This is a genomic window from Pedobacter nutrimenti, assembly GCF_003208655.1.
Taxonomy (GTDB): domain Bacteria; phylum Bacteroidota; class Bacteroidia; order Sphingobacteriales; family Sphingobacteriaceae; genus Pedobacter; species Pedobacter nutrimenti.
Genome location: NZ_QKLU01000006.1, coordinates 1 through 57671 on the forward strand (window position 1 = coordinate 1; position 57671 = coordinate 57671).

46 protein-coding genes are annotated in these 57671 nt (G+C 42.4%); 25 read left to right on the forward strand and 21 right to left on the reverse strand.

All coding sequences use genetic code 11. The features are described 5' to 3' along the window. The first annotated feature begins 62 nt into the window (after positions 1 to 62). Positions 63 to 806, forward strand: a complete 744-nt coding sequence (gene fabG / locus B0O44_RS16755) for a 3-oxoacyl-[acyl-carrier-protein] reductase (RefSeq protein ID WP_110833063.1) — start codon at positions 63 to 65, stop codon at positions 804 to 806. Positions 807 to 812: 6 nt separating this feature from the next. Here fabG and B0O44_RS16760 read toward each other — a convergent pair whose 3' ends face one another. After that, a complete protein-coding gene (locus B0O44_RS16760; protein WP_110833065.1) occupies positions 813 to 1547 on the reverse strand; it encodes a L,D-transpeptidase family protein in 735 nt (244 codons plus the stop codon). Positions 1548 to 1653: 106 nt separating this feature from the next. Here B0O44_RS16760 and B0O44_RS16765 point away from each other — a divergent pair, with 106 nt between their 5' ends. Together B0O44_RS16765 and B0O44_RS16770 are read left to right on the forward strand one after the other, a co-directional pair. After that, complete coding sequence (locus B0O44_RS16765; protein WP_110833067.1) at positions 1654 to 3735, forward strand: vWA domain-containing protein; 2082 nt, start codon at positions 1654 to 1656, stop codon at positions 3733 to 3735. Between the two features lie 9 nt (positions 3736 to 3744). Next, a complete protein-coding gene (locus tag B0O44_RS16770; RefSeq protein WP_110833069.1) occupies positions 3745 to 4356 on the forward strand; it encodes a trimeric intracellular cation channel family protein in 612 nt (203 codons plus the stop codon). A gap of 6 nt (positions 4357 to 4362) precedes the next feature. On the opposite strand, the gene B0O44_RS16775 is transcribed toward B0O44_RS16770, so the two are convergent. Further along, a complete protein-coding gene (locus B0O44_RS16775; protein ID WP_110833071.1) occupies positions 4363 to 4662 on the reverse strand; it encodes an FtsB family cell division protein in 300 nt (99 codons plus the stop codon). A 217-nt stretch (positions 4663 to 4879) separates the two neighbouring features. Here B0O44_RS16775 and B0O44_RS16780 point away from each other — a divergent pair, with 217 nt between their 5' ends. From B0O44_RS16780 to B0O44_RS16790, 3 genes are all read left to right on the forward strand, one after another. Beyond that, on the forward strand, positions 4880 to 5443 hold the full coding sequence (locus tag B0O44_RS16780; RefSeq protein ID WP_110833073.1) for a porin family protein: 564 nt from the start codon (positions 4880 to 4882) through the stop codon (positions 5441 to 5443). A 95-nt stretch (positions 5444 to 5538) separates the two neighbouring features. Then, the gene (locus tag B0O44_RS16785; protein WP_211321400.1) at positions 5539 to 6633 is read left to right on the forward strand and encodes a sensor histidine kinase; all 1095 of its coding nucleotides are present in this window, start codon (positions 5539 to 5541) and stop codon (positions 6631 to 6633) included. Next, positions 6630 to 7385 (forward strand): LytR/AlgR family response regulator transcription factor, encoded by a 756-nt coding sequence (locus B0O44_RS16790; protein WP_110833077.1) that lies wholly within the window; start codon positions 6630 to 6632, stop codon positions 7383 to 7385. The genes B0O44_RS16785 and B0O44_RS16790 overlap by 4 nt, the downstream gene beginning before the upstream one ends. A 59-nt stretch (positions 7386 to 7444) precedes the next feature. On the opposite strand, the gene eno is transcribed toward B0O44_RS16790, so the two are convergent. The 5 genes from eno to carA all read right to left on the reverse strand — a co-directional run bounded on the left by eno (position 7445) and on the right by carA (position 12836). Beyond that, positions 7445 to 8740, reverse strand: coding sequence for a phosphopyruvate hydratase (eno, locus tag B0O44_RS16795; protein WP_110833079.1), 1296 nt, complete (start codon positions 8738 to 8740; stop codon positions 7445 to 7447). 218 nt (positions 8741 to 8958) lie between these two features. Further along, entirely contained in the window at positions 8959 to 9651 is a 693-nt protein-coding gene (gene aqpZ, locus B0O44_RS16800) for an aquaporin Z (RefSeq protein WP_110833081.1), read from the reverse strand. Between the two features lie 103 nt (positions 9652 to 9754). Further along, positions 9755 to 10846: an ABC transporter permease gene (locus B0O44_RS16805; protein WP_110833083.1), complete on the reverse strand. Its 1092-nt coding sequence runs from the start codon at positions 10844 to 10846 to the stop codon at positions 9755 to 9757. 10 nt (positions 10847 to 10856) lie between these two features. Then, positions 10857 to 11624 carry an ABC transporter ATP-binding protein gene (locus B0O44_RS16810; RefSeq protein ID WP_110833085.1) on the reverse strand — a complete coding sequence of 256 codons (768 nt, stop codon included), beginning with the start codon at positions 11622 to 11624 and terminating at the stop codon, positions 10857 to 10859. 99 nt (positions 11625 to 11723) lie between these two features. Then, on the reverse strand, positions 11724 to 12836 hold the full coding sequence (gene carA / locus B0O44_RS16815) for a glutamine-hydrolyzing carbamoyl-phosphate synthase small subunit (RefSeq protein WP_110833087.1): 1113 nt from the start codon (positions 12834 to 12836) through the stop codon (positions 11724 to 11726). Positions 12837 to 13225: 389 nt separating this feature from the next. Here carA and panB point away from each other — a divergent pair, with 389 nt between their 5' ends. After that, complete coding sequence (gene panB, locus B0O44_RS16820) at positions 13226 to 14041, forward strand: 3-methyl-2-oxobutanoate hydroxymethyltransferase (protein WP_110833089.1); 816 nt, start codon at positions 13226 to 13228, stop codon at positions 14039 to 14041. Continuing rightward, a complete protein-coding gene (locus tag B0O44_RS16825; protein ID WP_110833091.1) occupies positions 14041 to 14727 on the forward strand; it encodes an RluA family pseudouridine synthase in 687 nt (228 codons plus the stop codon). Before panB ends, B0O44_RS16825 begins: the two co-directional genes overlap by 1 nt. A gap of 3 nt (positions 14728 to 14730) precedes the next feature. Here B0O44_RS16825 and B0O44_RS16830 read toward each other — a convergent pair whose 3' ends face one another. From B0O44_RS16830 to B0O44_RS16865, 8 genes are all read right to left on the reverse strand, one after another. Continuing rightward, a complete protein-coding gene (locus B0O44_RS16830; protein WP_110833093.1) occupies positions 14731 to 15201 on the reverse strand; it encodes a hypothetical protein in 471 nt (156 codons plus the stop codon). A 147-nt stretch (positions 15202 to 15348) separates the two neighbouring features. After that, positions 15349 to 16758, reverse strand: a complete 1410-nt coding sequence (locus tag B0O44_RS16835; protein WP_110833096.1) for a glycoside hydrolase family 30 protein — start codon at positions 16756 to 16758, stop codon at positions 15349 to 15351. Positions 16759 to 16801: 43 nt separating this feature from the next. After that, a complete protein-coding gene (locus B0O44_RS16840) occupies positions 16802 to 19102 on the reverse strand; it encodes a glycoside hydrolase family 3 N-terminal domain-containing protein (RefSeq protein ID WP_110833098.1) in 2301 nt (766 codons plus the stop codon). A gap of 55 nt (positions 19103 to 19157) precedes the next feature. Continuing rightward, entirely contained in the window at positions 19158 to 20573 is a 1416-nt protein-coding gene (locus tag B0O44_RS16845; RefSeq protein WP_110833100.1) for a RagB/SusD family nutrient uptake outer membrane protein, read from the reverse strand. Positions 20574 to 20584: 11 nt separating this feature from the next. Beyond that, entirely contained in the window at positions 20585 to 23491 is a 2907-nt protein-coding gene (locus tag B0O44_RS16850; RefSeq protein WP_110833102.1) for a SusC/RagA family TonB-linked outer membrane protein, read from the reverse strand. Positions 23492 to 23795: 304 nt separating this feature from the next. After that, positions 23796 to 25703, reverse strand: a complete 1908-nt coding sequence (locus tag B0O44_RS16855) for a 7TM diverse intracellular signaling domain-containing protein (RefSeq protein WP_110833104.1) — start codon at positions 25701 to 25703, stop codon at positions 23796 to 23798. Between the two features lie 13 nt (positions 25704 to 25716). Then, positions 25717 to 26616 (reverse strand): class A beta-lactamase, subclass A2, encoded by a 900-nt coding sequence (gene bla, locus B0O44_RS16860; RefSeq protein ID WP_110833106.1) that lies wholly within the window; start codon positions 26614 to 26616, stop codon positions 25717 to 25719. A 32-nt stretch (positions 26617 to 26648) separates the two neighbouring features. Further along, positions 26649 to 27824 carry an MFS transporter gene (locus B0O44_RS16865; RefSeq protein WP_110833108.1) on the reverse strand — a complete coding sequence of 392 codons (1176 nt, stop codon included), beginning with the start codon at positions 27822 to 27824 and terminating at the stop codon, positions 26649 to 26651. A 232-nt stretch (positions 27825 to 28056) separates the two neighbouring features. Here B0O44_RS16865 and B0O44_RS16870 point away from each other — a divergent pair, with 232 nt between their 5' ends. Further along, positions 28057 to 28743, forward strand: coding sequence for a porin family protein (locus B0O44_RS16870; protein WP_110833110.1), 687 nt, complete (start codon positions 28057 to 28059; stop codon positions 28741 to 28743). Positions 28744 to 28796: 53 nt separating this feature from the next. Here the strand turns inward: B0O44_RS16870 and B0O44_RS16875 are convergent, their stop codons facing one another. The 3 genes from B0O44_RS16875 to B0O44_RS16890 all read right to left on the reverse strand — a co-directional run bounded on the left by B0O44_RS16875 (position 28797) and on the right by B0O44_RS16890 (position 31709). Then, positions 28797 to 29843 carry a hypothetical protein gene (locus tag B0O44_RS16875; RefSeq protein WP_110833112.1) on the reverse strand — a complete coding sequence of 349 codons (1047 nt, stop codon included), beginning with the start codon at positions 29841 to 29843 and terminating at the stop codon, positions 28797 to 28799. Positions 29844 to 29873: 30 nt separating this feature from the next. Continuing rightward, positions 29874 to 30839 carry a GlxA family transcriptional regulator gene (locus B0O44_RS16880; protein WP_110833114.1) on the reverse strand — a complete coding sequence of 322 codons (966 nt, stop codon included), beginning with the start codon at positions 30837 to 30839 and terminating at the stop codon, positions 29874 to 29876. A 339-nt stretch (positions 30840 to 31178) separates the two neighbouring features. Continuing rightward, a complete protein-coding gene (locus B0O44_RS16890) occupies positions 31179 to 31709 on the reverse strand; it encodes a hypothetical protein (protein WP_146229863.1) in 531 nt (176 codons plus the stop codon). A gap of 115 nt (positions 31710 to 31824) precedes the next feature. Here B0O44_RS16890 and B0O44_RS16895 point away from each other — a divergent pair, with 115 nt between their 5' ends. The 7 genes from B0O44_RS16895 (at position 31825) to B0O44_RS16925 (ending at position 44965) form a co-directional block, all read left to right on the forward strand. After that, complete coding sequence (locus tag B0O44_RS16895) at positions 31825 to 32694, forward strand: helix-turn-helix domain-containing protein (protein ID WP_110833121.1); 870 nt, start codon at positions 31825 to 31827, stop codon at positions 32692 to 32694. A gap of 74 nt (positions 32695 to 32768) precedes the next feature. Further along, on the forward strand, positions 32769 to 33455 hold the full coding sequence (locus B0O44_RS16900) for an SIP domain-containing protein (RefSeq protein WP_110833124.1): 687 nt from the start codon (positions 32769 to 32771) through the stop codon (positions 33453 to 33455). A 138-nt stretch (positions 33456 to 33593) separates the two neighbouring features. Beyond that, positions 33594 to 34772, forward strand: coding sequence for an ROK family protein (locus B0O44_RS16905; protein ID WP_110833126.1), 1179 nt, complete (start codon positions 33594 to 33596; stop codon positions 34770 to 34772). Between the two features lie 93 nt (positions 34773 to 34865). Continuing rightward, complete coding sequence (locus B0O44_RS16910) at positions 34866 to 38003, forward strand: SusC/RagA family TonB-linked outer membrane protein (RefSeq protein ID WP_110833129.1); 3138 nt, start codon at positions 34866 to 34868, stop codon at positions 38001 to 38003. 18 nt (positions 38004 to 38021) lie between these two features. Beyond that, positions 38022 to 39926 (forward strand): SusD/RagB family nutrient-binding outer membrane lipoprotein, encoded by a 1905-nt coding sequence (locus tag B0O44_RS16915; protein ID WP_110833131.1) that lies wholly within the window; start codon positions 38022 to 38024, stop codon positions 39924 to 39926. 86 nt (positions 39927 to 40012) lie between these two features. After that, on the forward strand, positions 40013 to 42313 hold the full coding sequence (locus B0O44_RS16920) for a GH92 family glycosyl hydrolase (protein ID WP_110833600.1): 2301 nt from the start codon (positions 40013 to 40015) through the stop codon (positions 42311 to 42313). Then, positions 42314 to 44965, forward strand: coding sequence for a glycoside hydrolase family 2 protein (locus B0O44_RS16925; protein ID WP_110833133.1), 2652 nt, complete (start codon positions 42314 to 42316; stop codon positions 44963 to 44965). It abuts the gene before it with no gap. Positions 44966 to 45045: 80 nt separating this feature from the next. On the opposite strand, the gene B0O44_RS16930 is transcribed toward B0O44_RS16925, so the two are convergent. Continuing rightward, on the reverse strand, positions 45046 to 45993 hold the full coding sequence (locus tag B0O44_RS16930; RefSeq protein WP_211321401.1) for an EamA family transporter: 948 nt from the start codon (positions 45991 to 45993) through the stop codon (positions 45046 to 45048). Between the two features lie 9 nt (positions 45994 to 46002). Further along, on the reverse strand, positions 46003 to 46482 hold the full coding sequence (locus B0O44_RS16935) for an Lrp/AsnC family transcriptional regulator (protein ID WP_211321402.1): 480 nt from the start codon (positions 46480 to 46482) through the stop codon (positions 46003 to 46005). 170 nt (positions 46483 to 46652) lie between these two features. On the opposite strand from B0O44_RS16935, the gene B0O44_RS16940 reads away from it, so the two are divergent. The 3 genes from B0O44_RS16940 to B0O44_RS16950 all read left to right on the forward strand — a co-directional run bounded on the left by B0O44_RS16940 (position 46653) and on the right by B0O44_RS16950 (position 49102). After that, complete coding sequence (locus B0O44_RS16940) at positions 46653 to 47507, forward strand: EamA family transporter (protein WP_110833137.1); 855 nt, start codon at positions 46653 to 46655, stop codon at positions 47505 to 47507. Between the two features lie 153 nt (positions 47508 to 47660). After that, the gene (locus B0O44_RS16945) at positions 47661 to 48257 is read left to right on the forward strand and encodes a GIN domain-containing protein (RefSeq protein ID WP_110833139.1); all 597 of its coding nucleotides are present in this window, start codon (positions 47661 to 47663) and stop codon (positions 48255 to 48257) included. Positions 48258 to 48385: 128 nt separating this feature from the next. Further along, entirely contained in the window at positions 48386 to 49102 is a 717-nt protein-coding gene (locus B0O44_RS16950) for a DUF4397 domain-containing protein (protein ID WP_110833142.1), read from the forward strand. 22 nt (positions 49103 to 49124) lie between these two features. Here B0O44_RS16950 and B0O44_RS16955 read toward each other — a convergent pair whose 3' ends face one another. Further along, a complete protein-coding gene (locus B0O44_RS16955) occupies positions 49125 to 49970 on the reverse strand; it encodes a GNAT family N-acetyltransferase (RefSeq protein ID WP_110833145.1) in 846 nt (281 codons plus the stop codon). Between the two features lie 162 nt (positions 49971 to 50132). Here B0O44_RS16955 and B0O44_RS16960 point away from each other — a divergent pair, with 162 nt between their 5' ends. From B0O44_RS16960 to B0O44_RS16985, 6 genes are all read left to right on the forward strand, one after another. Continuing rightward, entirely contained in the window at positions 50133 to 51344 is a 1212-nt protein-coding gene (locus B0O44_RS16960) for an alpha/beta hydrolase family protein (protein ID WP_110833147.1), read from the forward strand. Between the two features lie 119 nt (positions 51345 to 51463). Beyond that, complete coding sequence (locus B0O44_RS16965) at positions 51464 to 51643, forward strand: hypothetical protein (RefSeq protein WP_110833148.1); 180 nt, start codon at positions 51464 to 51466, stop codon at positions 51641 to 51643. 1 nt (position 51644) lies between these two features. Continuing rightward, the gene (locus B0O44_RS16970) at positions 51645 to 52661 is read left to right on the forward strand and encodes a LacI family DNA-binding transcriptional regulator (RefSeq protein WP_110833150.1); all 1017 of its coding nucleotides are present in this window, start codon (positions 51645 to 51647) and stop codon (positions 52659 to 52661) included. Between the two features lie 167 nt (positions 52662 to 52828). After that, complete coding sequence (locus B0O44_RS16975; protein WP_110833153.1) at positions 52829 to 54250, forward strand: glycoside hydrolase family 125 protein; 1422 nt, start codon at positions 52829 to 52831, stop codon at positions 54248 to 54250. Positions 54251 to 54301: 51 nt separating this feature from the next. After that, on the forward strand, positions 54302 to 55189 hold the full coding sequence (locus B0O44_RS16980) for an ROK family protein (protein ID WP_110833156.1): 888 nt from the start codon (positions 54302 to 54304) through the stop codon (positions 55187 to 55189). 34 nt (positions 55190 to 55223) lie between these two features. Then, positions 55224 to 57512 (forward strand): GH92 family glycosyl hydrolase, encoded by a 2289-nt coding sequence (locus B0O44_RS16985; RefSeq protein WP_110833158.1) that lies wholly within the window; start codon positions 55224 to 55226, stop codon positions 57510 to 57512. Positions 57513 to 57671 lie beyond the last annotated feature (159 nt).

Sequence of the window (57671 nt, forward strand, 5' to 3'; positions counted from 1 at the left end):
CGATGATTATTTTAATCCTCCAAGGCTCCATCTGACAACTGAATAGCAATAAATACGAACAGATGAAATTATTAGAAGGAAAAACAGCACTGATCACTGGTGCTTCTAAAGGAATCGGCCGCAAAATAGCGGAAAAATTTGCAGAACAAGGTGCTAATGTTGCCTTCACCTATCTTTCTTCGGTAGAAAAAGGACAGGCCCTGGAACAGGAATTACAATCTTTCGGAACAAAAGTGAAAGGCTACCGTTCAGACGCCTCTAAATTCGATGAAGCGGAAAAACTAATTGCAGATATCGTGGCTGACTTTGGGACCCTGGACATTGTGGTCAACAATGCCGGAATCACAAAAGACGGCCTGCTGATGAGAATGAGTGAGGAAAACTGGGATGAGGTGATGAATGTGAACCTGAAGTCTGTTTTTAACGTAACCAAGGCCGCTTCAAAAATTATGATGAAAAACCGTAAAGGTGTTTTTATCAATATGAGTTCTGTAGTGGGTGTTCAGGGAAATGCTGGACAATCCAACTATGCCGCCTCCAAAGCTGGTATTATTGGTTTTACCAAGTCCATCGCAAAAGAACTGGGTTCCAGGAATATCCGGGCAAATGTCGTTGCACCGGGTTTTATCCGTACGGAAATGACCGATATCCTTGACCCTAAAGTGGTGGAAGGCTGGGAGCAGGGGATTCCATTGAAGCGCGCCGGAGAAACAGAAGATGTGGCCAATACCTGTATCTTTCTGGCTTCAGACATGAGTGCTTATATCAGCGGACAGGTGCTTTCTGTTTGCGGTGGTATGCTGTAAAAGACATTATTTACTTAAATGATATCCCCCGTTGATGATTTTTATCGGCGGGGGATTTTTATATTTCTGAAGATAATCATAGCCCGGCTGTAAAGATGTCCAGAATGCGGTGTACTGAGGAAAAGTGGCCTGTTTGGCTTTTCTGTTTTCAACCGTCATTTTAAAAGGGAAAATATAAACCGGAATCTGCTGCTGTCCGTTGTTCCTGGCTTCTGTCGCCAGCACATACACTTCTTTGATCTTATCGTCTGTTAAAGGTATACAGCCTATGGTCACTTCCTTGCCATGGATATAAATGTCGCCTCCGGGCTTATTGCTGCCGCTTCTGCTTAGATCTACTGCATTTGGGTAGTCTAACCCCAAAGACAAATAATAAGTGCTCTGAGGGTTAAATACGTTGATGTGATAAAAGCCTTCCGGGGTTTGCAGGTCCCCTTCTTTAACTTTTGGGCCAAGAGTTCCCGAGTGAGCGCTGAAATTATAGGTTTTAAAGAGGCTATAATGAGACTGCTTGTTGGTTTTTAGCCAGAGTTCGAGTTTTCCTTCACTTTTATAGGCCGCAATGAACATACTGAAAACCCCACCGGGCTGGTGCCTGTCGATTTCTTGCTGCAGTGCAGCCCATTTTTCATCATAAGCGGTTTTAACCCGCTCAAATTTAAGCTGGTCGGATTTAAAACTCTGAGCAAAAGCGGAAGCGGACATCATGAAGGTCAGTATGGTGGTAAAGGCAATTTTCATCTGTTGGTTTTAGGGGTCTTTTTTGTTTTATTTGCCCTGCGGATCATCCAATTTTTTAAAATTTTAGCATCTTTACCCTGGGGCCTGTTTAAACAGGTCTGAACTTATGAATAATCCCTTTCATTTGCAAGACTTGTTTGTATTCCTGGGCTGCGCCGCTACAGGCTGTGGTTTTGCATGGTTGCTTTATGGAAAGACGCGCCATCTTTCCAAAGGCCTGAAATGGGGAATGAGTACCCTCCGGGCCATCGTGATGACTTTGGTATTGTGGCTGATCTTTGCTCCGCTGATCAAAAGTATTTCTTATGTGCTGGAAAAGCCACTTATTTTGATCGGGCAAGACAATTCCTTATCTGTTGGGCACACCAGTGCAAAAGGGTTTAATGCCCGCGAATATCAGCAGGACTTGCAGGACCTGGCCAAAACGCTTTCTGAAAAATATGATGTCAGGGTTTACCATTTCAGCGACAGTGTTAAAAATGGGTTTGATTTTTCCAATAAGGGAAAATGGACGGATGTTTCTGCCTTAACAGGCAAACTGAATGATGAATTTATAAACCGGAATGTGGGCGCGGTGATCCTGGCCACGGATGGTATTTTTAACAAAGGCGGGAGCCCGCTGAGTGATTTGGATAAATTGAAAGCCCCTGTGTATACCATTGCCCTTGGAGATACCGTTCCCAGAAAGGATGTGCTGGTGGCCAATATTAATTACAACAACCTGGTGTATCTTGACCATGAGTTTACGGCCGAGGTACAGGTACAGGCTTTTGAAAGTAAGGGTGAAAAGACGGTCCTTTCTGTTTTTGAAAACGGGAAAAAGATACAGGAACAGACCATCTCGGTTACCTCAAATGTTTTTGTAAAAGACCTGAGCCTGAAATTGAAAGCGGCTAAACTGGGCGCCCAAAAATATACCATCAGTTTAACAAAGCTAAGTAACGAGGTTTCCGAACTCAACAACAGCCGGACTTTTGTAGTGGATGTGATTGACAACCGCCAAAAGATCCTCTTGGCGGCTGCCAGCCCGCATCCGGATATCGCGGCACTCAAACAAGCTATAGAAGCCAATAAGTATTTTGAAGTGAAGGTTGCCCTGGACCAGGAGCTGAACCAGTTGAACCCTATAGATTATGGTCTGATTATTTTTTATCAGTTACCGGCTTTACAATCCGGCGCTTTGCCGCTGCTGAAAAAAGTACAGTCCATGAAAATCCCCCTTTGGTTTATTGCGGGGGCCCAAACCGATATCACTTCCTTTAACCAGGTGCAGAAACTGGTGCAACTGGATCCTCCAGGCGGAAATGTTAAAGAGGTTTTTGCTGTACTGAATCCGGAAATGGCCGCCTTTAACCTGGAGGAAAGCTCAAAGAAAGCCATCGGAACTTATGATCCGCTTTTGTCCCCTTCGCTCAAAACACAGCTTAACGGTCCGGCAAGCACCATCTTGTATCAAAAGAGCGGCAGATCGGAAAACACCGTACCTCTGTTGTTTTTTATGAACACTAACGGTTTGCGAACGGCTTATTTAATGGGAGAGGGGATTTGGAGGTGGAGATTGGCTGACGCTAAAAATCAGCAGCCTGAAATTTTCAGCAGGTTGATGACGGGTGTGGTCCAGTATTTAAGCATAAAGGACAATAAGAATAAATTTCGGGTTTATCCGGTTAAAAAGTCTTTTGAAGAGAACGAAAATGTGCTGTTTAATGCAGAGCTTTATAATGACAGCCAGCAGGCGGTTACGGGGCCGGATGTAAGCATTCAACTTAAAAATGAACAGGGCAAGGCCTACCAGTTTGTGTTTTCAAAATTGACCCAGGCCTATCAGCTGGACGCGGGGATGTTGCCCCCTGGTATGTATACGTATACAGCCCAGTGTAGCTATGACCATAAAAAATATACAGAAAAGGGCTCGTTCTATGTAAATGCCATTCTTGCTGAATTTCAGCAAAGCATGGCCAATCATCAAATCCTGTATACCCTTTCCACCTCCAGCGGCGGGAAAATGTACCTGCCCCAGGACATCAAATCCCTTTTAAAAGAGGTTGAAAAAAATGAAAAAATCAAAACCCTGAGTTATGAAGACCGCAACTATCAGGAGCTGATTAATTTTAAGTGGTTATTTGTTTTACTGTTAGTACTTTTGACTGCGGAATGGATGATCAGAAAGAGAAACGGACTGCAATAAAAATTGCCTATGGAAATTAGCACTTCTCAAACCATCGAAATTCTGGGCACGATCGCTTTTGCGATTTCTGGCTCTTTTGCGGCTATGCAAAGAAGACTGGATCCTTTTGGTGTGCTGATTATTGCTTTTGTCACCTCAATTGGAGGAGGTACCGTCCGTGACCTGTTGCTTGGGGATACCCCTGTGGCCTGGATGCGGGATGTCAATTATTGTCTGCTGATCCTGGTGACCTGCCTGGCCACCATTTTCTTTAAAACACATATTAAAAAATTTAAAGTAACCCTGTTTTTGTTCGACTCCCTGGGTTTGGGCCTGTTTACCATGCTGGGCATACAGAAGGGAATTATATTTGGGCTTAACCCCGGCATTTGTATTGCCTTGGGGACCATTACAGGATGTTTTGGTGGAGTGATCCGGGATACCCTGCTCAATACCATTCCCTTGATCTTTAAAAGGGAAATTTACGCCACTGCATGTATTCTTGGGGGGGTATTGTATTATGCCCTGGTGTATTTTAACCTGAAAACAGATGTAGCCAGACTGCTGGTGATTGCCTTTATTTTTGTGTTCAGAATTATTGTTGTGAAATATAAGCTGACTTTGCCCAAGTTCGGGTATTAGGCCCTGCTATTTTTTTGGATTTTCTTTCACGATGACATAGACATCTTCATTGTCTTTTTTCATGAAATACTTTTCACGGGCAAATTTTTCTGCAGTATTCAGGTTGGTATTCAGCTCATTGAGGTCTTTTTTGACATGAGCAATTTCGGCCTCGTAAAAATCCTTTTCTTCCTGTAATTTGTTTACTTCGGCCCGGTATTCGTACTGGGACAGCATGTCGTTCTTGTCAAAGAAAAGCATCCAGACCACAAAAGCTGCTGCAGCTATAAAGTACTTGTTCCGGAAAATTTCCAACAGGCGATTCATCTCTGCAAATATATAAATGATTTAAGATAAGTTATTTATTATTTTTTTAAATCTTTTTTACTGTTGATCCGGCCCTGCCGGTAGGCGTTTTTGAGGATATCCATTACGGTACATCAGACTGCCGCTTCGGTACCTGAAAATTCCGTCTGGGTCAGTTTGTCTGCCTGTGGGGCATGCAGGGTGCTTAAACTTGTATCAACAAATAAATATGAGTATTATGAAAAGATTATTTTTAATGGCGGGACTGCTTGCTGCGGTCCATCTGGTTAAGGCACAGGATATTCAATTGATTCCAAAAGCGGGCTTAAGCCTCTCCAGGCAATCCATCAGTAATGTAAGTGGTGAAGGATTTAAAACCGGCTTTACGGCTGGATTGGGGCTGAATTTTCAAATTGCCAAATCTTCATTTTCTATCCAGCCGGAGTTAAATTATGTTAGTGAGGGGACAAAAATCAAAGGGACCAATTTAAAGTACAACCTGAATTATCTGGAAATACCGGTACTGGCTAAATATACTTTCGGACCGGTGTATGTCAACGCGGGACCTTCCCTGGGCCTTGCTGTAGGTGGAAAAGAAAAGATGGAAGCTTTGTATGGGGCAAAAATAAATAAACTCGATTTCGGGATCCAGATGGGGGCAGGTGTGGCCATTCCTGCCGGAAAAGGAAGCATCTTGCTGGATGGCCGCTACGCGCTGGGACTGACCGATGTAAATAAAGGCCCTGCGACAGCCAAAAACAGAGGGATTTTATTGACCATTGGCTATGCCATTCCTCTTTAAGTCTGTTTTTATAAAAAAAAACTTTCCATTTCTGCTGGTCAGAAAGCGGAAAGTTTTTCGGTTTTTTGTGAATCAAAAATTTATTCATGGGAAGAATGGAAAAGAATAAAACCAGAGGGGAATTTCGTATTCAGCGAATCATTATCATTCCCCTGGTCTTTTTATTGTATTACCTGGCCTCTTTTTTGGTGGAACCCTATGCCGCATTCTGGGGGCATTATTTTGACCGGAGCATTTGGTCCTTGCTGATGGAATGGTCAGCTGCATTGCTTTGCTGCGTGCTGATTACCGAAACCAGTATTTTTATTTCCAGGTACCTGAACAAAACCCTTCCCTGGGATAAACAATCTTTAAAAAGGCTGTTGATTCAGTTTTTTATTCAGATTGCCTTTGTAATGGCATTTATCCTGTTGCTTAACCTGCTTGATCTTTATCTGACCGAAAATTATAAGATGGATCAGGAAGATATTAAAAACATCGGTCAGCTGACCATCATCAGCATCCTGATTTCCTTGCTCATCAGTTCGGTACATACCGGCAGTTTTCTTTTATCCAGCTGGAAAAAATCGGCCATTGAAGCCTCAGAACTTAAACTAAAGGCGGCACATTTTCAACAAACGGCCATGCAGTCCGAGTTGCAGGCTTTAAAAATGCAATTGGACCCTCATTTTCTGTTTAATAATTTTAGTGTTCTGACAGATCTGATCATGGAAGATCAGGTGCTGGCGGTAGATTTTTTAGATAACCTGTCAAAAATATACAGGTACCTGATGATGAATTCGAACAAGAACCTGATTCCCTTAAACCAGGAGATCAGATTCATCCGGTCTTACATTTTTCTGATCCGGATCCGTCATGGGGAATCGGTCCATTTTGAAATGGACATTTCGGAACATGCATTGGAAAAAGGAATACCGCCCCTGACCCTGCAATTGCTGATTGAAAATGCGCTTAAGCACAACCAAACCTTAAAGAGCAATCCTTTAAAAATTTCCATCCGAAGTAAATCGGATTATGAACTGGAAGTTTCAAACGATCTTTTTCCCATCGAAAACCAGGCGCCTTCTTTGGGTATGGGCTTAAAGAACATTTATGACCGGTATAGAATTTTAACCGATAAGGCCCCCCTTGTTGAGCAGGCGATGCACCGGTTTTGTGTACACCTCCCGTTAATCGAATTAGAGCAATGAAAATATTAATTATAGAAGACGAAAAACACAGTGCCAATCATCTGGAGAAATTATTGAAGACACTGGACCGGGATTGTGTGGTGGAACGTGGTCTGGAGAGTATTGCCGAAAGCGTTTTCTGGCTGCAAAATAACGAAAGTCCGGATCTGATTATGATGGACATCCGTCTGGCAGACGGGCTGAGCTTTGAAATTTTTAAAAAAACAGAAGTGAAATGCCCGGTGGTGTTTACAACCGCTTACGATGAATATGCGGTAAATGCTTTTAAGGTGAATAGTGTGGATTATCTGTTGAAGCCAATAAGTCTTGACGACCTGAAATTTGCAATGGATAAATTTAATCAACAATTTGTTTCAAGGGCCAATCCCGGAATAGAGGGTTTGTTAAAACAATATTTAAGTAAAGACTCTTCTTACAGATCCAGGTTCCTGATCCCTTTTAGGGATGGGTTTAAAACCATAGAAATCACTGAGGTCAACTATTTTTATTCAGAGTTTAAGGTAACCCATGCGGTGCTCGGGAACGGGCGGACAGAAGCTCTTGCCCAAACCCTGGAAGACTTACAGGAACAAACGGACCCCAAACAGTTTTTTAGGTTGAACCGGCAATACCTGGTCAGTTTAAAAAGCATTTATGCGATCCACAATTATTTTAATGGGAAACTTAAAGTCCGTATTGATCCTGTATCGGAGCTTTGGGCAATAGTGAGCAAGGAGAAAGCACCCTTATTTAAACACTGGCTGGACCGTTAAGTCATCAAAAAAGCCCTGTCTCTACTAAAGACAGGGCTTTTTTGATATGAAAATTTCAATTACTTCTTGAAGTATTTGAAATCTTTTCCAATAAAACGTGCTGCCGCACCCAGTTCTTCTTCAATGCGAAGCAACTGGTTGTATTTTGCGATCCTGTCAGAGCGGGAAGCAGAACCGGTTTTGATCTGTCCGCAGTTCAGGGCCACGGCAAGGTCAGCAATCGTGGTATCTTCGGTCTCACCACTTCTGTGGCTCATGACCGAGGTATAACCATTGCTTTGTGCTAAAGTTACGGCATTGATGGTTTCTGTTAAAGATCCGATCTGGTTTACTTTAACCAGAATAGAGTTTGCAGTGTGGTTGTCAATGCCTTGTTGTAAACGTTTTACATTGGTTACAAACAAATCATCTCCCACCAGCTGAACGCGGTCACCGATTTTTTCGGTCAGCAATTTCCAACCAGCCCAGTCATCTTCGGCCATTCCATCTTCGATAGAGATGATTGGATATTTAGCTGACAGCTGAGCCAGGTATTCTGCCTGTTCAGCACTGCTGCGAACGGCACCTTTATCGCCTTCAAATTTTGTATAATCGTATTTGCCGTCTTTGTAAAATTCAGAGGCTGCGCAGTCAAAAGCAAGGCAGATTTGCTCACCTGGTTTGTAACCTGCTTTTTCGATGGCTTTAAGAATGGTTTCCACTGCATCTTCAGTACCATCAAAAGTTGGGGCAAAACCACCTTCATCACCTACAGCCGTAGAAAGGCCCCTGTCATGTAAAATGGCTTTCAGGTTGTGAAATACTTCTGTTCCCCATCTTAAGGCTTCAGAAAAAGAAGCCGCACCAACCGGCATGATCATAAATTCCTGAAAAGCGATAGGGGCATCAGAGTGAGAACCGCCGTTTACGATGTTCATCATTGGAATGGGCAGGGTATTGGCATTTACACCACCAATATAACGGTATAATGGCTGACGGCTTTCCTGTGCAGCTGCTTTAGCCACGGCTAAAGAAACACCTAAAATGGCATTTGCACCCAGTTTTCCTTTATTTTCTGTGCCGTCCAGTTTGATCATCAAGTCATCGATCGCATTTTGCTCAAATACATCCACTCCTTTTAAGGCATCGGCAATCTTATCGTTAACGTTGGCAACAGCTTTTAAAACGCCTTTGCCCATATATACAGATTTATCATTGTCCCTAAGCTCTACGGCTTCGTGAACACCCGTTGAAGCACCTGAAGGTACTGCTGCACGGCCAAGCACACCATTCTCTGTAATTACGTCTACTTCAATAGTAGGATTACCGCGGGAATCAAGTATTTGCCGCGCATGAACATCGATTATTAAACTCATTTTTATTGGTTTTTATGTATAAATAAACCTTAGTGTAAAACTTACAATTACTAAGGCATTATTCAAAGTTAAAATAAATTTCAAATTATAATCCCTGATAATGGTTTTTTTTAAATTAAGCCTTAAATAAGAAATAGTTAAGTTAAAAAACCTTTAAAAACAAGGGGCATAGTTCTTAGAACTATGCCCCTTGTTTTTATGTCGTAAATTTAAAAATGTTATGCTTTTTCAGATTTTGCTGCAAAAACAGCTTTGTAGACAATACCGGCTAAAATGGCGCCGATAATCGGTGCTACCCAGAACAACCAAAGTTGGCTCAGGGCTTCTCCACCCACAAACAAAGCCTGACTGGTGCTTCTTGCAGGGTTAACAGAAGTATTGGTCACCGGGATGCTGATCAGGTGGATCAGGGTCAGGGTTAAACCAATGGCCAGACCGGCAAACCCTTTTGGGGCCCTGTCGTCTGTCGCACCCAGAATTACAATCAGAAAGATAAAGGTCATAACGACTTCACAAACCAGGGCTGCATTCATGCTGTATTTGCCCGGGGAAAGGTCTCCGTAGCCATTGGTGGCAAAACCACCTATAGCGCTTCCGTTACCGGTTGCAATGACATAGAGGATCCCTGCTGCAGCAATCCCGCCCAGTACCTGTGCAATAATGTAGGGGATCAAATCCTTACCATCAAAACGCCCGCCAATCCACAAACCAACCGAAACGGCCGGATTAAGATGTGCGCCTGAAATGTGTCCTATGGCATAGGCCATGGTCACAACGGTCAATCCAAAGGCAAGGGCAACACCGGCAAAACCGATTCCCGCTCCGGGAAAGTTACAGGCCAGGACAGCGCTTCCACAACCGCCCAGTACAAGCCAAAAGGTTCCAATAAATTCTGCTGCTAATTTTTTCATGGGTTACATTAATTTAAATTGTTTTTCAAGTTTGGTTTACTCTACGTAAATTACAATAAAAATTTAGTATTCCATATACAATTTTTTTAAGGGGAATTTTAAACTACTCCCACTTAAAGACCTTAACGGCAACGGCATAGATGCCCAGTCCCCAGATCAGCATGATCAGAATCTGGTGTTTAACATCCCACAAACCTGCTCCTTCAAAAGCCACTTTTCTCATGGCATCGTTCAGATAAGTGAGCGGAAGCGCCCTGCTGATGGGCTGCAACCAGCTGGGAAATGCATTTATAGAAAAGAAGGTGCCTGAAAGCAGGAACTGCGGTAGGGTAATGATGTTGGAGATGGGGGGGATGGTGCTTTCACTTTTAGCCAGACCGGAAACCACAAAGCCAAATCCCATAAAAACAATCACCCCTATGGCGGCCAATACCAGCATATTGAGTACGGTTATGGTCCCATGGATCAGGGTAAAATGAAAAAAGAAATGACCGACCAGGATGATAAACAGTGCACCAATAAGAGCAAAACCAATGCGGGCCAAACCTTCTCCGATCACAATACTGGAGCGTTTTACCGGTGTGGCAAAAAAACGTTTAATGACCAGGGTCTGGCGGAGGCTGAAGAAAACAAAGGCCGTTCCGAAAACCCCGGTGCTGAGCAGGGAAAACCCAAGTTGTCCGGGCAGGATAAAGTCTATGGTCCGGTAAATCCGGCCAGTAACAGTGCTTTCTTTGATCTGCGCAACAGTTGGCTTAACATTTTGCGTATTCAGACTGTACAGCAGGTTATTTAAAATGGATTTGAGGATGTTTCCTTTGTCCATTGAAGCAGAAGTATATTTTACATCAGCAATAAAGGCGGGCAGGCCGGCAGGATTCTTTTGTACACTGATGACCGCATCCAGATGGCCTTTTTCAAGATTTGTTTTGACTTCGGCTGCATTTTGGTCTTTAACGAGCCGGACAACGGCTATCTTTTCCAGTGCGCCTATAATCGGGTTCTGCACATCGGAACCTGGTGCAATGGCCAGGTCTACTTTTACACCTCCTCCGCCAAGAAATCCGAATACCAGGATAAAAATCAGGGGAAAGGCTAAGGTAAAGACCACTGCAGAGGGGCTCCGCATAATAGATCTGAAACTTGCTTTGGCCAAGGCCAGGGTGGCTTTGGTGTTACTGTAAGGTTTTTTCATGGGGCTTGGTTTATCCTTCGCGCCACTGCTGGCCGGTCAGGTGAATAAATACATCTTCAAGGTTTGCTTTTTTGACTTCTTTTTTCCGCTCAAAGCCACTGCTGACCAGGTTGTCAATCAGGTTATCGGGACTGTCCAGGGCAATGACCTTTCCGTGTTCGACAAAGGCCACCCGGTCACAAAGCTGTTCGGCCTCATCCATATAATGCGTGGTGATCACAACAGTTGTACCGCCATTGCGGATTTCGGTGATCAGGTCCCAGAGATTACGCCTGGCCTGGGGGTCAAGTCCGGTAGTCGGTTCGTCCAGGAAGATGATTTTTGGGGAGTTGATCAGGGTGGTTGCAATGGAAAAGCGTTGTTTCTGTCCACCAGATAGGGCTTTGTATTTGGCTTTGGCCTTATCCTGAAGGTTTACTTTTTCCAGCATTTCCATGGGTTTTATGTCCACGCCATAGAGACCGGAAAATAACTCCATCAGTTCGACCAGGTTTAGACTGGGGTAGTAGCCCGCAGCCTGGAGCTGTACGCCTATAATCTGTTTGATCTGTCCGGCATCCTTATCCACAGAAAGACCGTTTACCGTAATTTCTCCGGATGTTTTTTCCCTTAGGGTTTCAATAATTTCCAGAGTGGTGGTTTTGCCGGCTCCGTTTGGCCCCAGCAGGCCAAAGATCTCATGTTCATAAACTTCAAAGCTGATGCCCTGCACGGCAGTAAAGTCATCATAGGTTTTTACCAGGTCTTTGACACTGATAATGGCGTTTCGTTTATCCATGATGTAAAAGTAAGAAGGTTTTTAAGGAATGAAAAACCATTCATCCCTCAAAACCTGCATTATGTCGGTAAAATGATGCTTTTAAAGCGTGAATTCCGCTTACCAGGCCAGTTCGCCTTTGATCATTTCAATAAAATCATCAAAAAGGTAACGCGAATCGTGCGGGCCTGGAGAAGATTCCGGGTGATATTGTACGGAGAATGCTTTTTTCCCTTTCACCCTGATGCCTTCAATGGATTGGTCATTCAAATTGATGTGGGTAATTTCTACCTTATCAGAATTTCTGACTTCTTCAGGGACAACACCAAAGCCATGGTTTTGTGAAGTGACTTCACAATGATCTTTAATGATGTTTTTTACCGGATGGTTCAATCCCCTGTGGCCATTGAACATTTTCATGGTTCCAATGCCATTGGCTTCTGCCAGCAACTGGTGGCCAAGACAAATTCCGAATAATGGCTTTTCAGCTGCCAGGATTTGTTTTACAGTTTCAATCGCATAGGGCATGGCCGAAGGATCGCCAGGGCCATTGGAAATAAAATAACCATCGGCACCCCATTTGTTCATTTCTTCAAATGTGGTTTTTGCAGGAAATACCTGTACATAAATATCCCTGTCATCGAAATTACGCAGGATGTTTTTTTTGATGCCCAGGTCCAGCGCAGCAACTTTATAGCTGGCCTGCTCAGAGCCATAGAAATATGGTTTTTCAGTAGATACCTTTGAAGACAACTCCAGTCCGTCCATGGAAGGAACTTCGGCCAGTTTTTGTTTCAGTTCTTCAATATCTGTAATTTCTGAAGAAATGATGGCATTCATTGCTCCTTTATGCCTGATGTGTCTGACCAGGGCACGGGTGTCTATGTCTGAAATGCCAACTATATTTTCATTTTGAAAATAATCCTGAATGGATTCAGAAGCTTCCTTTCTGCTGAAACCTATGTTGTAATTTTTACAGACCAAACCTGCAATTTTTATGGATTCAGATTCAATCTCTTCTTTGTGTATGCCATAATTTCCAATGTGCGCATTGGTGGTCACCATAATCTGACCAAAATAAGAAGGGTCAGTGAAAATTTCCTGATAACCCGTCATCCCTGTATTGAAACAGATTTCTCCGGTAGTGGTACCGATTTTTCCAGCCGCTTTTCCCTGAAATACGGTTCCGTCAGCCAATAATAAGATCGCGGGTAACTTGGTGTAGTTAGTCATGATGATAAGAATCAGAAATTATGTTGAAAAAAGAGAAAAAAAGACGTGGATGAATGGCATTTGAGCCGTTTTTACTGTTAACAATGGTGCTGTTATCTAACCCGTTCATTTCGGGATACAAAGATAGGTTTTTGAGTGATCATTTCCATATTTTTTTTAATACAAATCATTCTGCCCATATCTCGGAAGGAAAAGTTAGAATCTGTTTAAATTTATAAAGTAAAATTGGTTATGGTCTATTTTTTAGCGAAACGATGCAAATTTTGTAGAGATAGCGGAGCTTCTACCTTGAAAAAATTTAAAGAAGTTGCAGCAAAACAGAGACCGTAAACAAATTATTAGATAAGTTTAAACAGTTTCTTAATTTTGCTGTACTAAATCTAATCACCATGTCAGTAAATAAAGAAGTAAAACGCATTACCACTCATATTCTGCAAGAAATGAAAAACCGTGGCGAAAAAATCGCCATGTTAACCGCTTACGACTATTCTATGGCCACCATTCTGGGGGATGCCGGTCTGGATGTTTTGCTGGTTGGCGATTCTGCATCCAATGTGATGGCGGGACATGAAACGACTTTGCCCATTACACTTGATCAGATGATTTATCATGCACAGAGTGTGGTTCGCGGAGCGGGAAGGGCATTGGTTGTGGTCGATCTTCCTTTTGGTACTTATCAGGGCAATTCAAAAGAAGCCTTAAACTCTGCCATTCGCATTATGAAAGAATCCGGTGCCCATGGGGTGAAAATGGAAGGGGGAGAAGAAATTGCGGAATCTATACAACGTATTGTGACTGCAGGTATCCCGGTTATGGGACATTTGGGGCTTACCCCGCAGTCCATTTATAAGTTTGGGACCTACACGGTAAGGGCCAAAGATGAGCTGGAGGCCGAAAAGTTAAAGAACGATGCTATAATACTGGAACAAAGCGGATGTTTTTCCCTGGTTCTTGAAAAAATACCGGCTAAACTGGGTAAGGAAGTTTCCCAAAGTTTACACATTCCAACGATTGGAATTGGTGCCGGTCCGGACTGTGATGGACAGGTTTTGGTCGTCAATGATATGATTGGCTTAACCAAAGGGTTTAAACCTCGTTTTCTGCGCCAGTACCTGGATTTGTACACCGGTATTAAAGATGCGGCCGAGGCTTATATCAAAGATGTAAAAGGAAATGATTTTCCGAATGAAAAAGAACAATACTAATGCCGATTACTGCAAAAGATATACTATACGAGGACAATCATTTAATTGCCATTAACAAACGGGCTGGTGACATCGTCCAGGTGGATGAGACAGGTGATGAGCCCCTGGAAGAAAAGGTGAAAAAATACCTGGTTGCAACATACAATAAACCCAATACGGCTTTTTTAGGTGTAGTACACCGCTTAGACCGTCCGGTAAGTGGTGTGATCCTGTTTGCAAAAACAAGCAAGGCCCTGGAAAGGATGAATGCGCAGTTTAAAAACCGGGAGGTGAAAAAGACCTACTGGGCTATAGTCAGAAAAAAGCCGGCCCTGCATTCAGGGACCCTGGTGCATTGGCTGGTTAAAAATCCCCAGAAAAATGTGGTTACTCCTTATGAAAAGGAAGTGCCGGGAAGTCAGCGTGCGGAATTGAGCTACCGCCTGATCGGAGAGCTTGGCGGGTATTACCTGATTGAAGTGGATCCCCTGACGGGAAGGTCACACCAGATCAGGGTCCAGTTGTCTACTTTAGGCTGTCCTATTGTCGGGGACAACAAATACGGATATCCCAGGGGGAGCAGGAAAGGGAGCATTTGTCTGCACGCACGCCGCCTGCAGTTCAATCATCCTGTAAAAAAGGAACCTGTAAACATTTTTGCCAGATTGCCAGTTGACGGGTTCTGGGAGCGCTTTGAAGATTTCTAGCCTTTACTTACAATTTCCTTTCTGAAGGACGATACTGTTGTTGAATTGAATTTTACGGGGATCTTTAAAGACCATTTCCCCGTTTTTTTCTTCTACATCCCCAAAGCCCTCCAGGAGCTGGTTCCCCTTCTTTAAAAAGATCAGTTCCCTGGCAGAATGCATGCCTTCAGCATCAAAAATATAATGAATAAACAGGCTGTCGCCTTTCATTTTACCGGTTATGGTACCATAATTCCGGTCTTTCTCAAAAAGACTGTACAACAGGTCGCCACTGAGCTGGTCCCCGTTTTTACGGAGCGTCATGGCAATGGTGTCCTTGCCGCTGGCATATAAATAACATTCTTTTTCAAGTTTGCTAACCGTTTTGTTTTCAGCGGTGATGACACTGTCGGCTTTTTTGCTGGTGGGTGTAGTGTTTTGACAAGCCGTCAGAAAGCCTGTCAGCAGTACAAATAGTAAAATGTAGGTTTTCATTGGGGTGTTTTGTTTTTAGGTTTCAGATGGCCGGGATGCCGTCCACAAAGGATATAACAATTGAAAGCTCAAATGGTGTGGAAGAAGATAAAAAAGAAAAGCCCTGCCGATCAGACAGGACTTTCCGGACAATTAAACAAAATTATCTTACCAGACAAAGGTTGCAACCGCGCCTGATGGCAGGTTTGCATGTACAGTCCGCTTGCCGTCTTTAATGTTAAAAGACTGCGGCTGACTGTTGTTGTTGGTAACGATAAGTACCTTTTTTCCATCGGTGGTTTTAAAAGCCACGTTATCCAATCCGGAAGGGATATTGGAGCCTATTCTCACTGCGCCGGGACGGACAAATTTTGAGGCATGTCCGATGACATAATAGGCCACATTTCTTTTGATGTTCTGAGTTATGGTCAAAGCACCCAGGCAGCTTACACAGCCACCAACCGTATGAGGCCCATAGGCCGGGTCGGCGGCAAGATTCCACTCCAGTACATTCCTGCTCCAATTTCTGCTTGCCCCAATAATCAGGGCAGAAACATGCCATTTCAGGTCTTCGGGAAAGTTTCCGGGACCACCTACCCATTGCTCAGTGAAATAAATGTGCTTGTCCGGATGCGCCTGATGCACCTTTGATAGAGCATCAATTTTTCCTCCGTAAAGGTGGAAGGCAGATCCATCTACATAGGCCTTGGCCTGTGGGTCATTTAAAATGGTTAAAGGGTATTCGGGTTTATCCGCATTGTGATCATAAATAATGATTTTTGTTTTGATGCCATTTTCTTTAAAAACCGGGCCCAGGGCAATTTTGATAAAGTTGGCCTGATCTGCAGCCTCCATGTACATACTTGGAACATTGCCAGGATGTAAAGGTTCATTTTGAATGGTAATGGCGTCAATGACAATTCCCTGTGCCTTCATGGCCTGGATGTATTTAACGAAATAAGTGGCATAGGACTGGTAATATTCCGGTTTCAGGCTTCCACCCTTAAAACTTTGGTTGTCTTTCATCCAGACCGGTGCAGACCAGGGAGAACCCAGAATTTTAATCGATGGGTTAATGGCCACAATTTTTTTCAGCACGGGCACCAGGTCCTGCATTTCCTTTTTGATGGAAAACTTTTCTTGCTTAAGGTCGGTTTCGCCTGTTGGCAAATCGTTATAGGTAAAAGTGTCTGCACTTAGGTCGGAAGCACCAATGCTGATGCGCAGGTAACTGACACCGATACCTGGACCTTTAGGCGCAAATAGCTCTTTTAATAAGGCTTCTTTTGCATTTTCGTTCAAACTGTTAATCAGTGTTGCACTTCCGCCGGTGAGGGTAAAACCGAAACCGTCAATGCTTTGGTAACGTTGCTTTTCGTTAACTTCAATGGTCGGCTGGTCTTTCAAAAACCCAGGCACAACGAGTTTTGGGTCCTGCTTCAACAGGGCAGACTGATCTCCTTTGGTTATCCAGGAAGATATCCCGGTCTTTTTGGTCATTTTTCCAGCCTGCTGCTGTGCGGAACAAGGACTGAAAAACACTGCGCTAAGCAGGCAAAAACTGTATATTGCTTTCATTTAGGCTGTTTATAGTTATTCATTTGCCGGATGGACCGGATGATTATAAAGTGTAATTGAAATTTGCTTTTTGATCTGCAATCTGAATGCTGAACGCCCCAGGCTGTGTTGTGCTTTCCAACGCTTCATTTACTGTACTTAATTGCGCCGCATTGATGGTAAATGTTAGGGTTTTGCTTTCTCCTGCTTTGAGTTCAATTTTTTCAAAGGCCCTTAATCTTTTGGCGTCAGGGCTGATGGGCGCAGAAACCAATTCCGAACTGAACAGCAATACACTTTCTTTTCCTGCTACTTTTCCGGTATTGGTCACTTCTACCGATACGGTTAAGGATTCTCCTTTTTTCAGGGTCGTGCTGCTGAGTTTAAGCGCGCTGTAACGGAAAGTCGTGTAGCTTAAACCTTGTCCAAAAACGTATTGCGGATTGTAATCTGCATCGTAGTTGTACACCCCTTCAGTAGTTGATCTGGATTCAGATGGTTTATGATAATAAGTAAACAAAGCATTGGGGAACTGGGGATAGGTGTAGGGCAGTCTTCCTGAAGGGTTGACCTCGCCAAACAAAATATCTGCAAGGGCATCTCCACCAAAATTTCCCGGTTGATAGGTCTGCAGGACCGCTGCCATTTTCTTTTCAAATTTGCTGATCACACGTGGTCTTCCCTCGTTCAGTACGAGAATAATTTTTTTGCCTGTTGCAGCAAGCTTTTGAGCCAGTTCAGTTTGCAGATCCGAGAGGTACAGATCATTTAAATTACCTGGGGTTTCTGTATAGGTGTTTTCACCCAGGCACAGTACAATCACATCGACATCTTTGGCGGCCTGTACAGCCTGGTCCATTTTATCGGCATATTCTTCATAGTACTTACCATCCATTTTATAACTTACCCCCGGAACATAAGTGATGTTTTCTTTGCCGGCCTTGTTTTGAAGTGCTTTTAAAATGGTATTGTATTTCCCGGCAAACTCTTCTACTTTTTCCCCCTGCCAGGAATAGGTCCAGGCACCGTTTAAGGTCCTCATGGAATTGGCATTGGGGCCCGTGACCAATATTTTGGATGACTTGGCCAGGGGTAGGATCTGGTTGGTGTTTTTTAATAAAGTAATAGATTCTGCTGCGGTATTGTAGGCTGCTTTTTCAAACTCCGGACTTCCGAATTTTGGATAGTCTTTTGGATGGGTGGTCGGTTTTTCAAAAAGGTTCAATTCATATTTCAAAGTCAGGATTCTCCTCACCGCATCGTTAATGCGTTCTTCTTTTACTTTTCCTTCCTTAACAAGTGCAATCAGGTCATCACAAAAGGGTTCATAGTTATAGGCGATCATAGACATATCTATTCCTGCATTTACAGCAATCCTGACCGCATCTTTATTGTTTTTGGCAACGTGGTCCCTGGCATACAGGTTTTCGATATCTCCCCAGTCTGTCACCACCAATCCTTTAAATCCCAACTCTTCTTTGAGCATTTTTGTAAGTATGTTGTAATTGGCATGTACCGGAACGCCATTGATCAGGCCCGAATTGACCATTATGGTTTTTGCTCCTGCATCTATTGCGGCTTTAAAAGGAGGCAGGTGATATTCCCTTAAGGCCTGATCAGAGATCACTGCAGGGGTCCTGTCTTTACCCGAGACCGAGGACTGGTAGCCTAAAAAGTGTTTTACAGAGGTGGCTACCCGGAAAGGATTGGACACCTCATTGTTTTCACCTTCATAACCTTTAACCATCGCTTTCCCAAGTTCTGCGGCCAGGTAAGGGTCTTCTCCAAAAGTTTCCTGCTGACGCGGAAAGCGCGGGTCAGGACCAAGGTCCAGCTGTGGCGAAAAAGTCCATGGAATAGAGCTTGCGCGGGTCTCATAGGCAGAAATTTCTGCTCCTCTATGGATTAGTGTCCTGTTAAAGGTGGCAGCCTGGCCGATTTGCTGCGGGAACATGGTGGCTCCTGCCGTATAGGTTTCTCCATGGATGCCATCAATGCCATAAAGTACCGGAATGGCATTTTTGTTTTTTGTCATGGCTGTTTTCTGAATCTTGCTGATGATGTCATACCAGACCGCTGTTGTTCTTGCCCTGTTGTTGGAGGTATTGAGTACAGAGCCGATTTTATATTGAACAAGGGCTTTTTCCAGCTCTTTTGGATCCAGGTCGAAGGGTTCATAACTGGTAAAGCGGTCTTTGCCTTTACCAATCACATCCAGCGTGATCTGGGCCATCTGACCAACTTTTTCTTCAAGGGTCATTTTTTTGAGCAGCGCTTCGACTTTGGCCGCTGTTTTGTTTTGGGCCCCAGCGGACAAGGCGCTGCAAAGGAAGAGGATCGGAATTGTTCTTTTTTTTAGGTTCATAGTGTGTGTTTATACAATAAGGGCTGCATGGCAGCCCTTATTGTAGGGAAAAAAATTATCTTACATTGGGATTTCTGTCCAGTTCGCTCTGAGGGATCGGGAACAGTAATTTGGCGGGGGTAACATTGTAATTTAAAGAAGCCCCATTGCCGTCTTTTTGTGCATTCATAACTGTAATGGCGCGGTTTGTCCTGAGCAGGTCATACCAGCGATGACCTTCAAAGGCAAGTTCAAGGCGTCGTTCTTTTTCAATCGCCAGGCGCATGGAAGCCTGGTCGGCGGCTGGTGTCCCAGATAGGTTGACCCGGTTTCGGATTTGATCGACCAGTGTTTTTGCCTGTGCCCATCCACCGCTGCTCTGCTCATTCAGGGCTTCTGCTTTCAACAGGATGATGTCCGCCAAACGGATCAGGTAAGTGTCGGTTTTGTCATCTGCCCTGTATTTATGGATGTGCGGATAGGTCGCATTGTCTTTCCAGTAATCATCGTCCCAGCCAATGCCATCGGTAAAAATACTCGAGGCCTTACGTACGGCATCACCTTCACTGTTGAAAAGGGCCACCAGGTCGTTGGTCGGGGTATTGAATTTTTTCCAGCCGGCACCAAAAAGCTGACTTGGCATCCAGTTGCCATGTCCTAGTGGACCGCCCCAGCCGTCATACTGCATTTCCCAAATAGCCTCCGTATTGTTTTTATGGTTGGAATCCCATAAAAAGTCGTAATTGCCCAGCAGGCTGTAACCACCATTAATGGTTGCATCGGCGTATTGCTGTACTTTAGACCAGTCGGGATTGGATTTGGTGGCGTAAACTTTAGCCAGCAGTGCATTGGCAATTCCCTTGGTCACAATACCTTTGTTTGGTCCTGAAACCCTGGCATTGGCCGCTCCATATTCCAAATCTGCTATAATCTGTGCATAAATCGCATCTACACTTGCTTTGGCTGGCTGAAATTCTTCAGCCGTACTTGGGGTTTTTAGTACCAGGGGAACGGAGCCCCAAAGCCTCACCAGATGGAAATACATATAAGCTCTCAAAATACGGGCTTCAGCAATGATTTGCGTCCTTCTGTTGTTGAGGTCCAGTTTGTCGTCCTTAATGTTGGGCACATTATCTGTAATCAGATTACAGTTTTTAATGTCTTTGTACAGAGCAGCCCAGTCCCGGCTTACATTTGAATTGGTTGGAGTGACGGTAAACTTGTCCAGCTGGGCGTTGTTTGGGTTATCCCCACCTGCATAACAGTTATCGGATATGACATCTCCATTGGTCATAAAATCCATGATGTGAAAATCGTTGTACATCCCATCGTAAGCACCCTGAATCAGTTTTTCAGCTGCTGCTGCGTCGGCAAAGGCCACATCAGGAGTAACCTGACTGATTGGGCTTTTGTCCAGAAAATCTTTCTTGCAGCTGGCCAGTGTTAAACCCAGTGTACCAGCCGCTATTATTGAATATATTTTAAATTTCATTGTTTCTAAGATTAAAATCCAACATTAACACCAAACAGGAAGGTCCTGGCTTGTGGATAAGTTCCATAATCCACACCCATAGAGGGGCCGTTCCCTTCATAACGCTGTACCTCAGGGTCAAAACCTTTGTATTTGGTAAAGGTCAGCAGGTTATAGCTTGTGGCAAAAACGCTTAATTTGCTCATTTTCCATTTGCCTAGTGTTGCTGCTCCAAAATTATAAGAGAGGGTAGCTGTTTTCAGGCGCAGGTAAGAACCATTTTCCACAAATCTGCTGGAAGTATAAGAATTAATCGTATTGTCTTTTTCTGCTTTAGGGATATCGGTAATCTGTCCTGGAGTTGTCCATCTGTTCAATACAGCGCTGGATTGATTTTTGGAGTCGTTTAAGCTCTCCAGATCAATACGGGAGGCATTGAAAATGTCATTGCCCTGCACGCCCTGGAAAAACAGGGACAAACCAAATGGGCCATAAGTCAGGTTGTTGTTCACCCCATAAGTGAATTTAGGTTGTGCATTACCGATAAAGGTACGGTCTCCGGCGTCCAGACTTCCGTTATTGTTCAGGTCTGCATAAGTCGCAGCTCCTGTCTGAGGGTTTACGCCTGTAAATACATAGCCATAAAAACTACCCAGTGGCCGGCCTACTTCAACCCTGATGGCGTCGTCTCGTTGATAAACGCCTCCAAAATTGATCGAAGTCACAGAGTTTCCAAGACTGGTCACTTTGTTTCTGTTGATGGACAGGTTGATGTCAGTTGTCCAGGTGAATTTATCTTTTACGAAGTTTTTGGTCGATAATACAAATTCCAAACCTTTATTTTCCATAGAACCTACGTTTCTGGCTTGCGAATCAAAGCCAATACTTTGAGGCAGGGGCACATTGATCAGCAGGTTGTTGGTTTTTTTCAGATAAGCATCTGCGGTAAATGTAATCCTGGAATCAAATAAACTTAAATCCAAACCAATATTGGTTTGGGTGGTCTCTTCCCACCTCAGGTCTGGGTTTTTCAATTGTTTGAAATTATAGGAACCCTGTGGAGTTGGCTGATAAAGCTCCAGGTAGGCATAATCACCGATACCTTCGTCATTACCAACTTTACCCCAGCTTCCCCTGATTTTTAAATCATTGATGGTTTTGCTGTCTTTCAGGAAATTCTCTCCGGAAATTCTCCATCCTGCAGAAACAGAAGGGAAATAACCATATCTGTTTTCCTTAGGGAACCTGGAGGAACCGTCCGCACGGAAGTTCGAGCTGAACAGGTATTTTCCATCATAGGCGTAAGTTACCCTGGCCAGGTACGAACGTTTGGACCATTGTGAAAAAGTAGGCAGTTTGGGGGTAATGGAAGTCGCTTTTGGTAAAAGTTTTCCGTTGGCGTCCAAAAACTTGGTTTCTTCGTAATCATAATACTTATAATCAGAAGACTGAAGGGTCATACCTGCGGTGGCTGTGAAAGCATTTTTTCCTACATTTTTGCTGTAGTTTAAAATGTTCTCATTTAACCAAACCTGGTCGTTGGTTTTGTTGTTTCTATAAATTCCCTGTTGAACCCTTCCGTAATCCGTCATGAAAGGATCCAGAAAGTAATCGTAGAAATTTTTATTGATGTTGCTGCTGATGCTGGACTTGAACCAGAAATCTTTTGTAAAATTGACCTGGGCACCGAAAGATCCCAAAAATCTAAAATTACGAGTGGCATTTTTGGAACCATAGGCATTGGCAATTGGATTTTCCCAGCCACCTTTGTTCGGATTGCCCTGGTATTGTCCGTTGGGTGCATAAACACCAATTGTTGGAGGGGTTGTTAATGCGGCCAGAATGACACCTCCATTGGCAACACCATTGTTGTCGTTCACATCAATGGAATTTCTTGCTGTTAAAGCAGCACTTCCGGTTAATTTTAACCACTTGGTGAGGTTCTGGGAACCGTTAAAGTTAAGGGTATATTTGTCCATTTTAGCTGGCGCAACCGTTCCTTTGTCTTGTTGGTAGCCTGTAGAAAAATAATACTGTCCTCCGGTTACCCCGCCAGCCAGGGAAACCTGATAACTGTTTTGGTGACCTGTTCCAAAAGCAAGGTCCTGCCAGTCTGTATTGGCATTACCAATGGTGGTATAACCAAGTTCTTTCATTAAGGCAGCATATTGCACATTGTTGAGCACATTTTCTTTTTTCCATAAATTGGAAAAACCGGTAAAGGCATTAAAACCGACCTGAAGTTTGCCTGCAGTCCCCTTTTTAGTGGTAATGAGTACCACACCGTTTGCGCCGCTTGATCCATAGATGGCTGCCGCTGAGGCATCTTTGAGAATGGTCAGGCTTTCAATATCATTAGGGTTCAGAAAATCTGCGTTTCTGGAAGTAACTCCATCGATCACATACAGTGGGCTATTGGATGCGGTAATAGAGGTGTTTCCCCTGATGCTTACCGATACACCTGCCCCTGGTTTACCGGACTGGGAGGTAATTTGGACACCAGCAGCTTTACCCTGTATGGCCTGTAATGGATTGGTGACCGGTTGGTTTTGTAAATCTTTGGAAGATATAGACACCACAGCGGTGGTCAGGTCTTTTTTAGTTTGGGTACCATAACCCACTACGATAACCTCGTTTAATTGATTGTTGTCCTCAGAAAGGCTCACATTTACGGTTGTCCTTCCTGAAATGGCTTGTTCTGTGGTTTTATAACCAATAAATGAAAAGCTTAAAGTTGCCGATGCCGGGGCCTTCAGCACATAAGTTCCGTCGGTGGAAGTCATCGCACCCTGACTGGAACCTTTCACTTTAACCGATACCCCGGGTAAAGGAAGGCCCTGCTGGTCCTTTACTGCACCTTTTACAGTGATGTCCTGAGCCATGGCAATTGAAAACCCATAGAGCAGGAAAACAATAAAAAGAGTAAACTTTTTTCTCATAATTTTTTGCTTTGTTTAAATTAAATTGATGCATAAAGTTAGGATGACTTTTAGGTTAATTCCAAGTAAATTCATTAAAATATTATTTGTAATTAACTGATATATAGATTGTTGTGTGTGTTTTGATACGCTTTGATACCCTTGTGGCCTACGGGGCTTTTATGCTGATAAACAGTACTTAAGGCCAGGTACAGAAGGGGTCCCTTTTATGGCTTCGATACGCTTTGATACCGTCTTTTTTTTTACGTAATAATTCTGTGCAATTTGAAGCGGAAGACAAAAAATGAGACGTTTTTCTACATTTTTAGTCTAGGACCAGCTCGCTCCAGCCATTTTTATTTGCCTTTTTTAATTTGGATTTTCTTTCCTCCATGACCGTTTTTATCCTGGAACCATAGGTCCAGCAGGTACTTTGACGAATGCCTAAAAGTTCTGACAATTTATGAGAGGAGATTTTGCCTTTTGAGGAGAAAATCAGGAACACCATATAAAACGCCTTATTGATTGGAATTCTGGTATTGTGGAATATGGTATAGGTGGTTACGGATTCTTCATAGCCACATTTGCTGCAACGGCGACTATAGGGGATATGGCCAGGATAATAATGTGTATTTTTACATTTTTTACAGGTGTAACCATTTTTCCATTTCAGCTCGGCGAGGAAAAGGTTACAGCTTTCCCGGTCCGGATAAATTTTACTGAATTCTTCAAAATCCACATCGGCAGACATGACCCGGTCGCGGGTCACTTTTTCCACATTGGTTTGTAATTCCTGATTGTCCTGTTCGAGTAGAACGTTCATCCGGGTAATTTCTTCGGCTTGTTGTTTCAATAAGTCATTGGCCTGGAGCAGTTCATGATTTTTAGCTTCGATGATCAGTGATTTATGGAATACTTCTTTGGTCCGCTGTTCTACCTTGCGTTCCAGCTCCTGGTTAAGATCATCCTTTAGTTTGGCATTTACAGCCATTTGACGGATCATTTGTCTTTGGGCCTTGTCTTTTTTTCTTTTCAGGATGCTCACCTTGTCACCTATGGCAAAGGATAAAAAAACCATTTCCAGAATAAAACAGAAACTCAGGCTGTAATAACTAATTACCCCAAAATTAAGCCAGGCAAACCCGAGCATAATGAGTAGCTTGAGGGTAAAACCCAGGAAAAGAAAGCTGTAACCCACCACAAAAAAGCGGGCAGGTAAATAACCCTTTTTGTAAATATAAATACCGGTAAAAAAAGCAACCGAAAGTGGAATAAACTCTATAAACTTATAACTAAACAGGTTTTGGTTAAAACAAAGGCTGTAAAAGAAAAATATAATCCTTAAAGCAATAATCCAGTTGATGAGCCTGTTGAGTTTGGGGGCTTTGGCCCTTACAAAAAGGAGTTCCCGGGTAAAAAGCAATGCAAAAATACTGGTTGTGCAAAGGGCAAAAGCATAGGCAATTTGATTCCAGCCTGGAGCTGAGGGCCATAGGTATTGATAAGCAATACCATCTGAACTCATCTCAAACAGACCAACGCTAAGGTTGTAGAGTACATAATACAGGTATTGTTTTTGCCTGATGGCAATAAACATGATCAGGTTATAAAAACTAAAGACCAGGATCATCCCATAAAAAATGCCAAAGAAAAAATATTCATCCAGGGCATAGGAAATAAACCAGTCTACACTACGCAATACAATGATGGCATCAGAGATTTGCGAGGATTTGATTTTGAAATAGTAGGTTTGGGTAAGGCTATTGTCGTTGTCAATATGGAGCTCGAAATTTTTGTGATTCAGCTCCCTTTGCTGGAATTTATAGTTGTCACCAAGTTCCTTGATCTTGTAAGTTCCGTTTGTCTGCGGTAAATAAGCGGTTATATGGTCAATAGTCTGGTCAAAAAACTCCAGAATAAAATGTTTTTTAGCACGCTCGTTATGTTTGATCCGGATCCTGAACCAGTAGGTGGTGTTCAGTTCCCTGGTTTGAGGTGTACTGGATTTGCTGGGAATAAATTTGGTATCGAAAGCCTTGCTGCTGATCTGGTTAAATGTAAGGTTCCCCTGCGGATCTTTTAACAATTCAATTTGCTTGAAAGAAAAGATCTGTTGTTTAAGGTCATCCTTTATTTCTACCGGTACTTGTGCCAGTGTGTTTGTTGAAACGAAAAGGCCAATGAAAACAAAAAAAAGACCGAAATGTTTGAACTTCAATGCTATATCCACCATTCAGCAGACAAAGTTAAGGTTTTCCTGATAACATGTAATCCCAGCCGGCTTTGCTTAATTCCGCAATAATTTTATCACTGCCTTGTTCATTTTCTTTGGTCATGGATACAAAGACGACCAAAGCAAAGCGCCCACCATTGGGCAAAGTGACAATTCCGATGTCATTTGTTGCTGCGGTAAGCCCTGCGGCGTTTGAGCCTGAACTTCCTGTTTTATGGGCAACCGGTGTTCCTTTAGGCAGCATGCCCTTAATTTTATTTGGCCCGGTGGTGGTCTCTGTCATAATTTTCCATAAAAAATCCTTAGAGGAAGCAGACAGGATGTTTTTACTGTAAAATAATTTCAATAATCTGGCTGCTGAAACTGGCGTGGACCAATTGCGAAACTGGACCTGATCATTCTGGTGCATTTGTTCTTCTGTTGCCACTATAGCCACATCTTTGATGCCCAGCCCATGAATATACCGCTGAACAGCTATTGGACCACCAATAAGCCTGAATAAAATATCACAACCATTGTTGTCGCTTTGTGAAACTGTAAAGCTCAACAGTTCAGATAAGGGAATGTCAACTTCTCCACTGGGATATTTATCTCTCAGGGGGCTCCAGGTATTGGGTAAAAGATCTTGTTTGCGAAGGTGAATCTTTTGCTCTAGTTTTAGTTTTCCCTGATCGACTTTGTTTAAAACAGCAAGTGCGAGATGAAACTTGTACACACTTTGCATGGGAAAATGTTTTTGCCCATTGAGACTCACCGTATCACCACTTTGCAAATCCAGCAGAGAGAACCCAATGTGCGCCTGATGGGCAGCAGCAATCGCATTTAATTTTTTATGAAGAATGTCTTTTTGAGCAAATGAAGACAAAGAGAGCAATAAGGTGATCAGAAATATAACCGGACTTTTGAAGTGCATAATGTTTGTGTTTAGCTTATACAAAATAAAGGTTAATTTGCGAGGCTTTTGAGTGTTTGGGCTGATCTTTTATTTCTCAGGATCAGAAGCGCTGCAAATCCTGCACCGGTAAGGGCCATAAGAGTGCCTACCATTACCGGTGAAGTATAGTCATAACCGGCTGCCAAAGGGAGGCCTCCAAGAAAAGCCCCTAATGCATTGCCAATATTAAAACTGGCCTGACTAACCGAAGCCGCCAGCATTTCAGAACCTTTTGCGGTATTAATCATCAGCATTTGTATGGGTGCAGCAAGGGCAAAAGCTACTGCTCCGGTAATAAAGGTCATCATCAGGGATAACAGTTGATTGGTAGATATAAAATGAACGATAACCAGTGTAAGGGCCATGGTGAGTAGTAAAAGGATACAGGCTTTGGAAGGAGAGAAGCGGTCGGCCAGTTTTCCGCCGGCAAGGTTACCAACAAACATGCCCAGTCCGGCAAGCACCAGAATGTAAGTGATCGAATTTGCAGAAAAGGCAGAAACTTCTGTCAGTAGCGGGGCAATATAGCTATACCAGGAAAAGAGCCCGCCTGTTCCAATGGCAATCATTAAAATGATCAGCCAGGCTTCGGGACGTCTGAAGAAATCGAGCTCTTGTTTTAAGCTGCGGTTTTTGGCCGCTGGAAGTGCAGGTAGCCAGAGTTTCAGGCTTAGAAGAGTAATCAGCCCAACGATCACAACAATAACAAAGGTATAACGCCATAAAAAATGATGCCCGATATAAGTGCCCAAAGGGACCCCCGCAATATTGGCAATGGTAAGACCTGCAAACATCAGGGATACGGCCTGGGCTTCTTTACCTTTTTCGGCAATTTTACTTGCCACTACTGAGCCTACCCCAAAGAAAGCACCATGTGGCAGGCCAGCCAGTAACCGGGCAATAAACAGTGTGTGGTAACCTGGTGCAAATGCCGATAGCGCATTAAAAACGGTAAACAAAACCATCAGGGCCATCAGTATCTTTTTGGGCGGGTAACTTCCGGCAACAACAATCAGCAAAGGGGCACCAATTACCACCCCTAAAGCGTAAGCAGAAATGAGGTGTCCCGCCTGGGGGATGCTAATAGAAAGGTCTTTTGCAATATCTGGCAGTAGGCCCATCATCACAAACTCCGTAATCCCAATACCCAGGCCTCCCATAGTGAGGCTAAACAAACTTTTCTTCATATACAATTGGTGTATTTAATACACTATGCAAAAATAAGAAGGCTTTCTGTTTAATCTGGTCCTGCTTAAGTCAAATTGAAATATTTTTAATTTTTATGCTAAAAATTAAGTTGCTGATTTTCTTTTAGATAAGTTTTTTTTGACACTTCTTGTTAAGTTTTTTTTGCAAAAGTGTAACTATTGATTTAGTTGTGCGTCTTATAGAAAATAATAAACTATTAAAACCTAAAGAGTGAAAAAATTAGTACTATCATTAGCAGTCCTAGCAGGCTTGGGCTTCAGTGCGTCTGCACAAAACAATCCGGTAAAATTTGGCGTTAAAGCCGGAGTTGCATTTTCAAATGTGTCATTTTCCAGTTCAGGTTTGAATGTGTCCGGAGATACGCGTACTTCATTTTATATCGGAGGAACAGTAGACCTTCCGGTAAGCGAACTTTTCTCGGTGCAACCTGGTCTGTCTTATATTGGAAAGGGAACTAAACAAAAAGTATCCGGTTCTGTTACCATGAATGGACAAACAACTTCTGTAACAGCGGAAGAAACATTAAGCCCAGGGTATCTGGAAATTCCAGTAAACCTTATTGCAAATTTCAAGGCGGGTGAAGGTAAGTTCTTTGTTGGCGCTGGTCCTTATTATGCTTTTGGTATAGCTGGTAAAATAAAAGGGAAACAAACTACAACCTCAGGAGGAAACACAAGTACTGTAACTGAAGATGAGAAGATTAAATTTGGAAGTGGTTCAGATGCTCATCTTAAAAGGGGTGATTTTGGTGTGAATGTACTTGCAGGTTACCAATTAAAAAGTGGATTGAGCTTTAATGCTGGTTACGGCCTTGGTTTGAGTAATGTTGTAAATTCAGGTCAAGATGGTAAAGCAAAAAACAGAGTGTTTACTGTTGGTTTGGGATTTGCTTTCTAAGTATTTAACAATTTAACAAAAAAGGCCCGACGGATTCGTCGGGCCTTTTTTTATTAAAATTCTATATAAGCGAGTGTGGTCACCTGTTTTTTACTCCTGTTGGCATCCGAAATAATTAGCGCACCATTTCTAAACAGGCTTAAGCCTTCCCAGTTGTTTTTCCAGGGATCAAAAGAAACGACTTGTTTCCATTGATTGTCTTTAAGGTTTTCCAGGCTGACAATGCGGGCATAACCTGCGGTTTTTTCTTTCAAATAGTCTGGATTTTGATTTAAAGGTGCTTTAAGGTCGGGAATAAGGTATTTTAAATGTTCTTCCTGATGTCTGAGTATGTTGTTGTCTAAGTAGGCTTCATAGTCGCCGTTCCAATAATAATTAATCCCGTAAATTTTGCCTTTAGCATTAATCTGTATGTCTGTAATTCTAAAGGGCAGAAACGGAATGGCTATTTTTTTTGGTGTTTCTTTAAAAGCTGTGTCGATTAAAAAACCTTTTCCTCCCTCGGGAAGGGCATTGAACTCATACATGGCAATCAGTTTGTTTTCACCGGACAGGTAGGCTAGGCTTTCAAAGCCTGCATTTTTAATAAAGGGATATCTTTTCAGACTACAGAAATGTGCCGGGTCTATACGGATTTCATTTTTTTGGAGGTCAAGGGTCCCTTTAAGGATAAAACAATAGTCGTATTTATCATCAGTTTCAATCGATAAAAAGACCTGGTTGTTAACAATAACCATCGCTTCGAAGCCTTCGTAATAAGCTTTCACGGAATCCGGGAGTTTCTCCAGGTTTTTAACCTTTATCGTGCTGAAACGGGTTAAGGCAGTATCCTTTGCGTCTATAACCCTTCCAATGCTATCGGTGTGGATACTGTAAATGTTAAAGGCACTGTCTAATTTAGTTTCTTTGTGACTACCATATTGCGGCAACAAATAAAGCCGCTGTGCAGATAAAGCCATTCCAGAGAATTCCTCATTAACACCTTTTATTGCAGTTGGCAATGGGATTGTTTTAAAACTCTTTTGTGCATAAACAGATTGTAGTGCACCTAATAAAACGATATAAAACAGGAGAAGCAGCCTTTGTTTTTCTTTCTTCATGGATTGCGCTAAGGTAAAAATGTTTGCCGTTTAATTTCTGGAATATTTTTTTCTGTAGTCCTGAGGGGTAAGACCAGTAATCCTTTTAAAAATACTGCGGAAGGTTTTTACATCATTATAACCAGCCTCGTACATCAGAGAATTGATGTTGTCCCCGCTAATTTCAAGTGCTTTTTTTGCAGATTCTATTTTTACCCGTTGCAGGTATTCCAAAGGGGTATTTTGGGTGGCATTTTTAAATCGTCTGATAAAATTGCGTTTGCTCATGTTACTCATATCGGCCACCTGCTCTGTGGAAATCTGCAAATGATAATTTTTTTCTATAAAGTCCTGAGCTTTAAGAATTTCCTCGTCATCATGGCGGCGTTGCCCTTGAAATACAGCAAAATGCGATTGTTTAACCTTATTGATGTCAATAGAAAACATTTTGCTGGTCCAGATGCTGACCTCTTTTCCGCAAAATTTTTCGATGAGATACAGGACTAAATTCAAGGAAAGGAATGCCCCGCCACTGGTATATATCCCTTCCTGATCGGTCATGACCATATCTGGAAGAATATCAGCCTGAGGATATCTTTTTTTCATATCCTCAATGGCCATCCAGTGCGAAGTACACTGTTTTCCGGAAAGAACACCTGCTTCGGCAAGAAAATAGCTGCCCAAACAAAGACTGGCAATTTCAGTACCTTTTTCACGCATTTTGCGTATCCATTCTACGATGGCTTTATTGTTGTTTATAGCCGTTTCCGGATCTCCGTAAAAGGCCGGTGCAATGATCAGATCTGTTTTTTTAACTTCACTGAAGGTTTTATAGCTGATAAAAGGAGAAGGGCCATATACAGGTGCCGAAATTTGTTCGCTCACTAGACTGATGTTAAAAGCGGCTTCTTTTCCGCTGCCCAGTAAAAAACCGTTTGTTGCCGTTAGCATGTCCAGTACGCCTGAAACATTGGATGAGATCACCCCATCATAAATAATAAACGATATCTCTTTCATCTGTAGGTATTTATTGCTTTTTATTTGTCAGATGGAACCTTTGATGATTGTCATAAACAATATCCTTCGGAATTTAATGTTTATTTCAATCCTGTCGGTTTTATCTGTAGGTATTTATTGTTTTTTATTTGTCAGATGGAACCTTTGATGATTGTCATAAACAATATCCTTCGGAATTTAATGTTTATTTCAATCCTGTCGGTTTCATCTGTAGGTATTTATTGTTTTTTATTTGTCAGATGGAACCTTTGAAGGTTTCATTCCGGCCGGATAATTTTAAGCTAATATAAGATTTCTATGACGCAAATGGTTTTTGCCTTTTATAGAAAAGTATTGAATTTAATTGAGCATATAGGGTTGTTTGACAAACAGGGCAGGGTCTATTTTCTCAAAATACAATTGTCTGATGGCCTTTTTAAGTACCTCAAGGTCGTTTTTAGAAATGTAAAATAAGGTGCGGTAGATTTCTTCAGGGAGGTCCTGTTCATTATAGGTCTCAAAAATCAAATTAAAATGTTCCTGCCCTTTATGAATTCCGGCTTGCACAAGGGAAACGTTCAGCGCTTTTCTGATTGGTTTGCTTTGGATTTTGGTTTGATAAAAACCATAGCGATAGGAAAAACTGATGGAGGTTGTATTAATGACCAGCAACTCTTTTCCATAAAAGTTCCATAAAGTGAGCCAGCCAAAAAACAAAGTCCAAAGCATCGCCATGACCAAGAGTCCCAGAAGCCAGTCAATAAGGGCAATGAAAATCATAGCAGTACCAATCAGGCAAAAGAAGATCATCAGGCTTTTGCCCAACGCTGAAGTTTGGGCTCCAATGGTTAGCCTTACATTCAAACGATCGGTATTTATTTTTACCAGCAACTTAATTCGTCTAATTTTGAGGTATAGTGTAAATTTAAAGGCTTTTATTTGCAGCCCGATAATCAGAATGTAAAGATTTTCAATGCTAAAGGAAAGCCTGTTAAGGTTTAAATAAATGGAAGGTAACAGAAAGGGCAAAAAAAATATTCGGATCCATAAGCTCCAGGAACGGACGGGGAGGGGCATGGTCATCAAGAAGATTTCTGAAACCCAGATACAGCAGGCACCATTGGATGTACACCGGGATGACCATTATATTTTCATCTTACAAAAATCAGGGAGCAGTAAAATGAGCCTCGAATTCAGGGAAGTTGAGCTGAATGGCTATGGTGTTTTTTATATGCTCCCGGCTCAGGTTCACCAGATCCACCGTTTTCAGGAAACAGATGGTTGGGTTTTGGCCATTGATACCCTGATCATTGAAGAAAAATACAGGATTATTTTTGAAGAAGTTGTTCTTCAGCAAAGGCCATTACTACCAGATGAGGGCAGGTGGGGTCGTATGCTTCAGTGTATTGAAGCGTTGTACAGTCTGTTTGAGCAGCCGGAACAATCTTATATTGGCCCTACTGTGATTCACAACCTTGCCTCTGCTTATATTGGCCTGATCGCAGAAGCTTATTTATGCAATGAACATGGTTCTGGTCCTGTAGAGACACGGCCAAAAATTATTACCAGACAATTTAAAAAATGCTTGCGGCTCCGCTTTAAAGAGTTGAAGAGTCCGGGTGCCTATGCTTCTGAGCTTTGTCTTTCTTTGTCTTACCTCAATGAAGCTGTAAAATCCGTTACAGGTTTTACCGTCGGGTATTGGATTCAGCAGGAGGTTATCCTGGAAGCAAAAAGGCTTCTTTTATATACCAATTTGACAGTGAAGCAAATTGCCTTTTCCATTGGATACGAAGATCATGCTTATTTTTCCAGGTTGTTTTCAAAAGCAACGGGGAGCTCCCCTTTAAAATTCAGACTTTCTTACCACGTATAGTCCAATATTTTCCCTGTATTTACCGCACTTTATCCCTGTTTTTAACCTTTTTTTGTGATCTAAAGAAAGGTTTTATGAACAGTATTAAAAAAAAGGCACTTGCTGCTTTTGAAAAGCAATTTTTAAAATTTGCCCGCGTACTGGAAGTCCGGGCATGGGATCCTGCTACTTTTTTTGAAATAGATTTGCACCTTCCTGATGCAGATATGAAGAAGTGGAAACATGTACAACACATGAAAGTTAAAGTTGCAGAGTACACCTACCGGGATTATACGCCCGCTATGTGGGACCAAGAGACGCGCACCTGTACTTTATACGTAAACTCATCACACCAAGGACCAGGAAGTAAGTGGGCATCTGCACTGAATACTGGTGATATGATCCCATACTTGGGAATTGGGGCAACGATGCACAAGCCCGTTGAAGGAAAACAGTTGCTGTGCCTTGGGGACAGCAGTAGTGTTGGACATTTTCTGGCCCTGCAGCAACTGGCAGAGGGAAAGACAGAGGTATATGGAGCGGTGAGCCTTCTTCATGATGCACATATTGAGGCTTTTAAACAATATTTTGACACCAAGTTAGAGCCCCTAAAAGAAAAGGAATGGGATTTTTCATTGGTTTCCTGGATAGATCGTCAGCCACTTGACGATCAGCAGATCTACATCGCGGGGCACATTCCTACCGGGCTTCAGCTGAGAAAACATTTGCGTGGCAGGGAAGATTTTAGAGGAGGGGTTAAGGTTCAGGGCTTTTGGAAGTAAAAATGGTCATATTCCAATGTAATTAGGTTTTTATTTATAAAGTGATGTTTACTTAAAAAATAATTTAAAAAGTTTTGTTGTTTTTAAGTCTTTAATTATTAAGTTTGATGGTAATAACCAAATCAGACAAAATAAAATATGGATAAAGGACAGCTGCTCAGGGCTGATTTAATCAAACAGCTCTACTACAGGCATCCACTTTCTTTAACGGATTTGAGTCGGCTAACCCAAAAGAGCCTGCCTGTAGTGACAAAAGCGGTCAATGCACTTATCCAGGAAGGTTTTATTGAGGAACAGGGACTTGCACCATCTACCGGAGGCAGGAGGGCTTCTTTGTTTTTACTGAACCCAAAGCTGGAAAAATACGTTGTTTCAGTGGCTATGGATCAGTTGATCACCCGAATGGTGATTTATGACCTTTCCAATAAAGTTGTTTTGCCTGTCCAATCACTGGAACTCTCCATCGCAGATGATCCCGCAGCTGTAGATAAGTTAATTTCTTTCTTACAGGATCATATTAAGGCTTCTGGTATTCCCTTTGAAAACCTTTTGGGGCTTGGAATTGGTATGCCTGGTTTTATCAGCCGGGAAGAAGGCGTGAATCATTCACATTTAAAACCAAGGGATGGTTCCCGGTTAGGGGATTACCTGGAATGGCATTTAAAATTGCCGGTATTTATGGATAATGATTCCAGCCTCATTGCTCTTGCAGAGTTGCGCTTTGGTGCTGCAGTTGGTAAAAGGGACGTGATGGTGGCCAATATAGGTTGGGGTACTGGCTTGGGTATGATTGTAAACGGGCAGCTTTACCGAGGCAGCAGTGGTTATGCAGGAGAATTCAGTCACATTCCATTATCTAAAACCAACAATTTGTGTTCCTGTGGTAAACGTGGTTGCCTGGAAGTAGAAACCTCTCTATTGGTAATGACCGAACGCGCGAAAGCAGAAATTGCAAGCGGTGCAGCCAGCAGTATGCAGGAACTTTTTAAAGACAAGAGCCGTAATATCGATGAGTTGTTTCTGGAGGCTGCAAGCAACAGGGATCCACTGGCTGTTTCTATTTTATCTGATGCCGCTTTTCTAATTGGAAAAGGACTGGCTACTTTAATCCACATTATGAACCCGGAGTGTATCGTACTCAGCGGCCGGGGTGCAATTGCTGGTAAAATATTACTTCCGCCCATACAACAGGCCATCAACGAGTTTTGTATTCCCAGAATTGCAGATCAGACATCCATTGTACTGTCAGAGCTGGCAGCTAATGCTGAATTACTCGCTGCAGCAAGCCTGGTTATTGAACACAGTTCCTTCGGGTAAAGCTTTTAATTTTCTGTTTGAATAAATTTTTAATTCTTATAAAAAACCCCTGATAAACTAAACTAAATCGAATTACTAACTAAAATCAACAACATGACAAAAATTTACTTAAGGTATTTGGGCATGCTATTGTTCAGTCTGATGACGGTAACAGTATATGCTCAGAAAAATATCTCCGGAACTGTAAAAGATGCGGCGGGAGTGCCCATCCCAGCAGTGAGCGTATTGGTCAAAGGAACCAAAAATGGTGTGAGTACTGATGCAAATGGTAAGTATACAATTTCTGCGGCTCCCGGAAATACCCTGGTGTTTCGCTATATTGGTTATAAGGTCCAGGAGACCGTTGTGGGTACAGCAGGAACAATTAACGTCACTTTACAAGATGACAACAACAGCCTGAACGAAGTGGTGGTTACTGCTTTGGGCATTAAGCGGGAAAAGAAAGCACTGGGTTATGCTTTACAGGAAGTTAAAGGAGAAACCCTAGTGGAAGCAAGGGAGCCAAACCTGGTCAATACCCTTTCTGGAAAAGTAGCTGGTTTGCAGGTGACTCGGTCCAGTAACGGGCCCGCAGGTTCCTCTAAAATTACCTTAAGGGGAAACAATTCCTTAACAGGGGATAATCAGCCCTTAATTGTAGTAGACGGTATTCCTGTAAACAATTTCACGGGCTCCTACAATACAAAAGGGATCGCAAATAATGATTATTTTAATCCGCCAACGGATATGGGAAACGGGATGTCCGACATCAATCCTGAAGACATTGAAAGCGTCACCGTTTTAAAAGGTCCTGCGGCTTCAGCACTTTATGGTTCAAGAGCGGGTAATGGGGTAATTATGATTACCACGAAAAGTGGTAAAGCACAAAAAGGTTTGGGCATAACTGTCTCTTCGTCCTTAGGTTTGGAGAACGTATTTACCACACCAAAACAGCAAAATGATTTTGGACAAGGATTAAATAACACCTTTGACAATACCTCGGGATCGAGTTGGGGACCAAAAATTGCAGGCCAGACCATTGACAACTGGAACGGACAAAAAATCCCGATGGCCCTTCATGATAACATTAAAAATTACATTCAGCAAGGTATTAGTTCCAATCAAAGTGTTACTTTTCAGCAACAGGTCAATGCAACTTCTATTTATACATCTTTCAATCGTTTAGATGACAGAAGTATCATTCCGGGAGCTAAATTGCAAAGAACAAACTTAACAGCCAGAGCAGTTAGTAAGTTCGGAAAGGATGACCGCTGGGTTACCGATACAAAAGTCCAGTATAGCAATAATGCCGCTTTTAACAGACCCAATAATGGAGCGAATTTAAATAATATCTTTTCTAACCTGTATAATTTTCCCAGATCACTCGACATTACAGAGTTTAATCCTTCTGTAGACAATGCAGGCAAGATGATCTGGTATAATGCAAGGACCTCTCAGTTGAATCCTTATTGGTCCAGACAATATCGGTTAAATCAGGATATTCGTGACCGTTTTCTTTTGAACGGATCTTTGAAGTACAACTTTAACAGCTGGTTGAATGCAGAGATCAAGGCCGGTACAGATAAATACAGCACAACTTCTGAGGAAAAAATTTATGCAGGAAGCCCTTCTACTGCAACAGGCAGATACGCTTTAAACAAACAGACTTTTACAGAAACAAACTTAAGTTTTTTGGTTTCAGGGCAGAAAGACAATGTGTTTGACCGTTTGGGCGGAGGATTTTCTGTCGGAGGAAATTTAATGTCCCAGGAAAACAGTCAGCTCAATTCCAATTCAGGAGACCTGGAAGTACCGAATTTATTTTACCTGAATAACGGTAAGAATAAACCTACTATTGAACAGGTGCTGATCAGAAGAAAAATGAACTCCCTGTACGGTACATTTCAATTGAACTGGGACAGCTACTTGTTTGTAGATGGAACTTTCAGAAACGACTGGACTTCTACTTTAAGTACGAATAACCGTTCCTATTTTTACCCATCTGTAAGTGCATCTTATATTTTTACCGAAATGCTTAGCAAACTTGGAAAAGAACTGCCTTCCTGGTTGAGTTACGCAAAGTTAAGGGGGTCAATTGCAAACGCAGGTAATGACATGAATCCTTACCAGCTCTACAATACGTATGATATCAACAAAGATCCAAACAACAATACCACAGCCCAAAGAGGAGAGGTTTTATTTAACCCTGATGTAAAGAGTGAGCTGATCAGGTCTTACGAAGCAGGGGCTGAATTTCGTTTCTTCAAAAGCCGGTTTGGATTGGATTTTTCTGTATATAAATCCAATGCCACCAATCAACTGATCAGGCTTCCAATGGACCCGCTCAGTGGTTACAAATATAAAATCATTAACGCCGGAAATGTGCAGAACACCGGAGTTGAAATTATGGCAGATGCAAAAATACTGGATAACCCTACTGGACTCAGCTGGAATATGGCTGTTAACTATTCACACAATAACAATACGATCAAGTCTATTTATCCTGGGGTTCCGTTGTATAAACTTGATGGTTTTGATGACATTAGTGTTGTTGCCATGGAAAACGGGAAATATGGTGAAATTTATGGTAGTAAATTTTTAAGGGTGACAGATGCAGGCAGTCCTTCCTTTGGACAGTTGTTGCTGGATGCGAATGGCTTGCCGCAAAGAGGGGAACAAAATGTAAAACTGGGTAATCAGCAAGCCTCTGCACTGGTAGGAATTACCAATACCTTTAATTATAAAGGATTTAACCTTTCCTTTCTTGTTGATGGCCGTTTCGGAGGAAAAATTTTCTCCACCACAAATGCGTTGATGCAGCGAAGTGGTACTGCTGCCAATACTGTTGTGAATGGTCAGCGGGAAAATATTGTTGCCGATGGGGTCATATATAATCCGGCAACCAAGCAATACGATAAAAATACAAAAGGTGTAAGTCCTCAGCTGTACTGGTTGGCAGTTGCCGGTCCGGGAAATCTGGGCATCACCGAAGCCAACCTTTATGATGCTTCAAACATCAGGATCCGTAACATCAACCTGAGTTATAATTTTCCGGCTAAATTATTGGCCCATACGCCAATCCAGCGTGCAAAGATCGGTGTGTCCTGCAACAATGTGTGGTTGATTACCAGTCACATGAATGGGGTTGACCCGGAATCTGTTTTTGCGACCAGCAGCAATGCTACGGGATTTGAAAATTCTAGTCCGCCGACTACGCGTACGTTCACTTTTAATTTAACCTTAGGCTTTTAATTTAATCAGCATATGACGATGAAACATCTCATAAAAAAATCTTGGGTACTGGCGGCAATGACCCTGGTCCTGGCATCCTGTAAAAAATTTGATGAAATCAATGTAAACCCTACTGCGGCCAATGAAAATCAGGTGCAGGTGGAATACTTTATAAACAACTCTATTATTTCTGCCCAGATGAACCCAGATGTGGCAGAACGCTCTTTTGTATTGTACTGGAAACCTGCCGGACGACAGGCAGCGGACGTGGACGGGGGAACCATTTCTGTGGGGAGTTATAATGATGGCTGGACTTCTGCTTATTATGATCAGGTATCGAGCTGGTTAAATATGGCCAATACTGGTATCCAGATTGGCCAGAAACAGATCAGTGCAGGCACATCAAAACCCTATACCAATAACTTAATCCAGGTTGCCCGTATCTGGAGGGCTTATTTAATGAGCGAGATGTCGGATAATTTTGGACCAATACCTGTTAAGGCTTTTGAAGGTTCTAATCCCGATTTTTCGGACGTTAAAACGGTTTATTATTATCTTTTGGATGAACTTAAAGATGCCTCTTCCAAATTGGATGTGACCATGATCCCATCGGATGACCTGAAAAAATTAGACCCTGCTTATGCTTATAATTATGCAAATTGGAGAAAATATGCAACTTCTATGCGTTTGCGATTGGCCATGCGTTTATCTGAAGTTGATGCTTCTAAAGCAAGGTCAGAATTTCAGTTGGCGGCAGCGACTCAGGATTATATTACCTTGAAAGAACAGAGTTTTCAGGTTCAGGAAAAGGATGGATGGGATGCCTTAACAGGCGTAATGACCCGTTCATGGGATACACAACCGCTATCTGCCACAATGAATAATGTTTTTGTCGGTTTGGGGGGAATAAAAAGCGCGGATCAGCTTGGGGCTGATTTTCAGGTGGCAATTAAACCGGCGGACTGGCTTGGACAGAAATACCCTGTACAGTTTAGTACAAAAACAAATGACCCTCAGGCAGGATATTGGTTTAATGGTCTGCCGTTTAGCATTGACCCGAGAGCTTATGTCTTGTTTAGCATACCTGGTGATTTGACAAATCCGAATTACCCTAAGCAGAATTCAGGATATGATACCATTACGGAAAGACTTTTGAAGAGCCCGGATGGTTCAGAGAAAAAAGTAGATGCCAAATATACCTGGAATGCCAAAACAGATGGGGACTGGGGGTCCAAGGACCAATTAAATCAATTGGTTAATTATGGGGGGACCATGCCCAGGATCAACATGCAGTTTAGAAACAGCACTCAGAAAAGATTGTTTTTTGGACCATGGGAAACATATTTCCTTTTGGCCGAAGCTGCCGAAAAAGGATGGGACTCTCCTGTCCCGGCGCAAACTGCTTATGAAACAGGGATTGCAAAAAGTTTTGAATATTGGGGCATCCCATTACGGGGTTACCTGGCTTCTGAAGATTATAACAGGGTTGGAACTTCTGTAAGCTGGGCACATACCGCTGAGCCTGTTTCCAGGGTAATGAGGTATGAAGACGGAATGACCGGAACTGCGGGGACACTGACTTTGGATTACCCTAAAAATAATCTTTACAAGAATGGTACTGTGAAAAACGATCATTTGACAAAAATTATTACTCAAAAATTTATTGCGCAAACTCCCTGGTTGCCATTGGAAACCTGGAATGACCACAGAAGATTAGGTCTTCCTTTCTTTGAAAACCCGGTTACTGAAAACCCGATCCAGACCTTGCCTGCATTAACTGATGCCACTTACATGAACGGAAGTGTCAAGTTTTTACCACAGCGTTTAAGGTATCCTTCGAGTTTAAGGAATACCAATATCAATGGCTATAACCAGGCCGTTACTGCTTTGTCGGGTCCTGATGAAGTGCTTACTCCTTTATGGTGGGCACAAAAGACCCCATAATTAAATTTAAAAAGGGATGTTCTAAAAAACATCCCTTTTTTTATAAAAAAAAACCTAATTTAAACGATCCATTTAAAACAATCAGAATGTCTTGTAACCAATCCACTTTTACAAAGACTTTGGTTAAAGGTTTAATAGGTTGCTGTCTGGCATTGCCTTTTAATACAAACCAAATCTTTGCGCAAAATGCGAAACAACCATTAGTAAAACGTTTAACTGACTATGTAGATCCCTATATTGGAACAGGCTTTCACGGGCATGTTTTCATGGGGGCCAATGTGCCTTTTGGGGCGGTACAGCTTGGACCAACCAATATTACACAGGGTTGGGACTGGTGTTCGGGTTATCATTATTCCGATTCTACGATAGTGGGTTTTGCCCATACACACCTCAGTGGAACAGGAATTGGTGATTTGGGTGATGTGCTGATGATGCCGGCCGTCGGAGTGGTGAAGCTAACCAAAGGCGTGGCGGGGGATCAGAAAAGCGGCTATTATTCCTTATTTTCTCATCAAGAAGAAAGTGCCCGGCCGGGTTATTATAGTGTCAGATTAAAGAGATATGACATCAAAGCAGAACTGACGGCAACAGAAAGGGTGGGCTTTCATAAATATACCTTTCCAAAGGCTGCTGATGCAAAAATTATTATTGACCTGAAAGAAGGTATTGGCTGGGACAAAAGTACCGGAACACATATTCAGCAATTGAACGATACAACCATTGCGGGTTATCGATATTCTACCGGCTGGGCAAAGGACCAACGCATTTACTTCAACGCTGTTTTTTCCAAGCCCATCAAAAAATTCCTGGTGTATGATAGCCTGGGGCTAAATGCAGATAAAGATCCAAAAGGGACCCAGCTTAAAGGCGTTGCTTACTTTTCTACTGTAAAAGGAGAGCAGATTTTGGTTAAAGTTGGCATTTCACCGGTAAGTATGGAGAATGCTGCACAAAACATCAAAGCAGAGGTCCCGGGCTGGAATTTTGCTGGAACGGTTCAAAAAGCCGATCAGGCTTGGAACAAGGAATTATCGAAGGTGAGTGTAAAAACAAATGACTTGCACCGGATGAGAACTTTTTACACGGCGCTTTATCACACCATGATTGCACCTTCGGTTTTTAATGACCATAACGGAGATTATCTGGGCACCGATAAAAAAGTTTACCGGAAGGCGAATTTTACCAATTTAACTACTTTTTCTCTTTGGGATACCTATAGGGCAGCCCATCCTTTGTTTACATTGCTGCAACCTCAAAGAGTAAATGATATGGTCAATACCATGCTGGCCATTTACCAGCAACAAGGTAAATTACCTGTATGGCACTTGATGGGGAATGAAACCAATACCATGGTTGGAAATCCGGGTATTGCAGTAGTTGCTGAAGCTTATCTGAAAGGATTTAAAGGATTTGATGCCAAACTTGCCTTTGAAGCCATGAAAAACTCCGCCATGCTCGACGAAAGAGGTTTGTCTTATGTTAAAAAACTGGGGTATATTCCGGCAGACTCTCTTATAGAATCTGTATCTATAGGAATGGAATATGCCATTGCCGACTGGAGCATTGGGCAGGTCGCAAAAAAAATGGGTAAAACCCAAGAATACGACTACTTCAACAAACGCGGGCATAACTATGTTCATTATTTTAATCCTGAAACCCGTTTTATGCAGGCTAAGGTATCAGATCGGGAATGGAGAAATCCCTTTAACCCTTTTGAGTCCATTCACCGCAAAAATGATTATACCGAAGGCAATGCCTGGCAGTATTTATGGCTGGTGCCGCAAGATCCTCAGGGCCTGATTAAACTTCTGGGTGGAGATCAAAAATTTGCTGCCAAACTGGATTCCCTGTTTATCCTTAAAGGGGATATGGGTAAAGAAGCATCACCAGACATTAGTGGATTGATTGGTCAGTATGCACATGGGAATGAACCGAGTCATCACATTACCTATTTGTATGCTTATGCGGGGCAGCCTTATAAAACAGCAGAAAAAGTCCGCTACATTATGGACCATTTGTATACGGATAAATTTGATGGATTATGCGGGAATGAAGATGTTGGACAAATGTCTGCCTGGTATGTGTTTTCAGCCCTTGGATTTTATCCGGTCAATCCATCAAGCGGTGTGTATGTGTTTGGGAGCCCTGTTTTTAACGAGGCGGTGCTGAAACTTCAGGATGGTAAGCATTTTAAAGTAACGGTAAAAAACAATTCGGCGGTGAATAAATATATCCAGCACATTACTCTTAACGGGAAAGCTTATGCTAAATCCTATATTACTCATGAAGAGCTTGTTGCCGGAGGTAACATGGTTATTGAAATGGGAAGCAAAGCATCGGCCACCTGGGGAATTAACACAACAGACAGACCTTACTCCGAAAAATAAATGAAAAAACTGAGCTTACTCTTCTTATTAATAGCTACATGCAGTCTGGGATTTTCCCAAAGCGCGTATGAACTCAACAGTGACTGGAAATGTTTACCGCTGAAACAGGTCAAAGCCACAGGCGAACAAATTTCTGCCACTGGTTATACTTTATCCGGCTGGAAACCGGCAACTGTACCAGGTACAGTGTTAACCACCATGTTGAACAATAAAGAGGTTCCGGATCCTTTTTTCGGGATGAACAACCAGAAGATCCCGGATATTTATGTAACCGGAAGGGATTATTATACCTATTGGTTTGTTAAAGACTTTAAGGAGGTTTTTCCGGCATCCGGACAGCAGGTGTGGCTTAATTTCAGAGGGATTAATTACAGTTGTGACATCTTTTTAAATGGTAAAAAAGTAAATAAAACGCCTTATAAAGGAATGTTCCTCCGCCGGGCTTTTAACATTAGTTCCTTGTTGAACAGGGATGGAAAAAACCGCCTGGCAGTTATCGTTTATCCTGCCGATGTCGTTGGGGATCCCAATGGCGGACAAGGGGGGGATGGGACCATTGCCAGAGGAGTAGCACCTCAATATACTGCCGGTTGGGACTGGATTCGTCCGATCAGGGATCGCAATACCGGAATATGGGATAAAGTATACATTGAAAAAACAGGTGCTGTAAAGCTAAAAAATCCTCATGTAATCACTTATGTTCCCGGAAAAAGAACAACCCGAGGGCAACAGCAGCCGGCAAGGATCCGAATGTCTGCTGAACTGGAAAATGCGTCATCTGTAAAAGTAGAAGGAGTACTTTCCTATACGCTGGAAGGCCAGAAAATTTCGGCAAAAGTCAGTATTCCTGCAGGACAAAGTACAGAAGTTCAATTGCCTGATTTTGAGTTGAAAAACCCCCGTTTATGGTGGCCCAATGGTTATGGACAACAGGAACTTTATAAAACAAGTATTCAGTTTACCCAAAGTAACGGACAGCTTTCCGATCAGCAGGCCCTTAGTTTTGGGGTACGGGAAATCCAGACTGAATGGAATGCCACCACCAGCAGCAGGGAAATTCTGGTTAATGGTCAGAAGATTTTTATTAAAGGGGGCAATTGGATCATTTCAGATGCGATGCTGCGCTTTTCACAGGCCAGATATGATGCTGAAATCCGGTATCATAAAGATATGAACTTAAACCTCATCCGCATCTGGGGAGGTGCCCTGGTAGAGCGTCCGGAGTTTTATGATGCCTGTGACAGAAATGGACTACTGGTGATGCAGGATTTTTGGATGTCTGGTGATTGTAATGGCCGTTGGCAGGATCCTTTGAAAAAAGAAGATCAGTGGACCCGAAGACAATATCCTGACGACCATCACCTTTTTCTGGAGTCTGCAACAGATATGATAAAAATGGTTAGAAATCATGCTTCCCTTGCCATTTGGTGTGGAGGAAATGAAATTACGCCGCCTGATGATATTCTTATCCCGCTTAGGGACTCGATTTTACCTAAATTGGACGGAACAAGGTGGTTTGTAGATTATTCCAATTCAGACCATATGTCACTGAACAATCTTGGCGGAAATGGAGACGGCCCTTATACGATACAACCTGTCCATACCTTTTGGGAAAACAGAACTTTTCCTTTTAATTCGGAAGTTGGATCAGTTGGTGTAGGTGATTATGAGTCATTGAAAAGGTTTATTCCTGAAAAAAATCTGATTGCACCCGAGTATACCGGAAAGGATAAACAAGGCCGGGCTGTAGAAAAGGTCGATTCGGTCTGGACTTATCATACCTACGATGGGGTAGGTTATGAATCCTTTATTTTACCATACGGTAAGCCCGATGATGTTAAGGACTTTGCAAACAAGGCCCAGCTGGTTAATTATGACCAGTACCGTGGGCTTATTGAAGGTTTTAGTGCTCATATGTGGAGCTGGTATACGGGAGTGATTATCTGGAAAACACAAAATCCATGGACTTCAACCAGGGGACAGATGTACGATTATTACCTGGACCCGAATGCTTGTTTGTATGGGCTGCGCGCAGGAAGTGAAATGTTACATGCCATGTACAATCCTGCAGATGGTATGGTCATGATTGCAAATAATGGCTTTGAACAGCGTCGGGACCTGATGCTGGTGGCTACTTCCTATGACATGAAAGGAAAGTCAAAGCTGCTCAACCAGATTTTCTGCTATGTGGAACCTTCAGCTGTGAAGAAGATCTCTTCTTTGAAACAAAGTGTGGAAGCTTTATCTGCTGAAGAAGGTTCTTTTTTATCCCTGCAATTACTGGATAAAGATAAAAAAGTATTAAGTGACAACTTTTACTGGATGGCAGATCAGAAAGGAAATTATTCTGGTTTGAATAAAATGAAAAAAGCAGAGCTTAAAATAAGCCTTCGTCAGTTAGAAAATAATAAAATTGAGGTGAACCTGTTTAATCCATCCGAAAACCCTGTTGCTTTTTTTAACCGTGTTTCTTTAGTCGATCAGGCGACAAAAGAGCGGATACTACCGGCTTTTTATGACCAGAATTATATTTCTTTGCCCCCTGGAACAGAGAAAAAGATTATAATTGAATACCGGCCTGAAAATGGAAAGAGCTATGGGGTAACGGTTTCGGGATGGAACGTAGATGCTGTTTATACAGGATTGAAATAGATTTGCAATTGAATCCAATAAAAAAAGCCCTGAACTTTCAAAGGTTCAGGGCTTTTTTTATTGGATTCAATGTTCCCTAGTCAGGATGTAGCCAGTTTGTTTTGTTTGTATTTGGCAAGATTGATGAGTAAAACACTGGCTAGAATAATAAACAGGCCCAGGACCTGTATCAGACTAATTTTTTCTGTTGTAAACAACAAGCTTAATAAAACTGCAACAACCGGATTGACATAGGCGTAGGTGCTGACCTGTGTGGCCGGCCTGACGGTAAGCAACCAGACATAAGCACTAAAGGCGGCAATCGAGCCAAATAAAATCAGGTAAATAATCGAAAGCCAGGCTTCAGCTGGGACCTCAGACCATTGAAAATGTTTGTGTTCTGCATTCAGCAAGCTGCCCAGCAGAAAGGCAAAACCAGCAGCCAGCATTTGCCATGCGGTTCCGGCCGACACAGAAATTTTGTTGTCGGCATGATGTTTTGAATACAAAGAACCTGCAGCCCAGCCTATAGGTCCAATGACCAGCAAGCACATTGAAATGATTTGGAAAGTACTTTGAGGTGTATTCAGGGTTTGAAGAAGCTGCTCTCCGAATAAAAAAATAACCCCAATAAAACCAACGATAAGACCAGCAACAGTAGATTTGCTCCGTAAGTTTTCTCCCCATTTTGGTTTATCCAGAATGACGAACCAAATGGCTGCAGAGGCTACCATAATGGCAACCAGTCCACTGGGGATCACCTGTTCTACCCAAATGACGATGCCATTGCCCACACCCAACATCAGCAAGCCGCTGACAACAGCTGTTTTGATGCTTTTACGGTCAAATACATTTTCTCCCCTCAATTTGCACCAGCTCATTAAAATGAGCCCTGCCAATATAAAACGGAAAGCACCCAGTATAAAAGGAGGAAAGCCTGTGAGTGCTTTTTGGATGAAAAAATAGGTGGAACCCCATACAATGTAAACGGTGGCAAATGCCACATAAACTAAAATAGGAGAAGCGGTTTTTGTAGAGCTGGACATCATTAGGCGTATTTAGTTTTCAGGAATTTTTAACTGTTGCTGTTCTTTTAAAGTTTCCAGAACAATGGTGGTCCGTATAGAGAGTATGTTTTTGATTTTGCTAAAGGAGTTGCGCATCAGGGCCATTAAAGAGGCAGAATCGGATGTTCTTACCTTAACCAGATAACAATCTTCACCTGCAATAATGTGTACTTCCTGGACCTCTTCAATTTTTGCCAACTCTTTTGCTGTATCCGCACAGCCAATACTATCGGATGCTTTTAATGAAATGAAAGCCAGGAGCTTCAGGTCTACTGCGGCCGGATTAATCCGGGTGGTGTATTGAACAATGACGCCCCTTTGTTCCAGTTTTTTGACGCGCTCTAAAATGGCAGAAGGCGCCATTTCCAGGTCTTTCGCAATTTGAACATTGGATATCCTGGCGTTTTCCTGCATCAGCCTTAAAATGGCCAGGTCAACTTTGTCTAAAGAAAAATTGTTTTCGACTATCATTCTGTAAATATATTAATTTTCTGAATTATATTCATTTTTTTATTAAAAATTATGTTTTTTGTTCTATATTTGTAGCCTGAGCTGAAATACTTCGGGCGCTTATCTGTCGCCCTGAACAGGAAACATCGCTGTTCGGTCCGGATCTATTTGTACCTTTAAAAAAATATCCAATGAAAAAAAAACTCCTTGATCTGCCACCATTGCCAGCTGTCTTTTTAGCCATCATCAGTGTGCAGGCGGGAGCCGCAATTGCAAAAGGTCTGTTTCCTGTCTTGGGTGCTGCGGCTACGGCCTCCCTACGCATTGGTCTTTCTGCTATTATTCTGTTGGCGGTGAACCGTCCTAAGCTCGGTAACCTGACTTCTGTTCAATGGAAAGCAGTTATTCCTTATGGGTTATGTCTGGGCGCCATGAATTTTATATTTTATATGGCCATTAAAAGAATTCCTCTTGGACTTGGGGTAACACTCGAATTTATGGGCCCCTTAATGGTCGCTATTTTTGGTTCAAGACGTTTGATGGATTATTTATGGATATTGCTCGCTGGTGCAGGGATTGCTTTAATTGCTCCATGGACGACATCCGGAATTGATCCTGTTGGAGTCGCATTGGCCCTGTTGGCTGGTGCATTCTGGGGCGGATATATTGTCATGGGGGGCAAAATTTCAAGATTGATGAAAGGAAGTGACGCAGTAAGTGTTGGGATGATTTTTGCGACCCTATTGATCCTGCCCTTTGGAATTGAGGGTGGAGGCTTTGCGCGGTTGAGCCCGGCACTCCTTTTGTCTGCCCTTGCCCTTGCCTTGTTGTCCAGTGCCATTCCCTTTACCCTGGAGATGAAAGCGCTGCGTCAAATACCGGCAAGAACTTTTAGCATCCTGATGAGTCTGGAACCTGCTATTGCAGCATTGTGTGGTTTGCTTTTTTTACATGAACACCTTTCTTTTAAAGAATGGCTTGCTGTGGCCCTGGTTGTCATTGCAAGTGGAGGGGCCACCTTAACGGCAAGAAAACCAGCTTTGTAATAAAAAAAATATTTTATTTTTCTTGAAATCCTTGTTTTTTGCCATGAAAAGGGCTGTGTGGATGATTTGTTTAAAATAAGGAGCAGCAGGGGTGCAACCTGTTGCTGTTAAAGCGGGTCTTATCCTTGAATTTGTAAAACAAAAATTAGGGATATGAAAAATTTAATTAAAAGATGGTTAACCGTAATGGCAGCAGTTGCCGTTTTCACATCTGCCAGCTTAGCGGCCCCTGTTACTGATACTTTAAAACATCAGCAAAATACAGAAATTGATATGATTATCCTCCGCGGGAATGTGAGGGTTTATCTGATACAGAAAATACAGGGTTCTATGAAAATCGTTACCAGTAGAACTGCTGAGGAGTTAACAGTTACTAAAAGAGGGGAAAAGCTGCTGATCAACTCAGAACAAAACGAGCCTGTGGTGCTGTACATTTACCTTAAAAATCTGAAAAGAATTGAGGCTTCAAATACGGCAGTTGTAAGGACAAGTGGAAATTTTAACCTGAAGCTCCTGCAGGTCATATTGCATGACGGGGCCAGGGCAGAACTCAATATCCATACCGAAGCGCTGTACACCCAGCTCAAAGATCAATCTAAACTACACTTAGCAGGTTCAACGGAGGAGCATGTTCTGGTCAGGGGTAAGGTTTCCAATCTGAAGATGGAAAAGTTTAGTGCATTAAAAACAGATACGATTCCTTACCAGTTGTTGTTGGCAGATGAAAAATTAGCTGGACAGGTCCATTAAGTTAGCCAAAAAACATCATTTATTTAAAACAGAATTACATTTCCTTCGGGCTTGTGGTTCTGTTTGTAGCGTTTTTAGAAAAGGGGCCGTTTAGGCAGTTAAAAAACCTTTAGAAACCCTTTAATAACATGATGATGACTTTATTTGCAAAATCGATTTCAAGATCCCTTCACCCAGTATTGACCGGTCTGGCCTTAGCCCTAGGCAGTCTGTTGTTTCAATCCTGTTCCAAAGACCAGGCGCCCGATGTTAAGGGCTCCTCCCTTACGGTTGTAAATGCATCCCCGACTATGGCTACCTATAACTTTTACCTGAATGACCAGAAGGCAAATGGGGCGGCTGCCTTGCCTTTTGCAGGGGCTGTTTCTCCAAAGGTATGGCAATCAGGAGCCTATAAAGCTAAGTTTACCATTGCGAGCAATACCGAAAGTGTGATCACTAAAGACATCAGTCTTGCTCCTGATAAGGCTTACAGTCTTTTTTTAATTGATAAAGCAGACAAACTAGATTATCTGCTGATCAATGACGATCTGAGCAAAACCGGAGAAAAAGCCTTTGTCCGCTTTATCAATTTATCTCCCGATGCGGCTTCTCTTGATCTGGCAGTGAAGGGCGGAGCGGTACTTATTGGTGATAAAGTTTATAAAGCCAGCAGTGCGTTCACAGAAGTTGACCCCAAGGACTATGTATTTGAGATCAGGGATAAGGCGACAGGAACAGTGAAAGGTGCTGCTTTAGCCAGTATTACTTTGGCCAAAGGGAAATATTATACAGTGACTGCCCTGGGGCTGCTTCAGCCGACAGGGACTGACCAGGCCTTTACCGGAAAAGTTTTCCCCTACTAAAAAAGATGCGGGCATGACCTCCCTATGCGTAAGTCATGCCCATTTCAAATATGCTGATGAAGCGTTCTAATCCAAGTTTTTCAAAAAATATCCAGGCGCCGGTATCGGTTTCATTATAATTAATGAAATTGATGCTGCCTGTTTGGCTTTTCTGGTTCATATACCGAAATAATGCTGTTCCTACACCTTTTCTTCTATATTCAGGCTGCACTGCAAATTGTTTGATCCGGCCGTTTACCGGATCCATCACAGCATAACCCGTCAATTCCGACCCAATGTAAGCTCCGGCCAGAATATACTGCTCCATTGCCCTGCACACAGCAGGTGTAGAATTTTGCCAGGTCGGTTCAATGTCCCTGAAAGATTCCAGTATTGTCCAGTCTGGATCAGTCATTGGTGCCACCAGAATCCCTGCGGCCGGTTCTCCGGTAACAATCCCTTTAAAACAACCACATTTTCTCAAAATCTGAAAGCCGGTTTTCTCATAACTGCGTATGGCTTTTTCATTGCCTTCAATAACCTCCAGTAAATGATGCGTGTAACCGGCATTTTTCAGCAGGGGAGAAATAAATTCATACATTTTTTGAGGAAGTCTTTGGCCTCTTTGATCCGGAACTACGCCAGTCCCCCCATTGTACACAAGCTGTTTGCCGCCGATGGTATCCAGACCATTTAAAATAAAGCCGACAAGTTTTCCATTTTCAAATGCCCCAGCGGAATAAGCAAGGGAGATGTTCTCTGATTTTAGCTTTATGGCCATGGCTTGCTCACTGAGCTGGAATTTAATCATGTAATCAGAAAAAGCAAGGTTAAAAACGGTGGTCAGTTCGGCTAAATTTTGGTCCTCAAGGGTGTTGAAGGTAATCATGGGTGTAAATCTTAAGTATTTAATTGATGTACTAAAGATATGTATCGAACTACATAAATGAAAAATTTAATTTAATTCCAGGAGTCGTTCTGATGTATAAAACGTTTAATAAAAGGGTAGTTGAGTTGATGCCCGTTTTTACGGATCTTTTATTTTTGAACAATGCATGAGTGTATTAAAGTCAATCTGGTCCTTATTCTGTTGTGGTGTAGTTATACCCGTAGTTATGGACAGTTTAAAGGAAGCCTTTGGGATGTAAAGGAAATTGCTGAAAAGCCCTTTTACAAAACTGTTTCAAGTGATTCTGCCATAGGAATGATTTATCAGGGACTTTCTTATAAAGGACATCGTAAAAATATTTTCGCCTGGTATGCCAGTCCGGCAACTATAAAGGGAAAGCAGTCAGAAAATCACCAATTTCCGGCTGTAGTGCTTGTACATGGTGGTGGTGGGACTGCATTTAAGCAATGGGCGATTCTTTGGGCAAAAAAAGGTTACGCGGCCATTGCAATGGACTTAAGAGGAAATGATGCGGATAAAAAACATATAGAAGGTGGATTTGAAGAACCTGATGGAAAAACGCCCTATTTTACGATTCCATCAGACCTGAGGGATAGCTGGATGTATCAGGCTGTTGCGGATGTAATCCTGGCGCATAATCTGATCCGAAGCTTTCCTGAAGTCGACAGCAACAGAACAGCGCTAACCGGGATCAGTTGGGGTGGAATCATTACCACATTGCTGGCGGGTCTTGATGACCGTTTTAAAGCGGCTGTCCCTGTATATGGTTGCGGTTATCTTTTTTACGATACTGCAATGAAAAAGGACCTGGATCTTTTATCTGATCAGGATAAAGACCAATGGATCAGAGCTTTTGATCCTTCCAGATACCTTGGTCGGTCTAAAATGCCCGTGCTGTTTATCAATGGTACAAATGACGGACATTTTTTTCTGGACGCCTATGCCAGGACTTATCGGTTGGCTACAAAAAAAAGCTTATCTATTAAAATCGGGCTTAAACACAACCATGCGCATGGCTGGGGAAATCAAGAAATCTATGATTTTATTGGGCATGAACTGAATGGAACCCCTGCGCTCCCTGTCTTTGGTCCTTTGAAAACCACAAAAAAAGAAATAACTGTTCAGATCAGTTCTCCGGTTCCGCTCCGTCAGGCCTTTTTAAATTATACCCTGGACCATAATTCTCCTTGGAAAGCTAAACAATGGGAAAAGAAGCCGGTCAGGATTGAAAACCAGCACCTTTTCCTGGAAAAACCTTCTAAAGAGACTCTCGCCTGGTTTCTTTCTGTTGAAGACGAAAGAGGACTGGAAGTTTCCTCCGAAATTCAATTTGGCACTTCAGAGCCGGAATAAGATCTGAATGTCAGAAAATAAACCATAATAATTTATAGCTTTGGTAAAGATCTTTACATAAAAATCAAACAAATGAAATAGGTGAAGGTTTCTTCTAAAATTGACTATAAAGCATTAAAATGAAAAGCAATATTAATTTTTGTATACCAGCTGGTTTGCTGCTCCTGGCACTGAACCTGATGGCCGGAAGATTTTTGTCTCTTTCGGATCTATTGACCGGATTATTTTATGGAATAGCAATCGGTTTAATTTTCATTGGTATTTTATTCACCGCAAAGAAAAGGATTAAACAGATTTAATATGTCATCCAAAGCCCTCTCTATAAAAGACATTGCAAAAAAAGCCAATGTATCCATTACGACTGTATCCTTTATTCTGAACGGCAAGGCGGTAGAAAAAAACATCAGTACCGCTGTTATAGAGAAAGTGGAAAAGATCATTAAGGAAGATGGCTTTAAACCAAACCAGGTAGCCCGAAGCCTGCGCACGGGAAGTTCTAAAATTATCGGATTAATTGTTGAAGACATTTCAAATCCTTTTTTTGCGGGGATTGCGAGGCTTATTGAAGATAAAGCCTATAAAAAGGATTATAAGATTATTTATTCCAGTACAGAAAATCAGCCCGGAAAAGCAAAAGATCTCATTAATCTTTTTAAATCCAGACAGGTTGATGCCTATATCATTTCACCCGCAGGTGGGACAGAGGAAGAAATCCAGGGCCTGATCAAAGAACACAAACCCGTGGTATTGTTTGACCGTTATTTACCCGGTCTGAATGCCAATTATGTAGGAGTGGATAACTTTAAGGCTTCTTATCAGGCGACAGAACATTTTATCCACAGGAAGAAAAAAAATATTGCCTTGGTTACCGTTGATTTATCCGTGGAGCAAATCAATGAACGAAGTGAAGGACACCGGCAGGCCATCCTGGATTATGAGTTACCTTTTCATGCTGAACTGGTCATCCGCATACCTTTTGCACAACCGAAAGAAGAAACGATTCAGCAGTTGATCCATTTTTTCAATCAATATGCTGAAATTGATGCTGTGTTGTTTGCTACAAACTATCTGGCCATTAGCGGGCTGACTGCGCTAAAACAGATGGATAAAGCAATTGACAAGGATTTTTCCGTTATTGCTTATGATGACGGTGAGGTTTTTAAACTGCATACACCACAGATTTCAGCTGTAGAACAACCCCTGGAAGAAATTGCAGAAAATATCATTAACCTGATCTTTCAGCAATTGTCCGCAGATCAGCTACCCGCTCCGCAAAAGGTCATTCTGGCAGCAAAACTTTTGGTCCGGTCCAGTTAATTTTAAGGCCAGATTTTATTTGAGCGGAAGGGTAAATTTATTATTATTGCATCTGTTAATAAAACGTTTTAGCAAAATCTAATGATTTGTATTCAAACGCTTTGAACCAGGACCATATAAAAACCAAATAAACGGTGCGTGCACCGGAAACCTAATATCCAGATTTTATGAAAAGGAGAACATTTATCAGAAATACAAGCCTGTTGGGTGCAGGTGTACTTGCCTCAAAGATTTCATTTGCTGCTGCCCCGGCTGATTTTCCAATCGTAAGGGTTGCCGCAGGAAAAAGACATTTTCAAAGCAAGTCTGTAGATGCTGCGATACAAACTTTTAAAGCAAAAGTAAAAAATCCGGAACTTTGCTGGTTATTTGAAAACTGTTTTCCAAATACGCTCGATACAACTGTTTATTACAAAGAAGAAAACGGACATCCGGATACGTATGTGATTACCGGAGATATTGATGCCATGTGGCTCCGGGACAGTTCGGCCCAGGTTTGGCCCTATTTGCAATTTGTAAATGAAGATGAGCCTTTAAAGAAGTTAATTGCCGGTGTCATTTTCCACCAGACCAAATGTATTTTAAAGGATCCTTATGCAAATGCATTTTATGGAGACCCGAATAAAGTAGGGGAATGGAAAAGTGATCAGACCACGATGCTTCCAGGGGTGCACGAAAGGAAATGGGAAATAGATTCTCTGTGTTATCCGGTGCGCCTGGCCTATCATTACTGGAAAAAAACCAAGGACAGCCAACCCTTTACAGAAGATTGGAAAGAAGCCATTAAACTGACTTTGAAAACTTTTAAGGACCAGCAACGCAAAAGTGGAAATGGGCCCTATCATTTTCAGCGGGAAACCCTCAAGCCCACCGATTCACAACCTATGGCAGGTTATGGCTTTCCTGTGAAACCAGTTGGCCTCATATGTTCTGCATTCCGTCCAAGTGACGACGCCACTATTTTTCCATTTCTGATCCCATCCAACTTTTTTGCAGTTAGTTCTTTAAAGCAAGCATCTGAAATGGTAACGGCTATTTTTAAAGATACAACCTTAGCCGCTGAATTAACAAAACTTGCCCTTGAAGTAGAGGCTGCTATACAAAAATATGGCATTGTGAACCACCCTGAATATGGTAAAATATATGCATTCGAAGTGGATGGTTTTGGCAATACCTATCTGATGGATGATGCCAACGTTCCAAGTCTTTTGGCTTTACCTTATCTGGGCGCTATTGATGTTAAACAGGAGATCTATCAGAACACCAGAAAATTTGTTTTATCTGAAAACAATCCTTTTTATTTTAAAGGAACAGCAGCCGAAGGGATAGGTGGGCCACACGTTGGACAAGATATGATTTGGCCAATGAGCATTACCATGAGGGCTTTAACTTCTTCAGACCGGGAAGAAATTAAAAGGTGTATACAAAGTTTGCAGAAAACCCACGCAGGAAAAGGCTTTATGCATGAGTCCTTCCATAAAGACGATCCTTCCAATTTCACCAGGGCCTGGTTTGCCTGGTCTAATACCTTATTTGGTGAATTGTTGTGGAAAACTTATCATGAAATGCCTGAGCTTTTAAAAGCCTGATCATTTTAAAGAAAAAGACTGATAGATACTAAAATAAGCGAAAAACACATAATGAAAAACTCCGTTGCGCTGGGCATTGATATAGGCGGCTCTCACATTACAGCTGCGCTGGTCGATTTGAAAACAGGAAGCCTGCTGGAGGGCTCCCGTCAGCGAAAATATGTCAGGTCCGATGAGGCTGCCGAAATTATTTTAGACCACTGGTGTGGGGTAATCCGGGAAGTTTTTAAAAGCGGTACAGGGCTTCAAAAAAATATAGGAATTGCTATGCCCGGCCCCTTTGATTACAAAGCGGGTATTTCGCTGATCCGAGACCAGGATAAGTTCAGGACCCTGTACCAGGTCAATATAAAAACCGAACTGGCCCGTCGTTTAAATATAAAAGAACAAGAAATTCGCTTTATAAATGATGCGGCAGGTTTTCTGCAGGGAGAAGTTTTTGGCGGGGCTGCCAGAAATTTTTCCAGAGTGATTGGGCTCACTTTGGGTACTGGTCTTGGGGCTGCCTTTTGTGCAAATGGACAAGCGACTGATGCAGCCCTGTGGAATGCAAAATTTAAGGAGGGTATTGCCGAAGATTACCTGTCAACCCGCTGGTTTATAAAACGGTATTTTGAATTGACAGGACATACAATTGCGGGAGTAAAAGAACTTGACCTTAGCACCGGCAGAAGTCCGGAAATAAAAAAAATGTTTGGAGAATTTGCACATCATCTGGGACAGTTTATCCATATGGTCGTACAACAGCAAGACGCCGACCTGATTGTGCTGGGGGGAAATATTTCTAATGCCTATCCCTGCTTTTTACCCGAACTGGAACAGGAATTTCAGAAATACCCTATACCAGCTAAAGTAAAAATTGCGGAACTCAAGGAAGATGCGGCCCTGATCGGTGCTGCAAGTCTTTGGGGGAGACTGGAAACTGCAGAATTAAAGTAAATTTAATGGTTAAACAAACCAACCTGAATCAAAAATGATCAAGAAAATTTTGTGCATTGCCGCTTTATTGGGAAGCGGTAGTATTTTCGCTCAGCAGAGCAGTAAATTTCCTGAACCTGTCGATTTGGTGAATCCCCTGATGGGAACCCAGTCTAAGCCAGACCTTTCCAATGGAAATACCTATCCGGCTGTTGCGGTGCCCTGGGGAATGAATTTTTGGACCCCACAAACCGGAAAAATGGGAAATGGTTGGGCTTATACCTATGATGCCGATAAAATCAGGGGATTCAAACAAACCCATCAGCCCTCTCCATGGATGAACGATTATGGCCAGTTTGCAATTATGCCTGTAACGGGCAAACTGAAATTCAAAGAAGAGGAGCGGGCCAGCTGGTTTAGTCATAAAGCCGAAAAAGCCAGTCCCTATTACTACAGCGTTTATCTGGCCGATGCCGATGTAACGACAGAGCTCACACCAACTGAGCGTGCGGCGCAGTTCCGTTTTACATTCCCAAAAACAGACAGTGCTTTTGTTGTGGTTGATGCATTGAACAAGGGCTCTTATATTAAAATTATTCCATCGGAAAGGAAAATTATCGGGTATTCCACTAAATATGCAAGAGGCCCATTGCCTAAAAATTTTAAAAATTATTTTGTCATTTATTTCGATAAAGATTTTAGTCTGTCTAAAACCTGGGCAGATACCGTTCTTAAAAACGGACTTGAACTGGAAAGTGAGCACAGTGGTGCTGTAATTGGTTTTAAAACCATAAAAGGAGAAAAGGTTACGGCAAAAGTGGCTTCTTCTTTTATCAGCTTTGAGCAGGCAGAGCTTAACCTGAAAAGGGAACTGGCCAAAGATAGTTTTGAACAAACCAAAGCAAAAGCCAGGATGCTCTGGAATAAAACACTTGGGCGTATTGAAATAGAAGGAGGAACAATTGACCAGGCACGGACTTTTTATTCCTGCCTGTACAGGACCCTGTTTTTTCCAAATAAGCTGTATGAGCTCAATGATAAAAATGAAATCGTACACTGGAGCCCTTATAACGGTAAAATATTGCCGGGCTATATGTTTGCAGGAACAGGCTTTTGGGATACTTTCAGGGCATTGTATCCCTTTTTGAACCTCATGTATCCAGCCATTAATAAAGAAATGCAGGAAGGGTTGATCAATGATTTTAAAGAAGGGGGCTGGTTGCCCGAGTGGAGCAGTCCGGGCTACGCCAATATTATGGTTGGCAATAACTCCGCTTCTGTGGTCAGTGATGCCTATATCAAAGGCATGCGCGGCTATGATATTGAAACGCTGTGGAAGGCAGTGACGCATGGCGCAAACAATGAAGGCCCTATAGAAGCTGTCGGAAGAAACGGAGTGAAGTACTATAACGAACTGGGTTATGTACCTTATGATGTGAAAATCAGTGAAAATGCGGCCAAAACACTGGAATATGCTTATGACGATTTTGCCATTTACCAGTTGGGGCGGGCATTGGGTAAGCCCGAAAGTGAGATTGGGATTTACGCAAAGCGCAGCATGAATTATAAAAATCTTTTTGACCCTTCTTCGGGTTTAATGCGCGGAAAAAATCAGGATGGAACTTTTCAAAGTCCTTTTAGTCCTTTCAAATGGGGAGGGGCTTTTACAGAAGGGAACAGCTGGCATTATACTTGGTCTGTTTTTCAGGATGTTGCCGGCCTTGCAAAGCTAATGGGAGGACCCGAAAAGTTTGTTCAGAAACTCGATTCTGTATTTTCCCTTCCACCTGTTTTTGATGAAAGTGCCTACGGAGGGGTGATTCACGAGATCAGGGAAATGCAGATAGCCAATATGGGGCAGTATGCACATGGAAACCAGCCAATTCAGCATATGATTTACCTGTATAATTATGGTGGGGCGCCATGGAAAACCCAGTATTGGGCAAGGGAGACGATGGACAGAATGTATAAAGCAACCCCAGACGGTTATTGCGGAGATGAAGATAATGGACAGACTTCTGCCTGGTATGTTTTTTCAGCTATGGGCTTTTACCCGGTTACACCAGCCGTAGACCAGTATGTACTAGGGGCACCTTTATTTAAAAAAATGAATCTTCATCTGGAGAATGGTAAAACCATTTCCATCAATGCCCCGGAAAATAGTGCGGAGCATAAATATGTGCAATCTCTGCAGATAGACGGGAAGGCATATTCCAAAAACTGGCTGAGCCATTCTGCTTTGCAAAAAGGAGCAGTCCTGAATTTTAATATGTCAAGCTCGCCCAATAAAGAAAGAGGAAAGGATGCCAGGGATTTTCCTTATTCCTTTTCTACCGATAAATAAAATGAATGTTAATTCAACTGAGTATTTGGCCAATATTCAGGAAGTAAATTGCCGGAAGATTTAGGTAATTGCGGCCAGTGATAGCTTTGTTTGAGTAACAAATGTTTATGTTGAATTGTACCCGGCAGCCAGGGATAGCTGCCGGGTTTTTTATAAAAC

What these genes read in the sequence shown, in the direction of transcription:
- B0O44_RS16965 (WP_110833148.1), top strand. Translation starts at nt 51,464, where the DNA reads ATGAAAAGCAATATTAATTTTTGTATACCAGCTGGTTTGCTGCTCCTG.
- B0O44_RS16915 (WP_110833131.1), top strand. Translation starts at nt 38,022, where the DNA reads ATGAAACATCTCATAAAAAAATCTTGGGTACTGGCGGCAATGACCCTG.
- B0O44_RS16840 (WP_110833098.1), bottom strand. Translation starts at nt 19,102, where the DNA reads ATGAACCTAAAAAAAAGAACAATTCCGATCCTCTTCCTTTGCAGCGCC.
- B0O44_RS16910 (WP_110833129.1), top strand. Translation starts at nt 34,866, where the DNA reads ATGACAAAAATTTACTTAAGGTATTTGGGCATGCTATTGTTCAGTCTG.
- B0O44_RS16825 (WP_110833091.1), top strand. Translation starts at nt 14,041, where the DNA reads ATGCCGATTACTGCAAAAGATATACTATACGAGGACAATCATTTAATT.
- B0O44_RS16880 (WP_110833114.1), bottom strand. Translation starts at nt 30,839, where the DNA reads ATGAAAGAGATATCGTTTATTATTTATGATGGGGTGATCTCATCCAAT.
- B0O44_RS16985 (WP_110833158.1), top strand. Translation starts at nt 55,224, where the DNA reads ATGATCAAGAAAATTTTGTGCATTGCCGCTTTATTGGGAAGCGGTAGT.
- B0O44_RS16955 (WP_110833145.1), bottom strand. Translation starts at nt 49,970, where the DNA reads ATGATTACCTTCAACACCCTTGAGGACCAAAATTTAGCCGAACTGACC.
- B0O44_RS16770 (WP_110833069.1), top strand. Translation starts at nt 3,745, where the DNA reads ATGGAAATTAGCACTTCTCAAACCATCGAAATTCTGGGCACGATCGCT.
- B0O44_RS16920 (WP_110833600.1), top strand. Translation starts at nt 40,013, where the DNA reads ATGTCTTGTAACCAATCCACTTTTACAAAGACTTTGGTTAAAGGTTTA.
- B0O44_RS16895 (WP_110833121.1), top strand. Translation starts at nt 31,825, where the DNA reads ATGGAAGGTAACAGAAAGGGCAAAAAAAATATTCGGATCCATAAGCTC.
- B0O44_RS16980 (WP_110833156.1), top strand. Translation starts at nt 54,302, where the DNA reads ATGAAAAACTCCGTTGCGCTGGGCATTGATATAGGCGGCTCTCACATT.
- B0O44_RS16900 (WP_110833124.1), top strand. Translation starts at nt 32,769, where the DNA reads ATGAACAGTATTAAAAAAAAGGCACTTGCTGCTTTTGAAAAGCAATTT.
- B0O44_RS16975 (WP_110833153.1), top strand. Translation starts at nt 52,829, where the DNA reads ATGAAAAGGAGAACATTTATCAGAAATACAAGCCTGTTGGGTGCAGGT.
- B0O44_RS16875 (WP_110833112.1), bottom strand. Translation starts at nt 29,843, where the DNA reads ATGAAGAAAGAAAAACAAAGGCTGCTTCTCCTGTTTTATATCGTTTTA.
- B0O44_RS16835 (WP_110833096.1), bottom strand. Translation starts at nt 16,758, where the DNA reads ATGAAAGCAATATACAGTTTTTGCCTGCTTAGCGCAGTGTTTTTCAGT.
- B0O44_RS16790 (WP_110833077.1), top strand. Translation starts at nt 6,630, where the DNA reads ATGAAAATATTAATTATAGAAGACGAAAAACACAGTGCCAATCATCTG.
- B0O44_RS16805 (WP_110833083.1), bottom strand. Translation starts at nt 10,846, where the DNA reads ATGAAAAAACCTTACAGTAACACCAAAGCCACCCTGGCCTTGGCCAAA.
- B0O44_RS16855 (WP_110833104.1), bottom strand. Translation starts at nt 25,703, where the DNA reads ATGGTGGATATAGCATTGAAGTTCAAACATTTCGGTCTTTTTTTTGTT.
- B0O44_RS16925 (WP_110833133.1), top strand. Translation starts at nt 42,314, where the DNA reads ATGAAAAAACTGAGCTTACTCTTCTTATTAATAGCTACATGCAGTCTG.
- aqpZ (WP_110833081.1), bottom strand. Translation starts at nt 9,651, where the DNA reads ATGAAAAAATTAGCAGCAGAATTTATTGGAACCTTTTGGCTTGTACTG.
- B0O44_RS16950 (WP_110833142.1), top strand. Translation starts at nt 48,386, where the DNA reads ATGATGATGACTTTATTTGCAAAATCGATTTCAAGATCCCTTCACCCA.
- B0O44_RS16960 (WP_110833147.1), top strand. Translation starts at nt 50,133, where the DNA reads ATGCATGAGTGTATTAAAGTCAATCTGGTCCTTATTCTGTTGTGGTGT.
- B0O44_RS16935 (WP_211321402.1), bottom strand. Translation starts at nt 46,482, where the DNA reads ATGATAGTCGAAAACAATTTTTCTTTAGACAAAGTTGACCTGGCCATT.
- B0O44_RS16930 (WP_211321401.1), bottom strand. Translation starts at nt 45,993, where the DNA reads ATGATGTCCAGCTCTACAAAAACCGCTTCTCCTATTTTAGTTTATGTG.
- B0O44_RS16765 (WP_110833067.1), top strand. Translation starts at nt 1,654, where the DNA reads ATGAATAATCCCTTTCATTTGCAAGACTTGTTTGTATTCCTGGGCTGC.
- B0O44_RS16945 (WP_110833139.1), top strand. Translation starts at nt 47,661, where the DNA reads ATGAAAAATTTAATTAAAAGATGGTTAACCGTAATGGCAGCAGTTGCC.
- B0O44_RS16850 (WP_110833102.1), bottom strand. Translation starts at nt 23,491, where the DNA reads ATGAGAAAAAAGTTTACTCTTTTTATTGTTTTCCTGCTCTATGGGTTT.
- B0O44_RS16845 (WP_110833100.1), bottom strand. Translation starts at nt 20,573, where the DNA reads ATGAAATTTAAAATATATTCAATAATAGCGGCTGGTACACTGGGTTTA.
- B0O44_RS16760 (WP_110833065.1), bottom strand. Translation starts at nt 1,547, where the DNA reads ATGAAAATTGCCTTTACCACCATACTGACCTTCATGATGTCCGCTTCC.
- panB (WP_110833089.1), top strand. Translation starts at nt 13,226, where the DNA reads ATGTCAGTAAATAAAGAAGTAAAACGCATTACCACTCATATTCTGCAA.
- B0O44_RS16810 (WP_110833085.1), bottom strand. Translation starts at nt 11,624, where the DNA reads ATGGATAAACGAAACGCCATTATCAGTGTCAAAGACCTGGTAAAAACC.
- B0O44_RS16865 (WP_110833108.1), bottom strand. Translation starts at nt 27,824, where the DNA reads ATGAAGAAAAGTTTGTTTAGCCTCACTATGGGAGGCCTGGGTATTGGG.
- B0O44_RS16830 (WP_110833093.1), bottom strand. Translation starts at nt 15,201, where the DNA reads ATGAAAACCTACATTTTACTATTTGTACTGCTGACAGGCTTTCTGACG.
- eno (WP_110833079.1), bottom strand. Translation starts at nt 8,740, where the DNA reads ATGAGTTTAATAATCGATGTTCATGCGCGGCAAATACTTGATTCCCGC.
- B0O44_RS16940 (WP_110833137.1), top strand. Translation starts at nt 46,653, where the DNA reads ATGAAAAAAAAACTCCTTGATCTGCCACCATTGCCAGCTGTCTTTTTA.
- carA (WP_110833087.1), bottom strand. Translation starts at nt 12,836, where the DNA reads ATGACTAACTACACCAAGTTACCCGCGATCTTATTATTGGCTGACGGA.
- B0O44_RS16780 (WP_110833073.1), top strand. Translation starts at nt 4,880, where the DNA reads ATGAAAAGATTATTTTTAATGGCGGGACTGCTTGCTGCGGTCCATCTG.
- B0O44_RS16775 (WP_110833071.1), bottom strand. Translation starts at nt 4,662, where the DNA reads ATGAATCGCCTGTTGGAAATTTTCCGGAACAAGTACTTTATAGCTGCA.
- fabG (WP_110833063.1), top strand. Translation starts at nt 63, where the DNA reads ATGAAATTATTAGAAGGAAAAACAGCACTGATCACTGGTGCTTCTAAA.
- B0O44_RS16970 (WP_110833150.1), top strand. Translation starts at nt 51,645, where the DNA reads ATGTCATCCAAAGCCCTCTCTATAAAAGACATTGCAAAAAAAGCCAAT.
- bla (WP_110833106.1), bottom strand. Translation starts at nt 26,616, where the DNA reads ATGCACTTCAAAAGTCCGGTTATATTTCTGATCACCTTATTGCTCTCT.
- B0O44_RS16905 (WP_110833126.1), top strand. Translation starts at nt 33,594, where the DNA reads ATGGATAAAGGACAGCTGCTCAGGGCTGATTTAATCAAACAGCTCTAC.
- B0O44_RS16785 (WP_211321400.1), top strand. Translation starts at nt 5,539, where the DNA reads ATGGAAAAGAATAAAACCAGAGGGGAATTTCGTATTCAGCGAATCATT.